Source organism: Nocardiopsis rhodophaea (genome assembly GCF_039530945.1).
Lineage (GTDB): Bacteria > Actinomycetota > Actinomycetes > Streptosporangiales > Streptosporangiaceae > Nocardiopsis_C > Nocardiopsis_C rhodophaea.
This window is the reverse complement of the sequence record NZ_BAAAPC010000006.1, coordinates 143484-201154: the sequence shown is the minus strand read 5'-3', so window position 1 is coordinate 201154 and position 57671 is coordinate 143484. Positions and strand designations below refer to the sequence as shown.

The 57671-nt window shown below is 70.4% G+C and carries 47 protein-coding genes (1 of these 47 only partly in view); 26 read left to right on the top strand and 21 right to left on the bottom strand.

All coding sequences use genetic code 11. The features are described 5' to 3' along the window. The 3 genes in view from hrcA to ABD259_RS08890 are tightly spaced (at most 23 nt apart) and all read left to right on the top strand, a layout consistent with a single transcriptional unit that may run on beyond the window. Positions 1 to 369, top strand: partial view of a heat-inducible transcriptional repressor HrcA gene (gene hrcA / locus ABD259_RS08900; protein ID WP_344104067.1) — the 3' end only. The gene continues 645 nt to the left of window position 1, outside the view; 369 of the gene's 1014 nt are visible here — the last part of the coding sequence; its start codon lies beyond the left edge, outside the window; it ends in the stop codon at positions 367 to 369. Continuing rightward, the gene (dnaJ, locus tag ABD259_RS08895; RefSeq protein WP_344104071.1) at positions 370 to 1518 is read left to right on the top strand and encodes a molecular chaperone DnaJ; all 1149 of its coding nucleotides are present in this window, start codon (positions 370 to 372) and stop codon (positions 1516 to 1518) included. 23 nt (positions 1519 to 1541) lie between these two features. Next, positions 1542 to 2294, top strand: a complete 753-nt coding sequence (locus ABD259_RS08890) for a 16S rRNA (uracil(1498)-N(3))-methyltransferase (RefSeq protein ID WP_344104073.1) — start codon at positions 1542 to 1544, stop codon at positions 2292 to 2294. A gap of 9 nt (positions 2295 to 2303) precedes the next feature. Here ABD259_RS08890 and ABD259_RS08885 read toward each other — a convergent pair whose 3' ends face one another. After that, a complete protein-coding gene (locus ABD259_RS08885; protein WP_344104075.1) occupies positions 2304 to 3077 on the bottom strand; it encodes a hypothetical protein in 774 nt (257 codons plus the stop codon). Beyond that, positions 3074 to 3607 (bottom strand): SigE family RNA polymerase sigma factor, encoded by a 534-nt coding sequence (locus tag ABD259_RS08880; protein WP_344104239.1) that lies wholly within the window; start codon positions 3605 to 3607, stop codon positions 3074 to 3076. The genes ABD259_RS08885 and ABD259_RS08880 overlap by 4 nt, the downstream gene beginning before the upstream one ends. A 404-nt stretch (positions 3608 to 4011) precedes the next feature. On the opposite strand from ABD259_RS08880, the gene ABD259_RS08875 reads away from it, so the two are divergent. From ABD259_RS08875 to era, 6 genes are all read left to right on the top strand, one after another. Further along, positions 4012 to 4368 (top strand): histidine triad nucleotide-binding protein, encoded by a 357-nt coding sequence (locus tag ABD259_RS08875; protein ID WP_344104077.1) that lies wholly within the window; start codon positions 4012 to 4014, stop codon positions 4366 to 4368. 185 nt (positions 4369 to 4553) lie between these two features. Next, positions 4554 to 5666 carry a PhoH family protein gene (locus tag ABD259_RS08870; RefSeq protein ID WP_344104079.1) on the top strand — a complete coding sequence of 371 codons (1113 nt, stop codon included), beginning with the start codon at positions 4554 to 4556 and terminating at the stop codon, positions 5664 to 5666. 52 nt (positions 5667 to 5718) lie between these two features. Beyond that, a complete protein-coding gene (gene ybeY, locus ABD259_RS08865; RefSeq protein WP_344104081.1) occupies positions 5719 to 6219 on the top strand; it encodes an rRNA maturation RNase YbeY in 501 nt (166 codons plus the stop codon). Continuing rightward, positions 6216 to 7646, top strand: a complete 1431-nt coding sequence (locus tag ABD259_RS08860) for a hemolysin family protein (RefSeq protein WP_344104083.1) — start codon at positions 6216 to 6218, stop codon at positions 7644 to 7646. Before ybeY ends, ABD259_RS08860 begins: the two co-directional genes overlap by 4 nt. A 72-nt stretch (positions 7647 to 7718) precedes the next feature. Continuing rightward, a complete protein-coding gene (locus ABD259_RS08855; protein WP_344104085.1) occupies positions 7719 to 8066 on the top strand; it encodes a cytidine/deoxycytidylate deaminase family protein in 348 nt (115 codons plus the stop codon). A gap of 100 nt (positions 8067 to 8166) precedes the next feature. Next, positions 8167 to 9135: a GTPase Era gene (gene era / locus ABD259_RS08850; RefSeq protein WP_344104087.1), complete on the top strand. Its 969-nt coding sequence runs from the start codon at positions 8167 to 8169 to the stop codon at positions 9133 to 9135. A gap of 407 nt (positions 9136 to 9542) precedes the next feature. Here era and ABD259_RS08845 read toward each other — a convergent pair whose 3' ends face one another. After that, positions 9543 to 10307, bottom strand: coding sequence for an IclR family transcriptional regulator (locus tag ABD259_RS08845; RefSeq protein ID WP_344104241.1), 765 nt, complete (start codon positions 10305 to 10307; stop codon positions 9543 to 9545). A 397-nt stretch (positions 10308 to 10704) separates the two neighbouring features. Between ABD259_RS08845 and ABD259_RS08840 the strand changes: the two genes are divergently transcribed. Both ABD259_RS08840 and allB read left to right on the top strand, forming a co-directional pair. Then, complete coding sequence (locus ABD259_RS08840) at positions 10705 to 11997, top strand: DUF6986 family protein (RefSeq protein WP_344104090.1); 1293 nt, start codon at positions 10705 to 10707, stop codon at positions 11995 to 11997. 132 nt (positions 11998 to 12129) lie between these two features. Further along, positions 12130 to 13479, top strand: coding sequence for an allantoinase AllB (allB, locus tag ABD259_RS08835; protein ID WP_344161433.1), 1350 nt, complete (start codon positions 12130 to 12132; stop codon positions 13477 to 13479). A gap of 139 nt (positions 13480 to 13618) precedes the next feature. Here allB and ABD259_RS08830 read toward each other — a convergent pair whose 3' ends face one another. From ABD259_RS08830 to uraD, 5 genes are all read right to left on the bottom strand, one after another. Then, entirely contained in the window at positions 13619 to 14905 is a 1287-nt protein-coding gene (locus tag ABD259_RS08830) for a M14 family metallopeptidase (protein WP_425573496.1), read from the bottom strand. Positions 14906 to 15351: 446 nt separating this feature from the next. Continuing rightward, on the bottom strand, positions 15352 to 16779 hold the full coding sequence (locus tag ABD259_RS08825) for a nucleobase:cation symporter-2 family protein (protein WP_344104095.1): 1428 nt from the start codon (positions 16777 to 16779) through the stop codon (positions 15352 to 15354). Between the two features lie 288 nt (positions 16780 to 17067). Then, entirely contained in the window at positions 17068 to 17964 is an 897-nt protein-coding gene (gene pucL, locus ABD259_RS08820; protein ID WP_344161430.1) for a factor-independent urate hydroxylase, read from the bottom strand. Positions 17965 to 18160: 196 nt separating this feature from the next. Continuing rightward, positions 18161 to 18505, bottom strand: a complete 345-nt coding sequence (gene uraH / locus ABD259_RS08815; protein WP_344104101.1) for a hydroxyisourate hydrolase — start codon at positions 18503 to 18505, stop codon at positions 18161 to 18163. Then, positions 18502 to 19038, bottom strand: coding sequence for a 2-oxo-4-hydroxy-4-carboxy-5-ureidoimidazoline decarboxylase (uraD, locus tag ABD259_RS08810; RefSeq protein WP_344104103.1), 537 nt, complete (start codon positions 19036 to 19038; stop codon positions 18502 to 18504). The genes uraH and uraD overlap by 4 nt, the downstream gene beginning before the upstream one ends. Before the next feature lie 371 nt (positions 19039 to 19409). On the opposite strand from uraD, the gene ABD259_RS08805 reads away from it, so the two are divergent. The 4 genes from ABD259_RS08805 to leuA all read left to right on the top strand — a co-directional run bounded on the left by ABD259_RS08805 (position 19410) and on the right by leuA (position 25290). After that, positions 19410 to 20234, top strand: a complete 825-nt coding sequence (locus ABD259_RS08805; RefSeq protein ID WP_344104106.1) for a hydroxypyruvate isomerase family protein — start codon at positions 19410 to 19412, stop codon at positions 20232 to 20234. An 89-nt stretch (positions 20235 to 20323) separates the two neighbouring features. Continuing rightward, positions 20324 to 21259: a 2-hydroxy-3-oxopropionate reductase gene (locus ABD259_RS08800; protein WP_344104109.1), complete on the top strand. Its 936-nt coding sequence runs from the start codon at positions 20324 to 20326 to the stop codon at positions 21257 to 21259. Between the two features lie 218 nt (positions 21260 to 21477). Next, complete coding sequence (gene gcl / locus ABD259_RS08795; RefSeq protein WP_344161427.1) at positions 21478 to 23190, top strand: glyoxylate carboligase; 1713 nt, start codon at positions 21478 to 21480, stop codon at positions 23188 to 23190. A gap of 351 nt (positions 23191 to 23541) precedes the next feature. Beyond that, entirely contained in the window at positions 23542 to 25290 is a 1749-nt protein-coding gene (gene leuA, locus ABD259_RS08790) for a 2-isopropylmalate synthase (RefSeq protein WP_344104113.1), read from the top strand. Between the two features lie 100 nt (positions 25291 to 25390). Here leuA and ABD259_RS08785 read toward each other — a convergent pair whose 3' ends face one another. Further along, entirely contained in the window at positions 25391 to 26284 is an 894-nt protein-coding gene (locus tag ABD259_RS08785; RefSeq protein ID WP_344104115.1) for a CAP domain-containing protein, read from the bottom strand. Positions 26285 to 26546: 262 nt separating this feature from the next. Here ABD259_RS08785 and recO point away from each other — a divergent pair, with 262 nt between their 5' ends. The 3 genes from recO to ABD259_RS08770 all read left to right on the top strand — a co-directional run bounded on the left by recO (position 26547) and on the right by ABD259_RS08770 (position 29101). Beyond that, positions 26547 to 27278: a DNA repair protein RecO gene (gene recO / locus ABD259_RS08780; RefSeq protein ID WP_344104117.1), complete on the top strand. Its 732-nt coding sequence runs from the start codon at positions 26547 to 26549 to the stop codon at positions 27276 to 27278. Beyond that, positions 27275 to 28135 (top strand): isoprenyl transferase, encoded by an 861-nt coding sequence (locus ABD259_RS08775; protein WP_412759401.1) that lies wholly within the window; start codon positions 27275 to 27277, stop codon positions 28133 to 28135. Before recO ends, ABD259_RS08775 begins: the two co-directional genes overlap by 4 nt. Before the next feature lie 165 nt (positions 28136 to 28300). Then, the gene (locus ABD259_RS08770) at positions 28301 to 29101 is read left to right on the top strand and encodes an SGNH/GDSL hydrolase family protein (RefSeq protein ID WP_344104119.1); all 801 of its coding nucleotides are present in this window, start codon (positions 28301 to 28303) and stop codon (positions 29099 to 29101) included. A 162-nt stretch (positions 29102 to 29263) separates the two neighbouring features. Here the strand turns inward: ABD259_RS08770 and ABD259_RS08765 are convergent, their stop codons facing one another. The 4 genes from ABD259_RS08765 to ABD259_RS08750 all read right to left on the bottom strand — a co-directional run bounded on the left by ABD259_RS08765 (position 29264) and on the right by ABD259_RS08750 (position 31845). After that, positions 29264 to 29656, bottom strand: a complete 393-nt coding sequence (locus ABD259_RS08765) for a Fur family transcriptional regulator (RefSeq protein WP_344104121.1) — start codon at positions 29654 to 29656, stop codon at positions 29264 to 29266. Further along, the gene (locus tag ABD259_RS08760) at positions 29653 to 30552 is read right to left on the bottom strand and encodes a metal ABC transporter permease (protein ID WP_344104247.1); all 900 of its coding nucleotides are present in this window, start codon (positions 30550 to 30552) and stop codon (positions 29653 to 29655) included. The genes ABD259_RS08765 and ABD259_RS08760 overlap by 4 nt, the downstream gene beginning before the upstream one ends. A 7-nt stretch (positions 30553 to 30559) precedes the next feature. Next, positions 30560 to 31381 (bottom strand): metal ABC transporter ATP-binding protein, encoded by an 822-nt coding sequence (locus ABD259_RS08755; RefSeq protein WP_344104123.1) that lies wholly within the window; start codon positions 31379 to 31381, stop codon positions 30560 to 30562. Positions 31382 to 31449: 68 nt separating this feature from the next. Next, positions 31450 to 31845 carry a DUF6703 family protein gene (locus ABD259_RS08750; RefSeq protein WP_412759402.1) on the bottom strand — a complete coding sequence of 132 codons (396 nt, stop codon included), beginning with the start codon at positions 31843 to 31845 and terminating at the stop codon, positions 31450 to 31452. Between the two features lie 309 nt (positions 31846 to 32154). Here ABD259_RS08750 and ABD259_RS08745 point away from each other — a divergent pair, with 309 nt between their 5' ends. The 3 genes from ABD259_RS08745 (at position 32155) to ABD259_RS08735 (ending at position 37846) form a co-directional block, all read left to right on the top strand. Further along, positions 32155 to 35856 carry a CDP-glycerol glycerophosphotransferase family protein gene (locus ABD259_RS08745; protein ID WP_344161424.1) on the top strand — a complete coding sequence of 1234 codons (3702 nt, stop codon included), beginning with the start codon at positions 32155 to 32157 and terminating at the stop codon, positions 35854 to 35856. Positions 35857 to 35973: 117 nt separating this feature from the next. Next, positions 35974 to 36273: an antibiotic biosynthesis monooxygenase family protein gene (locus ABD259_RS08740; protein ID WP_344104128.1), complete on the top strand. Its 300-nt coding sequence runs from the start codon at positions 35974 to 35976 to the stop codon at positions 36271 to 36273. A gap of 184 nt (positions 36274 to 36457) precedes the next feature. Next, positions 36458 to 37846 (top strand): glycine--tRNA ligase, encoded by a 1389-nt coding sequence (locus tag ABD259_RS08735; protein WP_344104130.1) that lies wholly within the window; start codon positions 36458 to 36460, stop codon positions 37844 to 37846. Positions 37847 to 37965: 119 nt separating this feature from the next. Here ABD259_RS08735 and ABD259_RS08730 read toward each other — a convergent pair whose 3' ends face one another. From ABD259_RS08730 to ppdK, 3 genes are all read right to left on the bottom strand, one after another. Then, positions 37966 to 39213, bottom strand: coding sequence for a deoxyguanosinetriphosphate triphosphohydrolase (locus ABD259_RS08730; RefSeq protein ID WP_344104132.1), 1248 nt, complete (start codon positions 39211 to 39213; stop codon positions 37966 to 37968). A 214-nt stretch (positions 39214 to 39427) separates the two neighbouring features. Beyond that, positions 39428 to 40510, bottom strand: a complete 1083-nt coding sequence (locus ABD259_RS08725) for a YdcF family protein (RefSeq protein ID WP_425573495.1) — start codon at positions 40508 to 40510, stop codon at positions 39428 to 39430. 278 nt (positions 40511 to 40788) lie between these two features. Next, positions 40789 to 43467 (bottom strand): pyruvate, phosphate dikinase, encoded by a 2679-nt coding sequence (gene ppdK / locus ABD259_RS08720; protein ID WP_344104136.1) that lies wholly within the window; start codon positions 43465 to 43467, stop codon positions 40789 to 40791. A gap of 424 nt (positions 43468 to 43891) precedes the next feature. Here ppdK and trhA point away from each other — a divergent pair, with 424 nt between their 5' ends. Continuing rightward, positions 43892 to 44632, top strand: coding sequence for a PAQR family membrane homeostasis protein TrhA (gene trhA, locus ABD259_RS08715; protein WP_344104139.1), 741 nt, complete (start codon positions 43892 to 43894; stop codon positions 44630 to 44632). Between the two features lie 292 nt (positions 44633 to 44924). Here the strand turns inward: trhA and ABD259_RS08710 are convergent, their stop codons facing one another. The 3 genes from ABD259_RS08710 to ABD259_RS08700 all read right to left on the bottom strand — a co-directional run bounded on the left by ABD259_RS08710 (position 44925) and on the right by ABD259_RS08700 (position 48107). Then, positions 44925 to 45767, bottom strand: coding sequence for a carbohydrate ABC transporter permease (locus tag ABD259_RS08710; RefSeq protein WP_344104141.1), 843 nt, complete (start codon positions 45765 to 45767; stop codon positions 44925 to 44927). Further along, on the bottom strand, positions 45764 to 46600 hold the full coding sequence (locus tag ABD259_RS08705) for a carbohydrate ABC transporter permease (RefSeq protein ID WP_344104143.1): 837 nt from the start codon (positions 46598 to 46600) through the stop codon (positions 45764 to 45766). Before ABD259_RS08705 ends, ABD259_RS08710 begins: the two co-directional genes overlap by 4 nt. Before the next feature lie 142 nt (positions 46601 to 46742). After that, on the bottom strand, positions 46743 to 48107 hold the full coding sequence (locus ABD259_RS08700) for an extracellular solute-binding protein (RefSeq protein WP_344104145.1): 1365 nt from the start codon (positions 48105 to 48107) through the stop codon (positions 46743 to 46745). Between the two features lie 146 nt (positions 48108 to 48253). Here ABD259_RS08700 and dnaG point away from each other — a divergent pair, with 146 nt between their 5' ends. From dnaG to ABD259_RS08685, 3 genes are all read left to right on the top strand, one after another. After that, the gene (gene dnaG, locus ABD259_RS08695) at positions 48254 to 50137 is read left to right on the top strand and encodes a DNA primase (protein ID WP_344104147.1); all 1884 of its coding nucleotides are present in this window, start codon (positions 48254 to 48256) and stop codon (positions 50135 to 50137) included. 86 nt (positions 50138 to 50223) lie between these two features. Next, the gene (gene rpoD / locus ABD259_RS08690) at positions 50224 to 51363 is read left to right on the top strand and encodes an RNA polymerase sigma factor RpoD (protein ID WP_344161504.1); all 1140 of its coding nucleotides are present in this window, start codon (positions 50224 to 50226) and stop codon (positions 51361 to 51363) included. A 195-nt stretch (positions 51364 to 51558) separates the two neighbouring features. After that, on the top strand, positions 51559 to 52905 hold the full coding sequence (locus tag ABD259_RS08685) for a glycoside hydrolase family 18 protein (protein ID WP_344104149.1): 1347 nt from the start codon (positions 51559 to 51561) through the stop codon (positions 52903 to 52905). Positions 52906 to 52943: 38 nt separating this feature from the next. Here ABD259_RS08685 and ABD259_RS08680 read toward each other — a convergent pair whose 3' ends face one another. Next, positions 52944 to 53411 (bottom strand): pyridoxamine 5'-phosphate oxidase family protein, encoded by a 468-nt coding sequence (locus ABD259_RS08680; RefSeq protein WP_344161417.1) that lies wholly within the window; start codon positions 53409 to 53411, stop codon positions 52944 to 52946. 346 nt (positions 53412 to 53757) lie between these two features. Between ABD259_RS08680 and ABD259_RS08675 the strand changes: the two genes are divergently transcribed. After that, positions 53758 to 56712: an FAD-binding and (Fe-S)-binding domain-containing protein gene (locus ABD259_RS08675; RefSeq protein ID WP_344161415.1), complete on the top strand. Its 2955-nt coding sequence runs from the start codon at positions 53758 to 53760 to the stop codon at positions 56710 to 56712. Between the two features lie 4 nt (positions 56713 to 56716). Here the strand turns inward: ABD259_RS08675 and ABD259_RS08670 are convergent, their stop codons facing one another. Beyond that, positions 56717 to 57205 (bottom strand): hypothetical protein, encoded by a 489-nt coding sequence (locus ABD259_RS08670; RefSeq protein ID WP_344104155.1) that lies wholly within the window; start codon positions 57203 to 57205, stop codon positions 56717 to 56719. Positions 57206 to 57671: the final 466 nt, after the last annotated feature.

The following is a 57671-nucleotide window of genomic DNA, read 5'->3' as shown; positions in this document are numbered from 1 at the left end:
TCGGTCCTGTTGGAAAGCCTTGTGGAGAGCCGCGAGGAGAAGATCGTCCTGGCGGGAACGGCGAATCTCGCCGCGATGGATTTCTCGGCTAGCCTTCGGGAGGTACTCGAAGCGCTGGAAGAGAACGTGGTCCTCATCCGTTTGCTTGGTGAGGCGGGGGACCCCTCCTCGCTCACGGTACGCATTGGCGAAGAGAACTCCCATGAGGGCCTCAGATCGACCTCGATCGTCTCCGCTGGTTACGGGATCGGTGATCACTCGCTGGCCAAGCTCGGTGTGGTCGGTCCGACACGCATGGATTACCCCGGAACGATGGGAGCGGTACGCGCTGTGGCTCGGTACGTAGGCACGATTTTGGCGGGGCAGTAAGTGGCGAACGACTATTACGAGATCCTCGGTGTGCGCCGGGACGCGTCCAAGGACGAGATCAAGAAGGCTTACCGCCGACTCGCCCGTGAGCTGCACCCGGACGTCAACCCCGACCCGGCCACCCAGGAGCGCTTCAAGGAAGTGACGCAGGCCTACGAGGTCCTCTCCGACGACGACAAGCGCCGCATGTTCGACATGGGCGCCGACCCGTTCGCGCCCGGTGGCGGCGCGGGTGCCGGAGCCGGCGGCTTCGGCGCGACGGGTTTCCCCTTCGACGACATCATGAACGCCTTCTTCGGCGGCGGTCACCCGGGCGGTGGACGGGGTCCGCGCGACCGGGTGCGCCGCGGACGCAGCATCAAGGTGCGCGTCGAGCTCGACCTCTCCGAGGCGGCCTTCGGTGTCACCAAGGACGTGACATTCCCCACCGCCGTCCTGTGCGACACCTGCCAGGGCGAGGGGACGGCCAAGGGCACCCACCGCCGCACCTGCGACATGTGCCAGGGACGCGGTGAGGTCTCCCAGGTCGCGCGCTCGTTCCTGGGCCAGGTCATGACCACCCGCCCCTGCCCGCAGTGCTCGGGCCAGGGCAGCGTGATCACCGACCCCTGCGCCGACTGCTCGGGCGAGGGCCGTGTCCGCGAGAAGGTCACCCGCAAGGTGCAGATCCCGGCCGGCGTCGAAGACGGCACCCAGATCCAGCTCGCCGGCGAGGGTGAGGTCGGCCCCAACGGCGGCCCGCGCGGCGACATCTTCCTGGAGATCGTGCAGCGTCCGCACCCCATCTTCGAGCGGCGCGGCGACGACCTGCACTGCACGATCACCGTCCCCATGACGGCGGCGGCCCTCGGCGCCTCGTTCACCTTCGAGACGCTCGACGGCACCGAGGAGATCGACCTGCGGCCGGGCACCAACTCCGGGCACGTCATCACCCTGGCGGGCCGGGGCAGCAAGCGGCTCGACGGCAACGGACGCGGCGACCTGATGATCCAGGTCGACGTGGAGACGCCGGCCAAGCTCGACGAGGAGCAGGAGGCGCTGCTGCGCAAGTTCGCCGAGCTGCGAGGAGAGGACCAGCCGCCGGGCAAGTTCAGCCCGGGCCACAGCGGCCTGTTCTCCAAGCTGCGCGACGCTTTCGGCGCCAGGTAACAGGCGAGAACAAGGGGATTGCGTTGACACCTCCGGTTTTCCTGACCGGGGCGGGTGAGCTCGACCAGGACCGCGTGCTGCTGTCCGGACCCGAGGGGCGGCACGCGGCCGTGGTCCGACGTATCACCGTCGGCGAGACCGTGGATCTCGTCGACGGCGCGGGGACGCGGGCACGCTGCGTGGTCACCGACGTCGCCAAGGACTCCGTCGTCTGCGCGGTCCGGGAGCGCCACGTCGAGCCGCGGCCCAGCCCGGCCATCACGGTCGTGCAGGCGCTGCCCAAGGGTGACCGCGGCGAACTGTCGGTCGAGGTCATGACCGAGGCCGGGGTCGACGCGATCGTGCCGTGGTCGGCCGAGCGCTGTGTGACCCGTTGGAGGGCCGAGCGTGCCGCCAAGTCGCTGGCCAAGTGGCGCGCCACGGCCCGCGAGGCGGCCAAGCAGGCCCGGCGCAGCCGGATACCCGACGTCGCCGATCTGGCGGCCACCCGCGACGTGACCGCCCTGCTCGCCGCCGCCGACCTGGGCATCGTCCTGCACGAGGACACCGAGGAGCGGCTGTCCGCGGTCAAGCTCCCCGAAGGCGGGGCCGGGGATGCTCCCGCAAGCGGCATCGTCATCGTGGTGGGCCCCGAGGGCGGATTCACCGATGCCGAACTGCGGGCCTTCGACGAGGCCGGAGCCGTGCGCGCCCTCCTCGGGCCGACCGTGCTGCGCACCTCCACCGCAGGCGTCGCCGCGCTCGCCGTGCTGCAGGCCCGCAGCGGCCGCTGGTAGCGCGTTCGGCTACATCTCCGGGGTGCCGGTCGCCGGTACCGGCGACTCAGCCGACGCCTCGGTGGTCTGGCCTGTCTCGCTGTCGGGCGACGGTGTGCTGCTGGTGTCGTCCTCGCCGCCCGAGCCCTGGTCCCCGCCGTCACCCGTGTCGGTGCCGCCGGGGTCGGTGTCCGCGGTGCCGTCGGGACTGTCGGGGTCCTGGGTCGGCACGCAGGCGGTGCGGTCGGTGCCTCCGCCGGAGTCCTGACCGTCGTCCTTGTCGTCGGAGTCGTCCCCCTGATCGGGGTCCCCGGACGGCCGTCCGCTGGGGGTACGGCCGGGCGGGCAGGCGGCGGCCGTCGTCGCGCCGTCGCTGGCCGCACCGTCATCGGGCGAGGCGTCCTCGGCCTCGGGGCCGGTCGGGGACGGGCTGTTCTCCGGCTCCTGCCCGCGCGTTCCGGAATCCGGCGCGACCGGACCCCGCAGCTCGCCGGCGGCCCGCCCGCTGCTGTCGCGCTCACTCGTGGTGTCGCTCGGTGCGGTCGGCGAGGTCAGCGACGACGGCAGCAGCTGCTCGCGGACCTGCGGGGTGCCGATCAGAACAGACCCGGCGATGAGCGCCGCCGCGCCCACGGCCAGGACGGGACGGATCCAGGGCAGGCCGAAGGTCCACCACACCCGGCGCTGCTCGGTTCGGGCGCGGATCTTCTCCAGCCCCTCGGGAGAGGGCGTGACGGAGTCGGCCTCGGCGCGCAGGATGGCGCGCAGGCGCTCGTCGATGGCCTCGTCGTATGGGTCGGTCATGTCGTCTGCTCCAGAACCGTGCGGAGCGCGGCGATGCCCCGCGCGGTATGGCTCTTCACCGCGCCCCGGCTGATGCCCATGGCGTCGGCGATCTGTGCCTCGGAAAGATCACCGTAGTACCGGAGCACGATAGCTTCGCGCTGTCGGGTGGGCAGTCGGCGCAGCGCCCTGATCACGGCGGTGCGTTCCAGCTCACCGAGGGCACCATGCTCGGCGCTGGGGGCGTCGGGGAGCGCCTTGGGGACGTGCTTCTCGACGACGGCCCGGTGCCGCAGCACCGACCGGGCGCGGTTGACCACGGACTGGCGCAGATAGGACAGTGCCTTGCTCGGGTCCCGCAACCGGCGCCAAGCGCCGTGCATGGCGACGAATGCGTCTTGGACGACTTCTTCGGCGGTCGCGTGATCGCGAACGAGGAGGACGGCCAATCGGACCAGGGGCCGGTAGTGCTCGCTGTACAGCTGAGTCACCGCTTGGTCGGCATCCCATCCGACCGATGTCATCGCCGCTGCGGAGGCTCCCGCGACCATCGTTTCTGTCACGTCCCTTGGACGCGCGCCCTTGTCGCCGGGTTTACGAAAGGGCATGCCGGTTCTTCTCACCTGATTGTGTTGTCCGACCCTGGTGTGTGCCGGGAGGGGTCATCGGTTCCCTTCGGGCGCGGTTCGCCGCGCCGTCACCGTCCGTGAGCGAGGCGACCATAGCAAAACCGGCGCGGCGTGGGCGAAGTCACGCGAAGCAACAGAATAGCCCTCTTCGGTACGCCCCGGGGGCCGGAATCAGCGCCGCGTTCGGTCCCGCCCGCATCCGGCCGGCAGGCCGGGCGCGGCATCTCGGCTGACGGCGGGCGGGAGCGCGCGCCCGACCTTCGTCCTCGCTAGAGTGCGGGGTGGACGATTGCTTCGCCGTAGGGGAGACAACCGAGGGAGGGCCGGTGGCCAGGACCGCAGCCGACTGCCTGTTCTGCAAGATCGTCGCGGGCGAGGTGCCCGCCGAGATGGTGCGGGAGGGCGAGCGCACGGTCGCCATACGCGATATCAATCCGCAGGCGCCCACCCATGTGCTGTTGATCCCGCGCGACCACTACCCCGATGCCGGCGCCGTCGGCAGGGCGGGCCTCGGCCTGATGGACGAGATCGCCCGCGAGGCGCACGAGGTGGCCGTCGGCGAGGGCATCGCCGAAAGTGGCTACCGGCTCGTCTTCAACACCGGTACCGGGGCCGGGCAGACCGTCTTCCATGTGCACGGCCACCTCCTGGGAGGCCGCGGTCTGGAGTGGCCGCCCGGGTAGGCCTGCGGTCCGCGGGTCCGGGGTGGCGCCGTTGATAGAATTCAACCGACAACAGCCTTCGCTGGGACCTCTGCGATCACGCCACTGAGCGTGAGTGGTCGCGTCGCCTCTCAGCCGGAGCCCCTGAGTCACCATGATGCCGACGGATTCGAGAGGTAGGGGCGAGACGGCCGCAAGGCCACACCATGGTCGAGTCAACACAACACAGCACCCAGGTGAAGATCGTGGTGCCCGAAGAGCACACCATGGTCAACCTGCTGGGATCTGGCGACGAACTCCTGCGGACGGTCGAGCGCTCCTTCGATAGCGACATCCACGTCCGGGGGAACGAGATCACCATCAGCGGCAGCCCCGAAGAGACCGCGCTGGCCGTGCGCTTGATCGAGGAACTCATCGAGCTCGCCAAGAACGGCGCCCACCTCACCCCCGACGCCGTCGACCGGACGCTGGCCATGCTCCGCTCAACGAGCGGCGAGCGCCCCGCGGACGTGCTGACGATGAACATCCTCTCGGCGCGGGGCCGCACCATCCGTCCCAAGACGCTCAACCAGAAGCGCTACGTCGACTCCATCGACAAGCACACCATCGTCTTCGGTATCGGCCCGGCCGGGACCGGCAAGACCTACCTGGCCATGGCCAAGGCGGTCAAGGCGCTGCAGAACAAGCAGGTCAACCGGATCATCCTCACGCGTCCCGCCGTCGAGGCCGGAGAGCGGCTGGGCTTCCTGCCCGGCACGCTCTACGAGAAGATCGACCCGTATCTGCGGCCGCTCTACGACGCCCTGCACGACATGCTGGACCCCGATTCGATCCCCAAGCTGATGGACTCGGGGACCATCGAGGTGGCACCGCTGGCCTACATGCGCGGGCGTACCCTGAACGACTCCTTCATCATCCTCGACGAGGCCCAGAACACCTCGCCCGAGCAGATGAAGATGTTTCTGACCCGGCTCGGCTTCGGCTCGAAGATCGTGGTCACCGGTGACGTCACCCAAGTCGACCTCCCCGGCGGAACGTCCAGCGGCCTGCGCACCATCGAGCGGATCCTGGACGGCATCAACGACATCGGCTTCTGCTGGCTCGACAGCAACGACGTCGTGCGACACAAGCTCGTGAGCGCGATCGTCGACGCCTATGGGCGGTATGACTATGAGCAGAGCAACCGGCAGGACGACCAGCAGGGCAACAGTCACCGCAAGGGCCGCTCCGGTACCCGCCCGGGCACCCCGTCGGCGGGCGCGCGCGGCCCGGACACCCCGGCCGGCTCCGACGGCACCACCGCCGGCGGCGCCGGATGACCCCCTGCGGGCGATCCCGCGGGGCCCACGAACAGATAAGGCGCGCAAAGCAATGAGTATCGACGTCGCGAACGAGTCCGGCGTCCCGGCGGACGAGGAGCGGCTGGCCCGGCTGGCCCGTTACGCCCTCGACGCGATGCGGGTGCACCCGCTCGCGGAGCTGTCCATCGTCCTCGTCGACGAAGACCCCATGACCGAGCTGCACGTCCGCTGGATGGACGAGCCCGGTCCGACCGACGTGCTGTCCTTCCCCATGGACGAGCTACGCCCGGGGAACGGGGACCGCACCTCCGAGCCGGGCATCCTGGGCGACGTGATCATCTGCCCCCAGGTGGCCGCGAAGCAGGCGGAGAAGGCCGGTCACAGCGCGCAGGACGAGATCGACCTGCTGTGCACGCACGGCATCCTGCACCTGCTCGGCTACGACCACGCCGAGCCCGAGGAACACCGGGAGATGTTCGGCCTGCAGGGCGAGATCCTGGCGGGGTGGCGCGCACTCCTCGCGGCCGAGGCCGCCGATTCCACCGGTGAGAGGGACGACACCACCAGATGAGCGTCACCGGCGCCGCTGAAAGCCCTGTTCTCTCGGCCCTCTCGGCGGTCGCCTCGCAGTACGGCGGACCGGTCGCGCCGGCCGTCGCGGTCCACAGTGCGATCCCGCCCATCGGCGCGTTCACCGCCGCGGCCGTCCTCACCGTGCTCGCCGCGTTCTTCGTCAGCGCTGAGGTCGCCGTCACCCGCACCGCGCGGACGGGTATCGGCCACCTCGTCGACTCCGGGCGGGTCGGCGCGGGGCGACTGGAGGCCATCGCCGCCGATCCCGCGCGCCACCTCAACGTGGTGCTGCTGCTCCGGGTGGTCTGCGAGGTCCTGGCGGGGCTGGCGCTGGCGGTCGGCTTCATCGGACGCTTCGGGCTGAACTGGACGGCCGTCGCGCTGACCGGCGTGCTGATGATCCTCGTGGACTACGTGCTCATCGGGGTCACCCCGCGCATCCTGGGCCGCCAGTTCGCCGGGTCCATCGCGCTGGCCAGCGCGACCCTCGTGGCGCCCGTCGCCGTGGTCGTCGGTCCGCTGGCGCGCGTTCTCGTCCGCGTCGGGCGCGGCCTGACCCCGCGCGGCAAGGGCGACCGGGAGGGTCCGTTCAGCAGTGAGGACGAGCTGCGGCGCATGGTCGACCTGGCCGAGCGGGGCCACGTGATCGACGCCGAGGAACGGCAGATGATCCACTCGGTGTTCAAGCTCGACGACACCTCGGTCCGCGAGGTCATGGTGCCGCGCACCGACATCGTGTTCGTCGACCACGACGCCGCGCTGGACGACTGCCTGAACCTGGCGCTGCGCAGCGGGTTTTCCCGGATCCCGGTGATCGGGGAGGACGAGGACGACGTCATTGGCATCCTCTACATCAAGGACGTGGCCGCGCGCATGCGCGATCTGTGGGCCGGGAGGGGCGGCTCCGCAGCGGCCGAGCGGACCACGGCGCGCGATGTCATGCGCCCCGGCTACTTCGTTCCGGACTCCAAGCCCATCGACGGGCTGCTGCGCGAGATGCAGCAGAAGCGCACCCACGTGGCGGTGGTGATCGACGAGTACGGCGGTACGGCCGGTCTGGTCACGATCGAGGACATCGTCGAGGAGATCGTTGGAGAGATCACCGACGAGTACGACGACGAGACCCCGCCGATCGAGCGGCTCGGGGAGGGCCGGGCGCGGGTCACCGCACGGCTGCCGCTGGGCGAGCTGGCCGAGCTGTTCGAGGTGGAGCTGGACGCCGCCGATGTCGAGACCGTCGGCGGGCTGCTGGCCTACGCCCTGGGGCGGGTTCCGATCAGCGGCTCCCGCGCGGACTACGCTGGGCTCAGGCTGACCGCCGAAGAGGCGGTCGGGCGCCGCAACCGGACAGCGACGGTCCTGGTGGAGCGGATCACGGACGAGCCGGGGGAGGCGGGCCACGCCGACTCCGCCGAGAGCGACTGACACCCGCCGCCCGGCGGCACCGCACGATCGGTGATGCGTTCACCGGTGACCCGACGAATGGAGAACAGACCCGTGACCGATACGGCCCCGCGCGACCTCGACCCTGAGGACGAGAAGCTCATCACGCTGGCCCGCGCGTCCCGCGCACGCAACGGGGCGCGCGAGGGCGCGGCGGTGCGCGATGAGACCGGCCGCACGTACGTGGCGACCACGGTCGACCTGCCCGCGCTGCGCCTGTCGGCCCTCCAGGCCGCCGTCGCGGCGGCGGTGTCCAGCGAGGCCGAGACGCTGGAGGCGGCCGTCGTGGTCACCGCCGCCGACGGGCTGTCCGAGGACGACACCGCGGTGGCGGCGGATCTGAAGACGTCCACGCTGCTACTGGTCGCGCCCGACGGTACCCCGCAGAGCATCACGCGCTGACGCCGAGATCCGGGCGCCGGGCCCGCGCCCGCACCCACGTGCGCGGACGCACGCCCGTTCCTGGTCCCGAGCGCCCTCTGATACAGGTGACACTGGAGTAATGAACGACCTCGACTTCGAGAAGCTGCGAGTTCCGCTCGCCATGCCCTCCTACCCGGAGGGGTTCCGCAGCGGGTTCGCCTGCTTCGTCGGCCGGCCCAACGTCGGCAAGTCGACGCTGATGAACGCGCTGGTAGGACAGAAAGTCGCGATCACCAGCAACCGCCCGCAGACCACCCGGCGCACGGTGCGGGGGATCGTGCACCGCGACGACGCCCAGCTGATCGTCGTGGACACCCCCGGCCTGCACAAGCCCCGCACGCTGCTGGGCGAGCGGCTCGACAGCCTCGTCCGCTCGACGCTGGTCGAGGTCGACGTCATCGTGTTCTGCGTCCCGGCCAACGAGCCGATCGGCCGCGGCGACACCTACATCGCGGGCGAGCTCGCCGCGCAGACCGACACCCCGGTCGTCGCCGTGGTCACCAAGACCGACCTGGCCGACAAGCGGCAGATCGGCGAGCAGCTGATGGCCGTGGACCGCCTGGGGGAGTGGGCCGACATCGTGCCGGTCTCGGCCGACAGCGGGTTCCAGGTCGATACCGTCACCGACGTCCTCTGCGGCCACCTGCCCGAGGGGCCGCCGCTGTACCCGGACGGCGATCTCACCGACGAGCCCGAGGAGATGCTGGTCGCCGAGCTCATCCGGGAGGCGTCCCTCGAAGGCGTCCGCGACGAGCTGCCGCACTCGATCGCGGTGGTGGTCGACGAGATGGCCCCGCGCGCGGACGCCCCGCCGGGCAGGGAGCTCATCGACATCTACGCCTCGCTGTATGTGGAGCGCCCGAGCCAGAAGGCCATCGTGATCGGCGCGAAGGGCGCCCGGCTGCGCCAGGTCGGCTCGGCCGCGCGCAAGCAGATCGAGGGGCTGCTGGGCAGCAGGGTCTATCTGGACCTGCGGGTGCGTGTCGCCAAGGACTGGCAGCGCGACCCCAAGCAACTGCGGCGGTTGGGCTTCGACCAGCAGACCTGACGCCGGAGGCCGACCCCGGCGCTGGGCTTCGCGCCCGGACCGCTGTCCCGGGTCTTCGTGGCCGTCGCCACCACGGCGGCCCCGCCCGGCGTGCCGTGGACGCGCCCGAGACCCCGCGGGCGGACCGCGGACCGCGCGGCCGTTCGAAGCGGGCGCGTGCCCGAGCCCGGCCGTCGTCGGCCCGCTCGTACCGCACGTGGGCACCGACGCCAGGGCGGGGCCGTGCTCCCCGCGGCCGGGAAGGTCCGTGGCGGCGGCGTCGCCGAGAAGGCCGACGGCCTGCCGCGGCCGCGGAGCGCGACGACGGTCCGCGGCCGCGGCGAGCGGTCGACGCCACGTCGTTCGGCGCCCCTCCGGAATCCCCCCGACCGCGTCGGTCGAGGCGTCCCCGCGCCCGCCGTCGGCGGTCAGTTCTGGTGGTTCAGGTCTCCGGCCAGGGCCGCCGCCGTGCGCTGCACGATGGGCGCGGCCCTCTCGACGAAGTCCCAGCTGACCCGGGCCTCCGGGCCGGAGATCGAGACGGCCATCATGGCCGGGCCGCCCTGGACGCCGACCGCTAGGCAGCGCACCCCGATCTCCTGTTCGCCGTCGTCGATGGCGTATCCGCGCTCACGGATCCGGGCCAGCTCGGAGGCGAACGCCTCGGGTGTCGTGATGGTGCGGTCGGTGGCGGCCGGCATGCCGGTGCGCCGCACGGTGGCCAGCGCCTCGTCCTCGGGCAGCTGGGCGAGCAGGGCCTTGCCGACACCGGCGGAGTGCGGCAGGACGCGTCGGCCGACCTCCGTGAACATGCGCATAGCGTGCGGGGAGGGGACCTGCGCGACGTAAACGACCTTGTCCCCGTCGAGCATCGCCAGGTTCGCGGTCTCGCCGAGGTCCTCCACGAGCTGCGACAGATGAGGCCGGGCCCAGGTACCGAGCATGCGGGAGGCGCTCTCGCCGAGGCCGATCAGCCGGGGGCCCAGGGCGTACCGCCGCGAGGGCAGCTGCCGCACGTACCCGTTGCCGACCAGGGTGCGGATGATCCGGTGGATGGTGGGCAGGGGCAGGCCGGAGGCGTCGGCCAGTTCGCTCAGGGAGATCTCCCCGCCCGCGTCGGCCATGATCTCCAGCAGCGCGAAGGCCCGGTCCAACGATTGGACCCCGCCGGCGCGCGGGCGGGTGCCGGGCAGGGGATCGGAGTCCGACCCGGCGGCGCCGGTGGCTCCTGGGGCAAGGGGATCGGCGGCGCCGTTGCCGCCGGCCGCTGTCGATGACGTTGCCAAGGGTCTCCAGCTCCCAACACGTGACCGCTTCGATCGGTGTTCTCGGTTCCTCGCGGTCGCACTCTTCGGAGTTCTCATTCTGCGATACGGAAGCAGTGGAGGATACCCGTTTGGGGTTCCCGAGGGCCCGCTCGTGGTGCTCGTGGTGGCCCCGGGGTGAGGTCTCTCCGCCGCTTGCTCTTGTTCTTCCGAATTGTAGAAGTTAATGTCCGCTATATAGAAGCACTCGGATCGGGATTCTGTAGGGGCAGCCCGGCCGTGGCCGACCGGAGTGACGAAACGGAAAGGGTCATCAGCAGTGGGTATGCAGGGTTCACCGCGGGGCGGCGCGGACCTGGCCGGTATCGGCCTGGACGATCTGAACGATGCCCTTGACAGGCGGCTGGCCGATGCCGACGCCAGGTTGCTGGAGCGGTATCCAGGGGAGCGGGGGCGGCGCCAACCGGTGCACACCGTCTACGTCCCCGCCGACCGCGTCCATTCGGGGATCGCGCGTGCGTGGGGCGACCAGGCCCTCCACCTTCTGGCCGAGACCGCGCCCGACGCCACCGCCCTGGCGGCGGCGACCGGCCTGGCCGAGGACATGGTGGCCGACTGCCTCCCCCGCGTCCTGGACAAGCTGCGCACCGAACCCGTGGAGGACCTCAGGATCGACCTGGAGGACGGCTACGGCAGCCGCTCCGACACTGAGGAGGACCGCCACGTGCGGGAGGCCGCCGCGGCTCTGTGCGCCGATCTGGCGGCGGGCGCGGCCCCGCCCTACGTCGGCATCCGAATGAAGGGCATGGAGGCCGCCGGGCGGCACCGGGGTCTGCGTACCCTGGCCCTGTTCCTCGGGGCCGTGCTCGACGGCGCCGGCGACCTGCCGGACGGCTTCGTCCTGACCCTGCCCAAGATCACCTCGGTGGAGCAGGTCGAAGCGATGGTGTGGGTGACCGAGCAGCTGGAGTCGCGGTTCGGGCTCGACACGGGGCGGCTCGGCTTCGAGCTGCAGATCGAGACCCCGCAGTCCATCCTTGCCCCCGACGGCACCGCCGCCGTGGCCCAAATGGTGCACGCGGGCGGCGGGCGCGTCACCGCCCTGCACTACGGCACCTACGACTACAGCGCCGCGTGCGGGGTCACCGCCGCCTACCAGAGCATGGCGCACCCGGCGGCCGACCACGCCAAGGCGGTCATGCAGCTGGCCGCCGCGGGAACCGGGGTGTGGCTGTCGGACGGGTCCACCAACGTGCTCCCGGTGGGGACGCCGGAGGACGTGCACGCCGCCTGGCGCCTGCACGCCGGACTGGTCCGCCGCTCCCTGGAGCGGGCCTTCTACCAGGGGTGGGACCTGCACCCGCACCAGCTCCCCACCCGCTACCTGGCCACCTACGCCTTCTACCGGGAGGCCTTCGCCCCGGCGGCCGACCGCCTCAGGGCCTACCTCGGCGCGCTGGACAGCGGCGTCCAGGACGAACCGGCGACCGCCCAGGCCCTGTCCGCGGCCCTGGTGCGCGGCCTGCGCTGCGGCGCGCTGGGCGAGCGCGAGGTGGAGAAGGCCACGGGGGCGAGCGTCGACAGCCTCACCTCGCTGGCCGCCCGCCGTGTGGGCTGAGCCGGATCCGGGCTCCGCGCATGACGAACGCGGGGTTCCCGGGGGAACCCCTTGCATCCAGCTAACTCGGACGGTGGGCCGCGCCGCCACCGCGATGAATTGACCTGTGGACCACGAGTGGGATGGGACGTTATGGCACAACACGACTACGACCTGACCATCCGCGCACGCCGGGCGGTGGCGGGGGATGAGGAGCGCGCCGTCGAGATCGGCGTGAGAGAGGGGCGGATCGCCGCAGTGGCGGCCCTGGGCGCCGGGCTTGACGCCGACCGAACCGTCGACCTCGCCGACGACGAGGTGCTGCTCCCCGGCCTCGTCGACAGCCACGTGCACGTGAACGAGCCCGGCCGGACCGAGTGGGAGGGCTTCGCCACCGCCACGCGCGCCGCCGCGGCCGGCGGTGTCACCACGATCGTCGACATGCCGCTGAACAGTGTCCCGCCCACGACGACGGTCGAAGGGCTGCACGTCAAGCGCGACGTCGCGCGTGACCAGGTCGCCGTCGACGTCGGGTTTTGGGGCGGGGCCGTTCCGGAGAACACCGGGCCGCGGACGTCCGACGAGCTGCGGGCCCTGCATGAGGAGGGCGTCTACGGCTTCAAGTCGTTCCTCTCGCCCTCGGGCGTCGACGAGTTCGGCCACCTGAGCCCCGAGGAGTACCGTGCCGCCGTCGCCGCAATCGGCGCGTTCGGCGGGATGATCATCGTGCACGCCGAGGATCCGCGCGTCCTTGAGGCCGCCCCGCCGGCCCAGGGCCGCACATACGCCTCCTTCCTCGCCTCCCGGCCCGACGAGGCCGAGCACGCGGCGATCCGGCTCGTCATCGACACCGCGCGGGCCACCGGCACCCGGTCGCACATCCTGCACCTGTCCACCGCGACCGCCCTGCCGCTGATCAAGGAGGCCAAGGACGACGGTGTTCCGCTCACCGTCGAGACCTGCCCGCACTACCTCACCATCGCCGCTGAGGAGGTGCCCGCCGGGGCGACGCAGTTCAAATGCTGCCCGCCCATCCGCGGGGCGGCCAACCGGGACGCCCTGTGGCGGGCCCTGGGCGAGGGCCTTATCGACTGCGTGGTCAGTGACCACTCGCCGAGCACCCCCGACCTCAAGGAACTGGGTACCGGCGACTTCGGCACGGCGTGGGGCGGGGTGTCGGGCCTGCAGGTGGGGTTCCCGGCCGTCTGGACGGAGGCCCGCACGCGCGGGTACGCGCTCAGCGACGTGGTGCGCTGGATGGCGCGGCGCCCCGCCGAGATCGCGGGCGTGCGCGGCAAGGGGCGTCTGGAGGTCGGCTACGACGCCGACTTCGCCGTGGTGGCCCCCGACGCCTCCACCCGCATCGACGCCGCGACCCTGCAGCACAAGCACCCGCTGAGTGCCTATGACGGCCGGGAACTGACGGGCGTGGTCCGGCAGGCCTGGCTGCGCGGCGCGCCCGTCGACCCGCAGCGGCCCCGAGGGCGGCTGCTCCGGCGGTAGCCGACGGAAACCGGCGCTGGGTGCGGCCGTGGCCCCGGACGCGAGCGCGTCCGGGGCCACGGCTCTGTCGGGTACGACCGACCCGCGGGACGTGTCAGAGCACGCGCTCACCACGGCCCCGGTTGGCCGGTCCGGGAGGTCAGCCGCAGTACTCGGCCTCCTTGCCGATGACGCGCTGGGGGCAGTCCGCGTAGTCGAGGAGGTGCATGACGGCTTCGCGGTTGCGCGTGGTCTCCCTGGGGATCACCTCGTCCGGCGGGTAAAAGCCGCCGCCGGACTGGCTGGAGGGGTACATCTCGAAGGTGTAGTTGAAGATCCGCTGCTCGCCCCACAGCCAGTCGTTGATCGTCCCGTCCGTGATGTACAGGTCGCTGGACTGCTCCGGGGTGTAGCCGTTGGTCCGCGCCATGAGGCGGCCGAGTTCGGCGTGGGTGTTGTAGTCGTCCGGTGTCATGCCGGGCCCGGTCTCGTCGTAGGTGTAGCCGTAGGGCCACAGGATCAGCTCACTGTAGGTGTGCCAGTCGATGGCGACCGTGATCTGCTGCTCGCCGTTGACGATGCGGCCGCGTACGAAGTCGGCGACGGCCCTGACCTCGGGGGCGGACTCGGGGGAAGCGCCGCGGTAGGTCTGGGAGCCGGGCCACCCCGACGATCCGCCGCAGCAGCCCCAGTTGTAGTCCCAGTTGCGGTTCATGTCGGTTCCCACCGCGGAGGTGCGCGGGTTGGGCTGGCGGTTCTTGCGCCAGTGGCGGTAGCTTCCCGTGACGATGTCGTACTCGCTGCCGTCGGGGTTGAGGTTGGGCAGGATCCAGATCTCCCGGCTGTTCAGGTAGTCGGTGATCTCCCGGTCCCGGCCGTACTCGTCGGTGAACAGCCCCAGGAGGTAGACCGCCATCTCGACGGTGAGGTGTTCACGCGCGTGCTGGGAGTGGGTGAACAGGACCTCCGGCTCGTCCTCGTCGGTCTCGACGTTGCCGCTGATCTTGACGGCCATGATGTCCCGGCCCCGGTAGGAGGAGCCGATCACGTATTTCTTCGCGATGTCGGGGTGGTCGGCGACCGTCGTGTCCACGACCTCGGTCAGCTCGTCGAAGTTGTGGAAGTCGGAGTCGCTCGGTGGGAAGTCCTGGAGTCCCGGAGCGCCGGACGCGCCCGCATCGGGCAGCTCGACGAGGTCGTAACCGAGCGCGTCGACACGGTCGGCCTCGGCCGGTGTGGCGGTGATGACCAGCGATTGCTCGCCCACCTCGTCGATGGCGACGCCGGTCCGGGCGATCTCGGTGCGTTCTTGGGGGGTCGAGGCGCCGGCGACCGCGTAGCGCTGGGGCGGTGTCTCGTCCGAAGCGGACGCGGGGGCGGCGGTCATGGCGGTGCTCAGGAAGAGGGGGATGAGGGCAGCGGGGATGAACAGTCTTCGCCGTTGCACAGTGCCTCCTGTGGGGGATGTGGGGGGAGGTGAGGCGCTGAACTGCACTGCCCATTTGAGATATATGGGAGGGAGTCGTCAATACTTGAACAAGTCTGATCATGTACCGGATTCACCGATAAATCCGGCAATCGGCAGGTAGGACCTGTTGCACAGCGCAGCGGATTGGCCACAATCGGCCACATCGTTGGTGGAGGATTGTCCGAAACGATGAGATCCGCTACGCGTGCGGCCACTGCGCACGAATCATCCGTCTGGTCGTGAGCGCCACCGGCATCGACGGCAATGAGATACCCCTACGACTCCGCCACCGTCGACAACCGAACCGCCGTGCGTGGAGCCGGGTGCCCGAACTCGTCCAGCGGTCAGCGGGCGCGTGTACCGGGCGCTGGGCGGTGGGCCGGCGTCCACCCGCCCACCGCCCGGGACGGCGCGTGCGGGCGGCGTCAGCCGCCGTCTCCGGCTCCCTTTGCTGTGCCGATGATGTGGAAGCACAGGTTCAGCAGGATCGCGCTGACCGCCGCGGCGACGATGCCCGAATGCAGGACGAGCGCGATCGTGTGGGGGAAGCCCTCGTAGAAGCCCGGTGCGGCCAGGGGGATGAGGCCGAAGCCGAGCGACGTGGCCACCAGGATCAGGTTGAGGTTGTTGGAGAAGTCGACCCGGCCCAGGGTGCGGATGCCGCTGGCCGCGACACTGCCGAACAGCACCAGCCCGGCGCCGCCCAGCACCGGCATCGGGATGGCGGCCACGACCCGCCCCAGCACCGGGAACAGCCCGAGGGCGATCAGCAGCCCCGCGCCCGCGCCCACCACGTAGCGGCTGCGCACGCCGGTGAGCGCCAGCAGTCCGATGTTCTGCGCGAAGGAGCTGGCCGGTGTGGCGTTGAAGATGGGGCCGATCAGTGAGGCGCTGACGTCGGCGCGCAGCCCCGCCGAGATGCGCGCGGCGTCGACGCGCGCCCCGGTGATCTCGCCGACCGCGATGATGTGCGACGCGCCCTCGGTCAGAACGACCAGCATGATGACGCACATGGTGAGCACGGCCGCTACCTGGAACTCTGGGGCGCCGAAGTAGAAGGGGGAGCCGAGAGCGAACATCGGCCCGTCGGCCACCGCGCCGAAGTCGGCCTTGCCGAAGGGCAGTGCGATGAGCGTTCCGGCGGCGAGGCCGAGCAGAACCGCGATGCGGCCGAGCAGGCCGGGCAGGACCCGGGAGAACAGCAGGACGCAGCCGAGTGTGGCCGCCGCCAGCCCGAGATCGCCCAGGGTCGGCACCGACGTCGCGGTCCCGTCCACCACGATGGTGTGGCCGTTGGTGATCCAGCTGACGGCCACCGGCATCAACGACAGGCCGATGACGGTGATGATGGTGCCCGTCACGACCGGTGGGAAGAAGCGGACCAGCTGTCCGAAGAACGGCGTCAGGCACAGCGCGAAGAAACCGCCGGCGAGAGACGCGCCGAACACGGCGGGCAGACCGTGGTCGCCGGCGATGCCGGTCATCGCGCCCACCGGGACGAACGACGCGGCGACGACGATCGGCATCTGCGCTCCGATGCGCCGGTGCCCCAGGCTCTGCAGCAGGGTAGCGATCCCGGAGGTGAGAAGGGCGCCGCTGATGAGGATGCCCATACCAGCGGCGTCGACCCCGGCGGCGGCCCCGAGGACCAGGACGGGGGCGACGGCCCCGGCGTACATGGTGAGGATGTGCTGGAGTCCGTAGAGGAAGAGCAGCTTCGGGGGGAGCCACTGGTCCTCGGGCCGCGTCGGCGGGCTCCCGTCAGCCGGGCGGCCCGTAGAAGGGTGCTCCGGGTCGTTCGCGGTGGCGATGCTTGCGGCCGATTCGTCCTTGGGGGACCTGGAGAATCTCATGCCGGTTTTCAGCCCCTTGCGATCTCAGCTACCCGGTCCCGATCACCGGCCCGGGGACATCGACCGGTGGGAGAGCGGGTCGTTGCGGGTGATGGGTGCGTCGGGGGCACGGCTCAGACGCCGGTGGGAGGGCAGAGGCGCCTTCGACGCGCGCGAGGTGCGGTCCCACGGGAGTGGGGCGGGGGAAGGGTCGAGAACAGGACCGAGGAGGGAGCCGGGGAGCGGGGCGGCGTACGACCGGCCGGGGCCGGGGGCAGGGGGCCTCCCGGCCGTCGCGGCGCCGCGGGATCACACGAATCCGGGGACCGTCTCCCACGCCCGACCTGCATCAGGGGCGTCATCGCGTTCGACGGTGGCCTCGATCTTGCCGTAGGGACGGTCGGCCGCGAAGAACACCTCGTTGGGGTTGTCGAGTCCGAACGGGGACAGGTCGACCAGGAAGTGGTGGTTGTTGGGCATGGAGAACTTCACCTCGGCGATCTCCGGGTGCGCCTCCAGCACGGCCGTGCCCATCGCGTACAGCGTCTGCTGCAGCGCAAGGCTGTGGGTGGTGGCGAACGTCTCCAGCAGGATCGCCCGGACCGACGCGTAGGCCTTGTCCCAGTCGACGTCGGTGCCGATGTAGCGCCAGCGGGCGGTGACATCGGTGGCCAGGATCCGGTCGGTGGTCTCCTTGAGCGTCGTGTACTTCGTCTTCGGGTAGCCGTGGAACTCCGAGCCCGTGGACTTCAGCACGGTCAGGCCGTCCAGGCCGGAGACGACCCACTCCTGGTCGCCGTCCTTGGTGACGACCGTCGTGCGGGTTTCGCCGCCGCGTCGGACGAAGGAGTGGTCGTGCGGGCCGTCGGCGGTGGCGATACGGTCCCAGCCGTACTCCTCGATCTCCTGGCGGGCGCCCCGGACACAGTCGTGTTCGTCGACGAAGTGCCGGGCGAGCAGAAGGGCGAAGTCCTCGACGGCGCCGACGCCGTTGTTCTCCTTGGCGAAGGCGTAGACGGTGTTCTTCTGGGTGTCGGTGGGGATGCAGTTGGCGTTGTCGCCCTCGACGTGCACGGCCTCGAAGTCGCCGCGCAGCTGGGAGGTGACGCTGATGTCCTTGATGCGGTGGACGTCGGTGCCGCGGTCGATGTGGACCAGGCGTACCTCGGCCTTGCCGTACTGGTTGTCTCCGAGTCGGATTCCCACGTTGGGTCAACTCCATCCGGTATCTGGGAAGTCGGGAGAATCTGCCGACGCGGTGTCCGCGCGCGGGGCCCGCCGGGCGGGGACTCCGGGGCGCGTGTGGAGTGCCGCGTCTGGTGCGCCCGAGGGAGGACCGCTGGTCATGCGGAAGGACCTATCACGCACTCGAAGAGGGAAAACGTCGGTTTCCGTGGGTCGTCTAGCTCCCCCTGTAGGTCGAGAAGGCGTACGGGCTCAGCAGCAGGGGCACGTGGTAGTGCGCGTCCTCGTCGCTGAGATCGAAGACCACGCTGACCTCGGGATAGAACCCGCGCTGGCCAGTGCGGTCGAAGTAGCTGGCGGTGTCGAAGGTGACCCGGTAGACCCCGGCGGGCAGCTGGTCGGGGCCGAAGTCGGGGATGCGCCCGTCGTCGTTGGTCGCGCCGCTGGCGACGGGTTTCCAGGAGGAGCGCCGCGCGTCCGCGGCGGCCTCCAGACGCACCGGCACCCCCGTGGCGGGTCTGCCGAGGGCGGCATCCAGAACGTGCGTGGTCACGTGGCTCATGATCCGTCCAATACCTTTCCGACACGCAGCAGCGCGATCTTGCGGAACTCCCCGGCGACGACGCGGGTCTCGGTGGCCGGATCGTTGTTCATGCGGTTCCTCAGGTCGGCCAGCAGCTCCTCGCTACAACGCCCGCTGGCGCAGACGAGGTAGATGTGGCCGAAGCGGGCCTCGTAGTCGGCGTTGGCGGCCTTGAAGGCGGCCTCGGAGTCGGCGCCGTCCGCGGTGACGGCGGACTGCTCGCCCCGGGACCACGTCGACTCGGTGTCGTCGCCGCTCGCGCGCTCGCCGATGCGGGGGTGCCGGGCGATCGCGGTTCGGACCTCGTCGTCGGTCATGTGCCGGGCGTGGCTGTCGGCCGCGGCCAGGAGCGCCTCGCGCGAGGCGAAGGGGCGCTCGCTTTCGAGGGCGCGGACCCAGCGGTCGACGTCGAGGCAGCGCGCGAACTCGGTGCGGAACTCCGTGGGTGACAGCGCGTTGACGCGCCGCAGGCCCGGGTCGCCCACCACCTCTGACGTGGTGCTGTCAGGCATGTGTCTCTCCAGTGAGCAGGTCATGCTCCGGCCGGAGGCCGCACGTCGGCGTCGCCGCCCAGCGCGCACGCCAACCGGTGACCTGCGGACGGGGCCACGGGCCGCCAACCGGGGGCGTTAGCGGCCGCCCCCCGCGTTTCGAGCAGATTTCGTAGTGCAGAAACAATCTTCTACATGTCGGACTGTAGCGCCGATCACAGGGCTGTTTCAAGGTTCCATGCCCCGTCGATTCCGGACAAATCGCCGCGCCCTCGGTCGGCGTCCGTCGGGTGGTTGACAAGGCAGGGGTGGAGGCGCACACTCAAATCATTCCTTCAAGCGAAAAGTGTTTTCCGTATTATGAAATCAACCCCTGTTTGAGGAGGCGAGACATGAGCCAGACACCGGGCGGCACATCGGGGCACACGCTGCGCTACACCGTGAACTGCTCATTGCTGTTCACCGAGCTGCCCCTGCACGAGCGCCCGGCCGCCGCACGCGCGGCGGGGTTCGACGCGGTCGAGTTCTGGTGGCCGTTCGAGAGCGCGGTCCCCACAGACACGGAGGTCGACGCCTTCATCACGGCGCTCGACAGCGCGGGTGTCCGCCTCACCGGCCTCAACTTCTTCGCCGGAGCCCTGCCCGGCCCCGACCGCGGCGTGCTGTCCCAGCCCGACCGCGTCGGCGAGTTCCGCGACAACATCGACGTCGTCCTCGGCATCGCCGAGCGCACCGGGACGAAGGCGTTCAACGCCCTGTACGGCCTGCGCCAGGACGGCGTCGACCCGGCCGAGCAGGACCGCCTCGCGTTGGAGAGCGTGCTGGCCGCGGCCGAGGCGGTCGCGGCGATCGGCGGCACCGTCCTGATCGAACCGATCAGCGGCTCGGAGGGCTACCCGCTCAAGACCGCGGCCGACGGGCTCGCGTTCGTCGCCGAGGCCACCAAGGCCGGGGCGGCCAACGTGGCCCTCCTCGCCGACTTCTTCCACCTCGCGGTCAACGGCGACGACGTCGCCGCGGTCGTCCGCAACCACGCCGCGGAGTTCGGTCACATCCAGATCGCCGACGCCCCCGGCCGCGGCGAACCGGGCACCGGACAGCTCCCGCTCGACGACCTGCTGGCCGCCGCGCAGGCCGGCGGCTACGACGGCTACGTCGGCCTGGAATACAAGCCGACCGTCCCCAGCGCCGAGAGCTTCGGCTGGCTGCGGGGCTGACGCCCGCGCCCTTTCCGGCGGCGGGCACCCGTCGCCCTCCCGTGCCCGCTCCCTTTTCCATCCTCCGCACCGAAAGGACACCGCACGACATGTCCACGAACCTCGAAACCGCTCACGGCGGCGACGTCCTGGCCCCGGAGAAAGGCCGCATCGCGTTCATCGGCCTCGGCATCATGGGCCTGCCCATGGCCGTCAACCTCGTCAAGGCGGGCTACCACGTCACCGGCGTCAATCTCGACCCCGCCAAGACGCAGAAGCTCGCCGCCCAGGGCGGCCACGCCGCGCTCTCCATCGCCGAGGCGGTCGCCGACGCCGACATCGTCATCACGATGGTCCCCGACTCCCCGGACGTCGAGTCCGTCCTCCGCGGAGAGGACGGCGTGTTCGCCAACGCGGCGCCCGGGGCCCTCATCATCGACATGAGTACCATCCGCCCCGATGTCTCCCGCGAGCTCGCGGAAGAAGGCACCGAACGCGGCTTCCGCGTCCTCGACGCCCCGGTGAGCGGCGGTGAGGCCGGCGCCATCGAGGCCAAGCTCTCGATCATGGTCGGCGGCGCGCAGGCCGACTTCGACGCCGCCCGCCCAGTGTTCGACGTGCTGGGCACGACCCCGGTGCTGGTCGGCCCCCCGGGCGCCGGTCAGACCGTCAAGGCCGCTAACCAGCTCATCGTCGCGGGCAACATCCAGCTCGTCGCCGAAGCCCTGGTCTTCCTGGAGGCGCACGGCGTCGACACCGACGCGGGCCTGCGGGTGCTCAACGGCGGGCTGGCTGGAAGCACGGTGATGACACGCAAGGGCGAGCAGATGCGCGAGCGCAACTTCGACCCGGGGTTCCGCATCGCGCTGCACGACAAGGACATGAAGATCGTGACGACCGCCGCCCGCGAGGCCGGTGTCGCGATACCGCTCGGCGCCCTGGTGGCGCAGTTCGTGGGCGCCCTCAAGGCGCAGGGACACGGCGGGCTGGACCACTCCGCGCTGCTCAAGCTCGTGGAGGAGCTGTCCGCGAGCGCCGAAAAGTAACCGATCTTGACAGGGCCGGGTCAGTCGAACGGAGCCGAGTGCGAGGTCCCGGTCGAGATGACCCGAGAGGACGGGTTTCCGCCGGCGGTTCTGGCCGTCCGGACTCGCGACTTATATGTGTGCTCCGCGCGAGAACCGGCGACCGGGGTGTTGGCCGCACCCCAAGGTCCGCCGGCGGACCCCCTACAACCCCCTAGCACGTGAAGGGTTCACTGAAGATGGTACAGATGCCCGCGATGAACGCCGTCGTCGAGGTCCTGAAATCCGAAGGCGTCGACACCGCCTTCGGCTGCCCGGGCGCCGCGATCCTCCCGCTGTACAAGGCGTTGGAGGAGGTCGGCGGAATCGAGCACCTGGTCGTTCGCCACGAAGAGGGCGCGACCCACATGGCCGACGGCTGGGCCCGCACCAACGGCAGGGTCGGTGTCGCCATCGGCACCTCCGGTCCGGCCGGCACCAACATGATCACCGGCCTCTACACCGCGCTGGCGGACTCGATCCCGATGGTGTGCATCACCGGTCAGGCGGTCTCCACGCGGCTGCACCAGGAAGCCTTCCAGGCGGTGGAGATCGTCGACATCGCCAAGCCCGTGACCAAGTGGGCGGTGCAGATCAAGGAGGCCGGCCAGGCGCCGTGGATCTTCCGGGAGGCGTTCCGGATCGCCCGCGAGGGCCGCCCCGGCCCCGTCCTGGTCGACATCCCGCTCGACATCGCCCAGCAGGTCATCGAATACGACCCCGCGATCGACGCGCCACTGGCCGTCAGCACCGTTGAGCCGCACCTGCCGCGCGTGGAGCGCGCCCTGGACATGCTGCTGGAGGCCGAGCGCCCGCTCATCCTGGCGGGCGGCGGCGTCATCATCGCCGAGGCCGCCGAGGAGCTCCGCGACCTCGCCTCCTACCTGAACATCCCGGTCCAGGTCACCCTCATGGGCAAGGGCTCCTTCGACGAGGACAGCCCGCTGTACTCCGGTATGACCGGCGTGCAGACCTCCCAGCGCTACGGCAACGCCTCCTTCCTGGAGTCGGACCTGGTGCTGGCGGTCGGCGCCCGGTTCGGCGACCGGCACACCGGACAGCTGGACGTGTACCGGGGCGCGAGGAAGTTCATCCACGTCGACATCGAACCCACCCAGATCGGCAAGGTCTTCGAACCGGACCTCGGCGTCGTCTCCGACGCCAAGTTGTTCCTCGGCACGCTGCTGGAGGCGGCCAGGCGGCGCGGGGCCGGACGCCGGCCGGGCGCCTGGGTGGAGCGGATCGCCGAGCTCAAGCGGACGATGGGCCGCCGCGAGGACTTCGACTCCACGCCGATCAAGGCACCACGCGTCTACAAGGAGATCAACGAGGTCTTCGGCGCCGACACCTACTTCGTCACCGCCATCGGCCTGTACCAGATCTGGGGCGGTCAACACCAGAAGGCCCACAAGCCGCGGCACTACCAGATCTGCGGCCAGGCGGGCCCGCTCGGCTGGGAGATCCCGGCGGCGATCGGCGTCCGCAAGGCGGTGGAGGCCACCGAGCCCGACGCCGAGGTCGTCGGCATCGTCGGCGACTACGGCTTCCAGTACATGGTGGAGGAGCTGGCCGTGGGCGCCCAGTACGACGTCCCGTTCGTCCTCATCATGATCAACAACGAATACCTGGGGCTGATCCGCCAGGCGGAGATCCCCTACGACATGAACTACCAGGTCGACATCCACTACGACGAGTACGGCACGGACAACGTCAAGATCATGGAGGCCTACGGCTGCTCCGGCCGCCGGGTCCTGGATCCGGCGGACATCCGCGAATCCCTGGAATGGGCCCGCAAGGAGGCGCGCCGTACCTCGCGGCCGGTCCTGGTCGAGATCATGATCGAGCGCGAGGCCAACACGCCGCACGGCCCGTCCATCGACGCGGTTAAGGAGTTCGAGCCGGCCCCCGCGTAGTCCACGCCGCCCACGGCATCCCCGCCTACCGCCGCGCGGGCGGAGGAGGGGGACGGGTCCGCGACCAGGGCGCCGCGGTGGCCACTTGGCCGGGCCACCGCGGCGCCCTTTTCCCCTGATGCGCACCCCGCTGCCGTGCGGCGTCCCCGGGACAGCGACGTTCGAACCCGGGGGTGCCGTTTCCCGCCGCCACCTGTCTGGTACCGTGATCAACGTTATGCTGCGCGAGCTGCTTCTCCTTAGCGGCCGCGGCGCGGGTCGGTAGAAAACAGGTCGACTCCCACGCCGCGGGGCTTTGCCATGGTCTGGTCGGCCACGACATCGCGAGCACACTTCCAAGGAGCATCTTCCATGGTTCCGCAGCAGCAGCCCAGCGGTATGCCCTTCGAGCGCTACCGTCCCTTTCCCGCGGTCGATCTGCCCGACCGCACCTGGCCGTCGACGACCATCACCACCGCGCCCCGGTGGCTCTCCACCGACCTGCGTGACGGCAACCAGGCGCTGATCGAGCCGATGGACCCCGCGCGCAAGCACGAGATCTTCGACCTGCTGGTCCGCATGGGCTACAAGGAGATCGAGGTCGGCTTCCCCGCGGCCAGCCAGACCGACTTCGACTTCGTCCGCAGCCTGATCGAGGGCGGCAGGATCCCCGACGACGTCCAGATCTCCGTGCTCACCCAGGCACGTGCGGACCTGATCGAGCGCACCGTGCAGAGCCTGGTGGGCGCCAAGCGCTCCACCGTCCACCTGTACAACGCCACCGCGCCGGAGTTCCGCCGCGTGGTGTTCAACGTCGACCGCGCGGCCTGCAAGGCCATCGCCGTCGAGGGCACCCGCCATGTCATGAGATGCGCCGAGACCTACCTGGCCGACTCCGCCCTCGCCGAGGGCGGCTACTTCGGCTACGAGTACTCTCCGGAGATCTTCATCGACACCGAGCTGGACTTCGCCCTGGAGGTCTGCGAGGCCGTCATGGACGTCTGGCGGCCCGGCCCCGGCCGCGAGATCATCCTCAACCTGCCGGCCACCGTCGAGCGCGCCACCCCCAACGTGTACGCCGACCAGATCGAGTGGATGAGCCGCAACCTGACCCGGCGCGAGCACGTCTGCCTGTCGGTCCACCCGCACAACGACCGCGGCACCGGCATCGCCGCCGCGGAGCTGGGCGTCATGGCCGGGGCCGACCGCGTCGAGGGCTGCCTGTTCGGCCACGGCGAGCGCACCGGCAACGTCGACCTCATCACCCTGGGCCTCAACCTGTTCAGCCAGGGCGTGGACCCGATGATCGACTTCTCCAACATCGACGAGATCCGCCGCACCGTGGAGTACTGCACCCAGCTGCCGGTGGCCCCCCGCCACCCCTACGGCGGCGACCTGGTCTACACCGCCTTCTCCGGCTCCCACCAGGACGCCATCAAGAAGGGCCTGGCCGCGCTGGAGCGCGACGCCGCCGAGGCGGGCGTGCCCGAGTCCGAGTACCCGTGGCAGGTGCCCTACCTGCCCATCGACCCCAAGGAGGTCGGCCGCGACTACGAGGCCGTCATCCGGGTCAACAGCCAGTCCGGCAAGGGCGGCGTCTCCTACGTCCTCCAGCGCGACCACGCCCTGGACCTGCCGCGCCGCCTGCAGATCGAGTTCTCCCACAAGGTGCAGGAGCACACCGACACCGAGGGAGGCGAGTTCAGCGGCGAGCGCATCTGGGAGATCTTCTCCCAGACCTACCTGGCCGAGGACGGCCCCGTGGCGGTGCTGGCACACCGGTCCGTCCCGGGCGGAACCAGCGGCACCGACGACCCCGAGTACCGCATCAGCGCCGATGTGCGGATCAACGGTGAGATCCGCGAGATTACCGGGAGCGGGCAGGGCCCTCTCTCGGCGTTCTGCGACGCGCTGGCCGCGATCGACGTCAAGGTGCGGGTGGTCGACTACGTCGAGCACGCGCTCAGCGAGGGCACCGACGCCCGCGCGGCCGCCTACGTCGAGGCCGAGGTCGACGGTCGCGCGGTGTGGGGTGTGGGCATCCACCACAACATCACCCGGGCCTCCCTGAAGGCCGTGTGCAGCGCGGTCGGCCAGGCCGCGCGCCGCGCGATCGACTAGCCGAGGCCACGCCCCGCCCGGCCGTTGGGCCCAGCGCAGAGAAAGCGGCGGCCGGTGCCCCCAGCTGGGGGCACCGGCCGCCGGCGGCTGTGGGGGCCGGTCACTTCTGGCCGAAGTTCTGCGTCCAGCGGCCGTCGGCCTCGCCGACGCCGATGGCCTTGAAGTCGCAGTTGAGGATGTTCTCGCGGTGGTTTTTGCTGTTCATCCACCCCTCCATCACGGCCTGGGCGGAAGAGTAGCCCCCGGCGACGTTCTCCCCGCCCCAGGCGGTGTACCCGGCTTCCGCGGCGCGATCCTTAGGAGTCTTGCCCTCGGGCGTCTCGTGCGCCACGTAGTCGCGGGTCGCCATGTCCTCGCTGTGCTTCTGGGAGGCCGTGGTGAGCCGGTCGTCGACCCGCAGCGGCCCGCATCCGGCGGAGGCGCGTTCCGCGTTGACGAGGCTGACGACCTCGGAGGCCTTGGCGGAGGACCCGCCCGAGGGGGCGGCCGAGGACGGGCCAGCCGACGCGGAGGAGCCTCCACCGCCACCGGAGCCGCCCGAGGAGCCCGGCCCGCGCGACGTTTCCTGGGACGCGGTGGAGCCGCCGCTCTTGGACGAGCCGGAGCCGTCGCTGCCGTCCTTCGGGGGCGCGGAGGCCTCCACCTCGCCTTCGGTGGTCGCGGTGGCCTCGCGCTGTCCGGAGCCGCCGGACGCGGAGGGACTGGAGTCCGTGCCCTTCGTACCGTCCTCGCCGTCGAAGAAGTCATCGTCGGAGACGGCGGGCGGGAGGCGCTCGTCCGGGAACGCGCTCCCCACATCCGACCCCGCTTGGGCGGGGCCCTGCCCCTGGGGGATCGAGGCGAGGACCAGCCCGGTGGCCACGCCGAGCCCGACGGGGACGGCGACCAGCGCGCCGATGAGCGGCCGTTTCCACCGGTGGCGCGCTGTCGACGACCCGGTGGACGGCCTGGGTCTCTGCCGTGCCCCGGGCGATTCGTCGCGCTTCCTGGGCAATCGACGGCGTCCGCGTGCCATGCCAGCCAGCCCCCGTTCGGTAGGGAATGTCGGTGCTCGCGCGATCGTAGACCACATCGTGTCCTAAGGGGAGCATGAGGACGAAATGCCGGGAAACGCACACTCGTGAGGTGTGTGGTTACTCAGGCATCGGCGGGGGACGCGGTGGTGCTGGGCGCGCGACCGGGACGGGACCGCCGTAAGGGACGGTCGAATCCCATGCGTGCGCACGTCCGCCTCGCGGATCCGCGACAATGGAGGTGTGAGCCTTTACCGCGACGAAGGGGTCGTCCTCCGCACCCAGAAGCTGGGGGAGGCCGATCGCATCGTGACGCTGCTGACCCGGCGGACCGGCCTGGTGCGGGCCGTCGGCAAGGGGGTGCGGCGCACCAAGTCGCGCTTCGGCGCCCGGCTGGAGCCCTTCAGCCACGTCGATGTGCAGCTGTACACCGGCCGCACGCTGGACGTCATCACCCAGGCGGAGACACTGCGGGCCTACGGCGAGACCATCGTCACCGACTACCCCCGCTACACGGCGGCCACCGCGATGCTGGAGACGGCGGAAAAGATCGTCGTCGTCGAGAAGGACCCGGCCCTGCGCCAGTTCCTGCTGCTCATCGGCGCGTTGCGGACGCTCGGCGAGAACAGCCACGACCCCCGGCTGGTGCTCGACGCCTACCTGCTGCGCTCACTCGCGGTCGCCGGATACGCGCCCGTCCTGCAGGAGTGCGCGCGCTGCGGCACGCGCGGCGAGCACCGCGCGTTCGCGGTCCACGCGGGCGGCATGGTGTGCACGCCCTGCCGGCCGCACGGGACCACCCATCCCGCACCTGAGTCGACCCGCCTGATGACGGCGCTCATCAGCGGCGACTGGGCGGCGGCCGACGCCAGTGAGGAGCGGCACCGCAACGAGTGCAGTGGACTCGTCGCCGCCTACCTGCAGTGGCACCTGGAAAACGGAATCCGATCTCTGCGCCTTGTGGAGCGTTCTTGAGCCTGTTCAACTCCTCACCATCCAAGGCCCCCGCGCGGGGGTACACGCCGCCGAGCCGGCACCCCAGCGGTGCGCGCCCCCCGCAACTGCCCGCGGAACTGATCCCGCGGCACGTGGCCATCGTCATGGACGGCAACGGCCGCTGGGCCAAGGAGCGGGGGCTGCCCCGCACCGAGGGGCACAAGGCCGGTGAGGGCTCTCTGTTCGACGTCGTCGAGGGCGCCCTGGAGCTGGGTATCCCCACGCTGTCCGCCTACGCCTTCTCCACCGAGAACTGGAAGCGCTCGCCCGACGAGGTCCGCTTCCTCATGGGCTTCAACCGCGACGTGATCCGGCGGCGCCGCGACGAGCTGCACGCCATGGGGGTCCGGGTCCGCTGGGCCGGGCGCCGCGGGCGGCTGTGGAAGAGCGTCATCTCCGAACTGGAGGACGCCGAGGAGATGACCAAGAACAACACCGCGCTCACCCTCCAGTTCTGCGTGAACTACGGCGGCCGCGCGGAGATCACCGACGCCGCCGCGGCCCTCGCCCGCGCGGCGGCCGAGGGCCGGATCAACCCGGACAAGATCACCGAGGCCACGGTCGCCCGCTACCTGGACGAGCCCGACATCCCCGACGTCGACCTGTTCCTCCGCTCCTCGGGCGAGCAGCGCACCTCCAACTTCCTGCTCTGGCAGTCCGCCTACGCCGAGTTCGTCTTCCTCGACACGCTCTGGCCCGACTTCGACCGGCGCCACCTCTGGCACGCCTGCGAGGTCTTCGCCAGCCGCGACCGCCGCTACGGCGGCGCGGCACCCAACCCGGTTCCCGACACATCGGCCGGCGCGGGCACGGACACCGGCGCCACCACCTCCTGAGCCGGAGCGCGGTCGGGAGGGACGACGGGAGAGTTCCCCCTCGTTTCCGTGGCCCCTCCCACCGTCGTGCCCTGCGGTGACGTACCGTGAGTCCGGTAACAAAAAGCCGCGATTCCGTAACCTACTATCGCGTAACCGTGGTGTCGCGAGGCATCATCAAATACCATGCGCGGCTTTGATTTGGACCAGAACGGCATTATCTCCTATGTCGCTCTCGGCGACAGCTTCACCGAGGGCATGGATGACCCCTACCCCGACAGCGGCGAGACGCCGAACGGCCGGTACCGGGGCTGGGCCGACCGCTTGGCCGAACACCTCGCCGACAACGCCGCCGAGGTCCGCTACGCCAACCTCGCCGTCCGCGGCAAGCTCATCCGGCAGATCGTGGCCGACCAGGTGCCGCGGGCCATGGAGCTGCGGCCGGACCTGATCACCATCTGCGCGGGCGGCAACGACATCATCCGCCCCGGCACGGACCCCGACGAGATCGCCGAGATCTTCCGCCGCACCATCGCCAAGCTCAGCGAGACCGGCGCGACCATCGTGATCTTCACCGGCATGGACACCGGGTTCCAGCCGGTCATGCGCCACCTGCGGGGCAAGATCGCCACCTACAACATGCACCTGCGCGCCATCGCCGACGAGTACGGCTGCCTGGTCGTGGACCTGTGGAGCATGAAGCCCCTGCAGGACCACCGCGCCTGGAGCTGGGACCGGCTGCACATGTCCCCCGAGGGCCACCGCCGTCTGGCGCTGCGCGCCTGCGAGGTCCTGGGACTGCCGGTCGACGCCGACTGGCGCGAGCCCTGGCCGCCGGAGGCACCCAAGGACTGGCGACTGGCCCGCCAGGACGATCTGCACTGGGCGCGCGAATTCCTGGTGCCCTGGATCGGCCGCCGCCTGACCGGGCGTTCCTCGGGAGACGGCCTGCGTCCCAAGCGGCCGAACCTGGAGCGCCTGCGCTGACGGCCGGATCGCCGCCGCGCCGACCGGCCGACGGACACAGAGAGGCGCGCCACCGATCAGGGGATCGGTGGCGCGCCTTCGCTGTCTCCGCCGGTGCCGCCCGCGGAGAGGACCGGGCGGGGGCCCGGTACCGCGGACGAGCCCCGACGGCCCCGGTGACCGCTACCGCTCCGACTGCGCCGACGCGGCGCAGGACGCGCAGGTCCCGAACACCTCAACGGTGTGGGTGACATCGCTGAACCCGTGCTGGACTCCGATGCTCTCGGCCCACTTCTCCACGGCCGGGCCTTCGATCTCCACGGCCTTCCCGCACTCACGGCACACCAGGTGATGGTGGTGGGTGTCGGTCAGACAGGCGCGGTAGACGGCCTCTCCGTCACTGGTGCGCAGTACGTCGACCTCGCCGGCATCACTCAGTGCCTGCAGCGCGCGGTAGACGGTCGTGAGCCCGATCTTCGAGCCCTCGGAGCGAAGGTCCGCATACAGATCCTGAGCGCTGCGAAAGCCGGTGCTCTCACTCAGCGCCTGTCGGACGGCCTCGCGACGTGTACTCATGTGGATACGCTCCCCCGATCGGTCTGGGGCATCGTACCGGCCCCAGCGACCTCGACCTCCTCTCGGGGGGCACGGGGCGCGCCACGCCGCCCGCGTATCAGGCGACTGACAGCCACCGCCACCGTGAACACCGCGAGCGCGAGCAGCACAATGGCCCCACCCGGCGCTACATCCACATAGTAGGTCGTGGACAGCCCGCCGACAGCGCACAGCACGCCAATGCCCACGGCCAGCGCCATGGTGACCCTGAAGCTCCGGGTCAGCTGCTGGGCGGCGGCCACTGGCACCACCATCAGCGCGCTGACCAGCAGAACGCCCACGACCCGCATGGCGAGGACGACCGTCAGGGCGGCGGTGACCGCGATGACCATGCTGAGCAGGCGAACCGGCAGCCCGTGGGCGCGGGCCACCTCCTCGTCCTGGCAGAGCACGAACAGCTCGCGGCCGAAGTAGCCGATCACGGCGATCACGACCACCGCCAAGCCGATGATCACCCAGACGTCCTCCTGACTGACACTGCTCACCGAGCCGAACAGGAAGGCCGTCAGCGTCGCGCTGTTGGCCCCCGGCGTCAGGCCGATGAGCAGCAGGCCCCCGGCGATGCCGCCGTAGAAGAGCAGTGCGAGCGCCACGTCGCCGCTGGCGCGGGCGCGCACGCGGATCAGCTCGATCAGGACGGCGGCGGCGCCGGCGACGAGCAGGGCAACGACGACCGGGGAGTTGCCGGTCAGGTACCCGAGGGCGACGCCGGTCAGCGCCACGTGGCCGATGCCGTCGCCGAGCAGGGCGAGGCGGCGCTGCACCAGGAAGGTGCCGATGACGGGGGCGATGAGTCCCACCAGAACGGCGACGATGAGGGCCCGCTGCATGAAGTCGTACTTCAGCAGGTCGAGCAGGGGCAGATCAAGCAAGTCGGGGTACCTCGATGTCGGGCACCGCGGCCGTCGGCGCGGGGGCCTCGCCGGCGTGCGGGTGGATATGGTCGTGGCTGCGGCGCGGCGCGGGGCCGTCGTGGGCGATACGGCCCTCGGACAGCACCAGGCTGCGCTGGATGAGTGGCTCCAAGGGGCCGAGCTCGTGCAGCACCAGGACGACGGTGGCGCCGCGCTCGCTGAGAGCGCGGATGGTGTCGGCCAGGGCCTCCTGGCTGCCCGAGTCGACCCCGGCCATCGGCTCGTCCATCACGAAGGTGTCGGGCCGCCCGGCCAGTGCGCGGGCGATGAGGACGCGCTGCTGCTGGCCGCCGGACAGTTCGTGCACGGAGTCATTGGCGCGGTCGGTGAGCCCCACGGAGGCCAGTGCGCTGGCGACGGCGGAGTGATCGTCGCGCGTGGCCCGGCGGAGCCGGCGGCGGCGCGCCACCTGGCCCGAGGCGACGACTTCGCGGACCGTCGCGGGGACTCCGCCCCCGGCGGACAGGCGCTGGGGGACATAGCCGATGCGGGCCCAGTCGCGGAACCGGCTCAGCCGGGTGCCGTACACCTCGACACGACCGCTGACGAGCGGCGTGATCCCGAGCATGGCACGCATGAGGGTGGACTTGCCCGAACCGTTGGGGCCGAGGATGGCCAGCGTCTGGCCCGCGGGGACGTCGAAGGTCACGCCCCGGAGGACGGGAGCGCGCTCGTAGGCCACGACGGCGTCGGTCACACAGAACGCGGGAGGAGCGGGGCGCTGGTCCGGGGCGGTTCGCGGATCCCGGCCGCCGGTGGATTCGACGTTCACGTGTCAAGTGTGCCGAAAACGAAAATGGTTGTCAAAACGTCCCGTATGCGTTGTCCCTGCCGAAGCCGTTAGAATAGCCCGCTTTGCAGGAGGCCGAGGGCCAACAGGGTAGCGACCACGACCGCCCGCATGGCCCGCTCCCCGCCCCGCAGGCCAGGCCAGGCCAGAAACGCCAGCCAGGCGAAGAACCCGGCGAGCAGCGCCAGCAGTAGCGCGCCCAGCAGCCCGGCCAGGAGCAGCCCCGCCACGAACACCCCGGCCATGGCCACCGGGAGGATCCACCGCGGGGCGGTGTGCAGCCACACCAGCGGGACGGCGCTGCGGCGCTCGATCTCCTGGCGCAAGGGGCTGGCGTCCGGGGTGAAGAACGACTCCCCGGGCGGCAGCGGCCGGGGAGCCGACCCGGTACCGCCGGGGCGCGGTCGGGATGTGCTCTCGCGCTTCTTCTTGCGCTTGGGGGACACGCGACTCCTTCGTGCTGCTCGGACGAGACCTAGTACCGGCTGGCAGCCTACTGAGGAATCGATATCCCAAACAGGTGGATCACAGTCCTACTCTCTGCATAAACCGACTCCTTCTAGCAGTTATGTTTGTTGCGGTGGTGGACCGTCGCACGACGTCCGTCGCGAGGCAGGGAACGCGCCGTGCGCTAACAGGTGGCTTACCAGCAATGACCTAAGGTGAGCGCCGCGACGGCGGCAGAACCTGACGTGGTCCCGCATCAGTGTGCCCGCCCCCCGTTCCACACGTGACAACCGGGAGAGTAGTTTTCCGTGTCGAAGCTCAGCGTCATTGTGTCGTTCGACGTCACAGAGCCGCACCTGCAGCACTGCCTGGACTCGCTGGGCAGGCAGGTGCCCCATGACGGCGACCTCGAAGTCGTGCTCTCCCCTGTCGCCAGACCGGCCACCGGCCGCCGCGTGACCGCGGGCGACGGCGCGTCCCCCGACGACGGCTCCGGCAACGGCCCCGACGACTCCGAAGCCGACGGCGACGCCACCGACGGCGACGCCACCGCCGGCGATGAGGAGTCCGGCACCGAGACGGCCAAGGGCAGCGACGAGGGCGGCGAGGACAGCGAGTCCACCGACACCGCCGAGGCCGACGCCCTGGCCACCGCCCGCGCCTTCGTCGCGGACCCGCCGAGCAGGGTCGCCGCCGCCCTGCTCCCCGAATCCGCCCCCGCCCACACCGAGGCACGTCACCGCGGCGCCCGCGCCTCCAGCGGCGACTACCTCGTGTTCGTCCACGGCGGCGACGCCCTCACCAGCTACGCCCTGAACTACCTCGCCGACGCCCTCGACGCCTCCGGCTCCGACGTCGCCACGGGCAACGTCTACCGCTTCAACGACCTCGGCGTCCGCCGCTCCTCCGCGCACCGCAGGGTCTTCACCAAGCGGCGCACCGGCGTCGACATCCGCGTCACCACCTCGCTCATGGCCGACCGGCTCTACGGCAACAAGATGTGGCGGCGCTCCTTCTGGGAGAAGCTTCCACCCGCTGTCTTTTCGTTCACCGACGCCGACGCCGATCTGGCCGTCGTGCGCTCCCTGTTCGCCGCCCACACCGTGGACATGCTGACGGCACCGGTCCTTCTGGTACGCGACCGGGACACCGGCGAGAACCTCAGCCAGATCGACGCCATGACCCGCCGCATCGGCGCCATCGCCGCCCTGGCCGACTCGCTGAGCCCGGCCGACCGTGCCCTGTGGGACGACCGCGCGCTGCGCACCCACCTGCGCTCGATCCTGCTGAACCTGGACGACGCCGACGACAGTGCCCGTCGGCGCTTCTACGACCTCGTGGGCGACTACCTCGCCAAGGCGGGCGGCAAGGTCGTGGAGGGACTCCCCGCGCTGCACCGCCTCAACTACCACCTGGTGCGCACACGTCAGGACGAGCGGGTCCTGGAGGCCATCACCTTCCAGAAGAGTGTCGAGCTGAAGAAAGCCCCCGTGGTCCGGCGCGGCCTGAACTACTTCATCCGCTACCCGTTCTTCGAGGACGAGGCCGCCGGAGTTCCCCGCGGCGTCTACCGCATGGACTCCGAACTGCGCGTACGTCAGAAGACCGAGACCGTGGAGTGGCGCGACGGCAAGCTGGTCGTCGGCGGGCGCATCGGGATCCTGCACCTGCGTGCCGGCCGCCGGTGGCAGCAGCAGCTGGTGGCCTTTGCCGTCAACTCCGACACCGGCCGGCGCGTCCCCGTCCCGGTCAAGGTGCGGCGCGCCGCGGAGTACCGGCTACCCGACGTGCCCAACGCCGCCCGCCACGACTTCGGTGGATTCGAGGTCACGGTCGACCCCGCCCGCCTGCGGCTCTCCGGCCAGTGGCGGGCCACCGAGTGGAAACTGGAGCTCGTCGTCCTCAACCGCGGCCTGATCCGCCGCCGCGTCGTCGGCAACCCCGTCGCGGGTCCGCCGCAAACCCCCGGCTACCTGCGGGTCCACGGCGACGTGTGGATCCGCCCGGCGTGGAACGACGACTCCCAGCTCAGCATCGCGGTCGACCCGGTGCGCGCCAGGGTCGCCGAGTACCGTGTCGACTACTCCGGCGAGCGCCCGGAACTGGAGATCACCGGGGAGTTCGTCTCGGCCCCCGCAGCCAGCGCCCGCGAGCTACGGCTGACCCGGCTGCCCGGCACCGCGCGGCTGAGCTACCCCCTGCGCTCCGACGGCCCCCGCTTCACCGTCCGCGTCCCGGCCGCCGACCTGATCGCCAACGCTGTTGACGAGCGCGGCGGCGTCATCCGCCAGGAGCAGTGGTCGGCCGAGCTGGTTACCGCCGACGGTGCCCTCCCGGTGGTCCTGCCCGACGAGATCGAGGTCGCCGCCCACCCGGCGGGCGACGGCCACCACGAGGTCGCCGTGCAGCGCACCCCCACGGGCCACCTGTGGCTGCGGGGCGGGTGGGCGCGCCCCGTGATCCGCGACGCCGCCTGGTCCGGCCGCGACCTCGTGCTCAGCGGCCACTACGCCGCCGACGCCCGGATGGAGCTCGTGTTCAAGGCACGCGGGCGCGACGAGGAGCACACCCTGGAGGTGCGCCGCGACGGCACGGCGTTCCACGCGGTCTTCACCCCCGCTGCCATCCCCACACTGTCGGGGGAGCTTCCGCTGCCCGCCGGAAGCTACGCGCTGTGGGGGCGCATCCACCTGGGCGACGGTGCCACCTGCGATGTCAGCGCCGAGTGTGGCGAAGACGTCACCCGCCGGATGCCGCTGGAGATGACCACCCCCCAGCGCACCTGCGCCTTCGAACACACCGGTAGCGGCACGCCGACGCTCAAGGTCGGCAGCGACCTGCGGCCCGAGGAGCGCGGCACGTTCGCCCAGCGGCGGCTGCGCGAGGAGGTCTACCCCGCCCTGCGCGAGGAGGGCACGCAGGAGCGGATCCTCTTCGACAGCTACACGGGCCGCCAGTTCTCCGACAGCCCGCACAGCATCTACGCCGAGCTGCGTTCACGGGGCGGGAGGTGGGCCGACTACCCGATGTCCTGGCTGGTCAAGGACGGCCAGGTGAACCTGCCCGACGACGTGTCGGCGGTGCGGCACAACGGCCGCGACTTCTACGAGGCGCTGGCCCGCTCCAAGTACATCGTGACCAACTCCCGCCAGCCCGCCTGGTTCACCCGCCGTTCCGACCAGGTGGTGGTGCAGACCTGGCATGGCTCGATGCTCAAGCGCATCGGGTTCGACATCGAGAACATCCGCGGCAAATCCCGCGACTACCACGAGAAACTGGCGTGGGAGACCAAGCAGTGGGACTACCTCGTCTCCCCGAGTCCCTGGGCCACGCCCATCCTGCGCCGAGCCTTCCGGTTCGAGGGGGAGATCCTGGAGACGGGCTACCCCCGCAACGACATCTTCTTCTCCGCCGAGCGCGACGCTATCGCCGAGCGCACCCGGCACCGCCTCGGCCTGCCCGCCGACAAGAAAGTCGTGCTCTACGCCCCGACCTGGCGTGACGACAAGTACTACACCCGCGGCAAGCACAAGCTCGACCTGCACCTGGACCTGCGGCGGATGTACGACAAGCTCGGCGACGACCACGTGCTGCTGGTGCGGCGGCACCCCCGCGTCGTCGACAGCGTGCCGATCGTCGGCACGGACTTCGTCTACGACGTGTCGCTGTACCCGGAAATCATGGAGCTGTTCCTGATCACCGACGTGCTGATCACCGACTACTCGTCGATGATGTTCGACTTCGCCAACACCGGCCGCCCGATGCTGTTCTTCACCTACGACATCGAGAGCTACCGCGACAACCTGCGCGGCTTCTACTTCGACTTCGAGGCAACGGCACCCGGCCCGCTGCTGGTGGAGTCCGACGACGTGATCGCCTCGCTGCTGGACATCGACGAGGTCGCGGCCGACTACAGCGGCAAGTACCGGGCCTTCACCGACCAGTTTTGCCCCCTGGACGACGGCCATGCCGCCGCCCGCGTGGTCGACCGGGTCTTCGGTCAGAGCTGACCCCCGTCAGCGGCGGCCGCCCTCCGGGGCGGCCGAGGATCTCACCAGCGTCAGCGGTCGGCCCACCGCCCGGCCTCCCCGGTGCACCGGGGACAGGCGAGGTGAGAGGATGGCGGGGTGATCGTCATCACTCGTTACACTGTGCCACTGGGGGAAGCCGACGACTTCGTGGCGCGCGCCTCGGCCGCGCTCACGGCGCTCGGTAGCCGTCCCGGGTTCAAGGACTCCTGGATCGGCCGCGCGGCCGACGAACCCACGCTGTGGACCATCGTCACCGAGTGGGAGGGGCCCGGCTACTACCGGCGGGCGCTGTCGGACTACGACGTGCGGATGGCGGCCGTGCCGCTGCTCTCGCTGGCGCACGACGAGCCCACCGCGTTCGAGGTGGTGTCCGGTCACACGTCGGGCCCGCGGTAACCGGTTCGATGCCGCGCGCGTTCGCGCGTATTGTCGTTGGTGCGATCCTCATCGCCCCACAGGGGCGGCTGTTTGGTGCGCGCCAGTGCCCAAAGGTCCTTTAAGCTGGGCGCTTATCGTTAATCTTCGAGCGTCGCGTTGAGCGATCCGCCGACCGCCAGCCGGATGGAGAGTCTGAGAACTTATGGCCGCCAAGTCAGAGGCAATGGACACCCTCGTCAACCTCGCCAAACGGCGGGGTCTGGTGTACCCCTCCAGCGAGATCTACGGGGGTCTGCGCGCCTCTTGGGACTACGGCCCACTGGGCGTTGAGCTGAAGAGCAACATCAAGCGCCAGTGGTGGCGCTCGATCGTGCAGGAGCGCGACGACGTCGTCGGCCTGGACTCCAGCGTCGTCCTCGCCCGCGAGGTCTGGGAGGCGTCGGGCCACGTCGAGGCGTTCGTCGACCCGCTCACCGAGTGCCAGTCCTGCCACAAGCGCTACCGCGCCGACCACCTCCTCGAAGCCTACGAGGACAAGCACGGCAGGCAGCCCGAGAACGGCCTGGCCGGTCTGGCCTGCGCGAACTGCGGCGCCAAGAGCTCCTTCACCGAGCCGCGAACGTTCAGCGGCCTGCTGCGCACCTACCTCGGCCCGGTGCAGGACGAGTCCGGCCTGGCCTACCTGCGTCCGGAGACCGCCCAGGGCATCTTCATCAACTACCTCAACGTGCAGCAGAGCGCGCGCCGGAAGATCCCCTTCGGCATCGGCCAGGTGGGCAAGTCGTTCCGGAACGAGATCACGCCGGGCAACTTCATCTTCCGGACCCGCGAGTTCGAGCAGATGGAGATGGAGTTCTTCGTCAAGCCGGGCACTGACGAGGACTGGCACCAGTACTGGATCGACTCCCGCCTGCAGTGGTACGTCGACCTGGGTGTCTCCAAGGACAATCTGCGGCTCTTCGAACACCCCAAGGACAAGCTCGCGCACTACGCCAAGCGCACGGTCGATGTCGAGTACCGCTTCGGCTTCGTCGGCGGCGAGTGGGGCGAACTGGAAGGGGTGGCCAACCGCACCGACTACGACCTGCGGACGCATGCCGAAGCGTCGGGCACCGACCTCTCCTTCTTCGACCAGGAGAACAACGAGCGCTACATCCCCTACGTCATCGAGCCGGCGGCCGGTGTCGACCGCGCGATGCTGGCGTTCATGCTCGACGCCTACCGCGAGGACGAGGCCCCCAACGCCAAGGGCAAGATGGAGAAGCGCGCCGTCATGGGCCTCGACCCGCGACTGTCCCCGGTCAAGGCCGCGGTGCTGCCGCTGTCCCGCAACGCCGCCCTGTCGCCGAAGGCGCGCGACCTCGCGGCGGCCCTGCGCAAGCGGTGGAACGTGGAGTTCGACGACGCCGGCGCCATCGGCCGCCGCTACCGCCGCCAGGACGAGATCGGCACGCCGTTCTGCGTCACCGTCGACTTCGACACCCTCGACGACAACGCGGTGACCGTCCGCGAGCGCGACACCATGTCCCAGGAGCGGGTCTCCCTCGACCAGGTCGAGATGTACCTGCTGGAGCGCCTCCCCGGCTGCTGACAGACGCGATGGAAGGGGCCTGCCGGGAACGCGCGGCGGGCCCCTTCCATCGTCTTCTCCGTTGATCTCGGCGAGTATTCGGTCGATATCGCCGAGATCAACGGAGAGTCGACGGGAGCCTAGCTGGTCAGGCGCCGGTGCCAGGCACGGGCGGAGGTGTCGGTCAGCGATGCCACCTGGTCGATGACCACGCGCAGGGCCGCGGCGTCGTCTCTAGCGCGCTCGTACTCGGCGCGGAAAGAGGGGTCGAGCGTGGCCGGGGCGCCGAGGCGGACGGCGGCGACGAGCTCGGCGATCACCTCGCGTTCGCGGGCCTGGTAGGCCTGGGCCTCCGAGCGCGCCATGACGTAGTGCGCGGCCACCCCCTTGAGCAGCGCGCATTCGAGCAGGGTGCGGCGGGGCACGATGAGGTTGGCCGTGTAGCGGGTGAGCGCCTCGGGTCCGTAGACGTCGCGGGTGGCGCGCTCGGCCGCTCGGCAGAAACGGCCGATAAGCTCGCTGGTCAGGTTCTTCAGCGCGGCCAGCGAGCCCACGTCGCCGGTGAAGTCACGCGGCCAGAACGGCTCGGCCAGCAGCCCGGCGAAGACCTCCTCCAGCTCGCCGACCTCCGCGTCGCAGTAGTGCCGGGCGGCGATCGCGCTGACCTGGGCCCGCTCGGTCGGGGAGTGCAGCGCGTCCAGCTGGACCATCCCGGCGTACAGGCCGTCCTCCAGGTCGTGGACGGAGTAGGCGACGTCGTCGGCCCAGTCCATGACCTCGGCCTCGAAGCAGGTGCGGGTGTTCGGCGCCCCGTCGCGGATCCACTCGAAGGCGGCGGTGTCGTCGGGGTAGCAGTTGAACTTGTGCGTGGTACCGCCGCATCCCCTCTGCCACGGGTACTTCAGCATGGCGTCGAGGGTCGCCCGGGTCAGGTTGAGTCCGGCGCTGCGCCCATCGTCGTCCACCACCTTGCCCTCCAGTCGGGTGAGCAGGCGCAGGCTCTGAGCGTTTCCCTCGAACCCGCCGCACGCCGCGGCGGCGACGTCCAATGCCTTCTCCCCGTTGTGGCCGAAGGGCGGGTGGCCCAGATCGTGGGCGAGGCAGGCGGCCTCCACGAGGTCGGGGTCGCAGCCTAGGGCGCGGCCGAGTTCACGGCCGATCTGCGCGCACTCCAGCGAGTGGGTGAGGCGGGTGCGCGGAAAGTCGCTGGCCCCGGGCTGGACGACCTGGGTCTTGGCGGCCAGCCTGCGCAGGGCGAAGCTGTGCAGGACACGGGCGCGGTCGCGCTCGAACGGTCCGCGGGCCCGACTCTTGGCGGGTTCGCCCGCCCAGCGCTCACGGTCGCGGGCGCTGTAGCCGGCGACGGGTGCTTCGGGAATCGGCGACATGCTCCGACTGTACGCAGCGGTGGTGACAGGTCCGGGGCGGACCCCGGTGGAATAGGCAACCCCGCAGACCCCTCCCCGCGGGGCGGATCCCAGCCGGCCTCCCCGGCGGCTGAGTGGTGTGGTTTTTCGCTTTCGGGTTCCTCGCGTGCTGCGCCGGTGGTGTGTGGGGGCCTGTGGCCGGTAGCCACCGCCGCCTCCGCACGCTCGATCACCCTCAAGCGGCGTTGACGCGGATGTCGCTGCTGTCGTCAAAAATCCAGTAGTACCAGAGCGAGGCCGTCTCACGGGTGATGTACCACAGCTGGGTCTTGCGTTCGATAACGGCCGGTCCGGAGCGGGCGGGGCTGGTGCTGGCCTCGATGCCGAGGTCCTCGGCCATCGTCCGGGAGCGGAGGCTGTGCCAGGGGTCGGTGACGATCACTGCGGTCGACCACTGCCGCTCGGTGAACTCCTTGTCCACCTCCTCCATGCTCTGCAAGGTGTCGTTGCCCTTGCCGATCGCGACGATCCGGTCGCGGGGCACCCCCACCTGCACCAGCCAGTCGCGGCCACTGCCCGCTTCAGTGAAGTTGTCGCCGGGGAGATTGCCGCCGACGGTGACGATCCTCGGGGCGACGCCCTCCCGGTAGAGATCCGCCGCGTGGCGCAGCCGGGCCTCGAAGACGGGGGAGGGGCGCCCGTTGTACTGGCTGGCCCCCAGCACGATGATGGCGTCGGACTGCGGACGGTCGTCCTGGCGGGCGGTGTACCAGACCCACATCCAGGTTCCCGGGGGCAGGGCCAAGACGGCCGCCAGCAGCAGCGCGACGATCCAGCGGATCCGAACGCGTCTGCGGCGCGGGCCCGCGTGCGTGGTCGGCTCCGCTCCCCCCGTGGGGCCGCCGGTGGGGTCGCCTCCCGGCGCCGCCGGGGGAGCGTCTTGGGGGTCCCGGGTGAACACGCGTGTCCGTTCGGCGTCGGCGGTATCGGCCTGAGGAGGGCGCTCGTCCTCACCGCCGGGCTCATCCGCCGTGCCGACGGCCCAGCCGTGTGCGCCGGGATCCTCCGCAGCCGCGGCGATGATCCCGGTGGGGCTCCGGGCGGACCGCCCCGTCGCTGCCTCGTGGGGCTGCCCGTCACCGGCGGGAGAGCGCCGCCGGTCGCCGGAAACGTCGGTGCCACCGGACCCACCAGCGGCCGTCGGGCCGAGGTCGCTCGCGCCGGAGCCGTCGCGCGTGAACACGCGCGTGGCTTCCGCGTCCGGGGCGACGACGGGCATTCGCTCGTCGCGCGGTTCCTCGCCGCGCCCGTCCCCCATTGACCGCACCTCTCACCCCCAACTGCGATGGACCTGATTTCGCCTGACGATAGCCGACGTCGGGGCGATGACGAACGGTACGCCGCGCGCTGTTCTGCCCGCGGGCACCGTGGCGTGCACACCGTACCGGTGCAAGCCCGAGATGCCCGAGCCGAGCGGGTATTCCAGGAACATCCTTACATTTCACGACGTTCGGGGCGGGGAGCGCTGCGCGCTCCCCGCCCCCGCTGTCCGGTACCGGCGCTGCGTCCGCGGCTGTGCCGGTGTCCGTCCCGTGCCTACCCGCGGGCCGCGGCCCGGCCGGCCTCCAGCCGGGCGACCGGTACTCGGAACGGAGAGCAGGACACGTAGTCCAGCCCCACCTCGTGGAAGAAGTGCACAGACGTCGGGTCCCCGCCGTGCTCGCCGCACACCCCCAGTTTGATGCCAGGGCGGGCGGCGCGCCCCTCTTCGGCGGCGATCCGGATCAGTCGGCCCACGCCGTCGAGGTCAAGCGACTCGAACGGTGAGATACCGAACACGCCCTTCTCCAGGTAGGCGGAGAAGAACGATGCCTCCACGTCGTCGCGGGAGAAGCCCCAGACCGTCTGGGTGAGGTCGTTGGTGCCGAACGAGAAGAACTCCGCGGACGGGGCGATCTGCCCGGCGGTCAGTGCGGCGCGCGGCAGCTCGATCATCGTGCCGATCGGGAAGCCCAGTTCGACACCCTGCTCGGCGGCGACCTCGCTCACCACCCGCAGCGACTCGTCGCGGATGATCTCCAGCTCCTGGACGGTGCCGACGAGCGGGATCATCACCTCCGGTCGCGGGTCGCCGCCCGCCTTGACGCGTTCGGCCGCGGCCTGCGCGATCGCGCGGACCTGCATGGTGAACAGGCCGGGCACGACCAGGCCCAGGCGGACGCCGCGCAGGCCCAGCATGGGGTTCTGCTCGTGCAGCTTGTGGACCGCCTGGAGCAGGCGCAGGTCGTTCTCGTGCTTCTCGCCGCGCGACTCGGCCACGGCGACGCGCACCGACAGCTCGGTGATGTCGGGCAGGAACTCGTGCAGCGGCGGGTCGAGCAGCCGGACGGTCACCGGCAGCCCGTCCATCGCCTCGAAGATGCCGATGAAGTCGTCGCGCTGCAGCGGGAGGAGAGCGGCCAGCGCTTTCTCCTGCTCGTCCTCGGTGTCGGCGAGGATCAGCCGCTCGACGAGCTGGCGCCGGTCGCCGAGGAACATGTGCTCGGTCCGGCACAGGCCGATGCCCTGCGCGCCCATCCGGCGGGCGCGGGCGGCGTCATCGGGAGTGTCGGCGTTGGCGCGCACGTCGAGGCGGCGCTCGGCGTCCACCTGCTCCATGACGCGGTGCACGGCCCGCACGAGGTCGTCGGCGTCGAAGGAGGTGGGGTCGATCTCGCCGTCGAAGTAGCGGACGACCGGGGAGTCGACCACCGGGACCTCGCCGAGGAAGACCTCGCCGGAGGTGCCGTCGATGGAGATGACGTCGCCCTCCTCGATCACCTCGCCGCCCGGCGCTGTCATCCGGCGGTTCTTGGTGTCGATGTCGAGCTCCTCGGCGCCGCACACGCAGGTCTTGCCCATCCCGCGGGCGACCACGGCGGCGTGCGAGGTCTTGCCGCCGCGGCTGGTCAGGATGCCGCGGGCGGAGATCATCCCTTCGAGGTCGTCGGGGTTGGTCTCGCGGCGGCACAGGATGACCTTCTCGCCGCTGCGCGACCACTTGATGGCGGTGTAGGAGTCGAAGACGGCCTTGCCGACGGCGGCGCCGGGGGAGGCGTTCATGCCGCGGCCGAGGCGGCGGCGCTCGGCCGACTCGTCGAAGCGGGGGAACATGAGCTGGGCGAGCTGGTCGCCGTTGACGCGGGAGATGGCCTCCTCGCGGGTGATCATGCCCTGGTCGACGAGCTGGTCAGCAATGCGGAAGGCCGCGGCGGCGGTGCGCTTGCCGACACGCGTCTGCAGCATCCACAGCTTGCCGCGCTCGATGGTGAACTCGATGTCGCACAGGTCGCGGTAGTGGTTTTCGAGCGTCTCCATGATCGCCATGAGCTCGTCGTAGCTCGTCTTGTCGATCTTTTCGAGATCGCCCAGCGGGACGGTGTTGCGGATACCGGCCACGACGTCCTCGCCTTGGGCGTTGGCGAGGTAATCGCCGTACACGCCCTGCTGCCCGGAGGCGGGGTCGCGGGTGAAGGCGACGCCGGTCCCGGAGTCCATGCCCAGGTTGCCGAAGACCATGGAGCAGATGTTGACCGCGGTGCCGAGGTCGACGGGGATGCGCTCCTGGCGGCGGTAGAGGACGGCGCGCGGCGCGTTCCAGGAGTCGAACACCGCGGCGATCGCGAGGTCCATCTGTTCACGCGGGTCGGTGGGGAAGGGGCGTCCGGCCTGCTCGGCGACGATGCCCTTGAAGGTGGAGACGAGCCCCTTGAAGTCCTCGGTGTCCAGGTGGAGGTCGTCGCTGACACCCTTGGCGCGCTTGGCGGCCTCGATGGCGCCCTCGAAGAGTTCGCCGTCGATGCCCAGGACGGTCTTGCCGAACATTTGGATGAGGCGGCGGTAGGAGTCCCATGCGAAGCGGTCGTTTCCGGACTGGGCGGCGAGTCCCTGGACGGACTCGTCGTTGAGACCGATGTTGAGGACGGTCTCCATCATGCCGGGCATGGAGAATTTGGCGCCGGACCGGACGCTTACCAGGAGGGGGTTGTCGGGCTGGCCAAGTCTCTTGCCCATGACCTCTTCGAGGCCGCTGAGCTTCTCGTCGATTTCGGCGTCGAGTCCGTCGGGGTTGCGGCCGTGTTCGAGGTAGTGCCGGCAGGCCTCGGTGGTGATGGTGAACCCGGGCGGGACCGGCAGGCCGAGATTGGTCATCTCGGCGAGGTTCGCACCTTTCCCTCCGAGAAGGTCCTTGAGGTCCTTGTTGCCCTCTGTGAACTCGTAGACGTACTTGGGCACGGGATGCTCCTTCTCTTCGGTCGCTCGACCTCGAATTGCGGCGACTGTACCCAGACCGCTGCTGACTTTCCTGCCACCACGTCCATCTATTGATGTTTACCCAGCTCAGAGGTGCATTACCGGTGTAGACCAATGGTCCAGGAAAGGCGCACGAATGGCCTGGGTCACAGTGGTGTCAAGGGGGTCGGCCGATGTGGCGATAGGCCAGGTCAGATGCGCTTGGTTGCACGGTAGCAGGCCCAACGTGTGAAACTTTGATCCAATCCGTCAAAAAGCACCGCTGTGGACTGTGCCGAGGACCACAGATTGACCGAACGGTAACTTACGGTCGCGTAGGTAAAGTGGGGGCGGAGACCCAGCGCCGTCCCCCTCGGCGCATACCCCTGACCGGCCTCCCCGAGCGCGATATGACGGAGAAGAGCAGATGGCCGCAGAGCAGTCCGGTGACGCGGCGGCGCGCCGCGGTGACGTAGCCGCCCAGCGGGTCGATGACCGGTGGGACCTCCCCGGCGACCGCGACCTGCTGACCGCGCTCAAACCCCGCCTGCGCGGCTGGCTGCACCTGGGCACCGCCCCGGTGGCTGCGCTGGCGGGGCTGGTGCTCGTCGCGCTGGCCCCCAGCCTGCCGGGCCGCATCGCCGCCGCGGTCTACACGGCCAGCTCGATGCTGCTGTTCAGCACGTCGGCCGTCTACCACGTGGGCCGGTGGTCGCAGCGCGCCGTCGCGGTACTGCGCCGGATGGACCACGCCAACATCTACCTGATCATCGCCGGGACCTACACGCCGTTCGTGGTGCTCGTCCTGGACGGCACACTGCGCGTCGCGATGATCGCTCTCATCTGGACCGGCGCCATCGCCGGGGTGCTGTTCAAGATCTTCACACCCAACGCGCCGCGCTGGCTGTCCACCGGCCTCTACCTGGCCATCGGGTGGGTGGCGGTGCTCTTCTTCCCACAGCTCATCGGCGGTACCCACCCCGCCGCCTGGGTCCTGATCATCGTCGGCGGCCTGCTCTACAGCATCGGCGCCGTCGTCTACGCGACCAAGCGGCCCGACCCGGCACCGCGCTGGTTCGGTTTCCACGAGGTCTTCCACTCGCTGACGATCGCCGCCTACGTCTGCCACTACCTCGCGGTCTCCTTCGTGGTCTACAGCGCGGCCTGACCCGGGGAGTGCCGGAGGGGAGCGGGCGACGGCTCCGCGGCCCCTGCCGACCATCCGCGCTCCCCGGAGCCCGAGGTGACCACTTCCGGCCCTGGCATCACGATCCGCTTACACGGTCGGACAGCAGGGCGGAAACGCGGCAATCCGGCGGGGGTGCTGTCGGTAGGTTAAGAAACCGGTTCTCCCGCCCGCCCCTCGGTGCGGGGGACTCGATGAGGCGGCCGGAGACCACAATCCCCCCGGGTCCGGCCGCCTCTTCCGCGCCCCCGGGCCACGACCCCGCTCGCCCGCGTCACCCCTTCATCGCACCGCCGAGGGTGAACCGCCCGCTGAGCGCCCGCGACACCGCCAGGTACAGCGCGACCACCGGGAGCGTGTACAGCAGCGAGTACGCCGCGAGCTCGCCGTAGCGCGCCCCGCCGTACTGGTCGAAGAACGCGTAGATCCGCACCGCCGCCGGAAGCCGGTCGGGGCTCTTGAGCAGGATGAACGGCACAAAGAAGTTCCCCCACGTGAGCACCAGGGTGAAAACGCCCACCACCGCCATCCCCGGCACGGCCAACGGCAGTACCAGCAGGCGCAGCGACTGCCCGACCGACGCCCCGTCGACCCAGGCTGCCTCCTCCAGCTCGATGGGGATGCCGTCGAGGAAGTTCTTGGACAGCCAGATCCCGAAGGGCAGGCTCGCCGCCGCCAGGAACAGCGCCGTGGACAGGCGCGAGTCCAGCAGTCCGGCCTGCACGAACAGGCCGTAGACCGGCACCATGATCGCGGTGATCGGCAGCCCCGTCGCGAACAGCACGATGTAGAGGAACGGACGCTTGAACCGCAGGTTGTAGCGCGAGAGGGGATAGGCGGCCAGCACCGAGGCGACCACCGTGACCACTGACGCTCCCCCGCAGATCAGCACGCTGTTCGCCACCGGGATGAACACCGTCCGCGGAGTGAGTACCGCCGCGAAATGGTCCAGTGTGAGCGACGTCGGCGGCTTCGCGCGCAGCGACGGCGCGGAGTCGAATGCCGCGACGACCATCCACAGCAGCGGCAGCAGGAACACCGCCACCAGGGCCGCCAGCACCGCGTGGACCAGCACCGACGCTACGGCACGTGAGGGTGAGGCGATCGACCGGCTCACCGGACCTCCTCCGGTCGCAGCGCGCGCACATACAACACCGAGAAAAGGCCGGCCACCACCAGCAGAGCCAGCGCCACCGTGGTGCCGTACCCCAGCTCTCCGAACCGCAGCGCATCCCGGTACATCAGCAGGGGCAGGGTGGTGCTTCGCTCGGCCGGACCGCCGGCCGTCATCACGTAGATCAGCGTGAACACCTGCACTGTCTGGAGGGTCACCAGAAGCAGCGTGGTGGCCAGGGTCCGCCGCAGCAGCGGCAGCACCACATGCCACACCACCTGGAACGGGCCGGCACCGTCCACCCGCGCGGCCTCCTTCAGGCCGTCCGGGATCTCGGCTAGCCCGGCGGCGTACGTCATCATCGAGAACGCGGTCCCCTTCCAGGTGTTGGCCAGGACCACGGCTAGCATCGGCGCCGTGTAGAGCCAGTTCTGCGGCGCGGCCCCGATACCCGCCAGCAGACCGTTGAGTGTGCCTTCCCGCTCCAGGAACGCCACCCAGACGAACCCGGCCACCACCTCGGGCACCACCCACGCGCCGACCACCACACCGCCGACCGCCATCCGGACGACGGCGCCCCGGTTCTGCATGAGCAGCGCCAGCGTCAGCCCGAGCGCCGTCTGGCCAATGATCCCCGAGCCCACCAGGAAGAGCGCCGTGAGCGCGGTGGCATTGAGGAATGAGGGGTCACTGAGCAGCCGCTGGAAGTTGGCGGTACCGATGAACTCGGTGTGGGCCGCGGCCGCGCCGGTCAGCGCGGCGTTGGTGAAGGACGCCCACACGGTCCACAGGATCGGACCGGCGAAGAAGGACAGCAGCAGGAGCACCGCGGGCACAAGCGGTAGAAGGCGGTGTCCGGATGTGCCCCGCCGTCGGCGCCGACCCGCCTCGCGGCGTGCGCCGCCGCCCGGCTGCTGCCCCGTTGTTCGCGGCGGCTCCGTCAGCGTCGCCGCTGGCACCATTCCCCCCGACGGCGCCTCACGCACCGGAGACGACGTTGTCGGAGCCTACGATCTTCTCGACCCTCTCGTCGTAGGCACGGGCCGCCTCCTCGGGCGTGGCGTCACCCACCATCACCGCCTCCGTGGCCTTCTGGATCGCCAGTGAGATACGCGGGTACGCGCTGTAGGCGGGACGAAAATGGGTCACATCGACCAAATCCGCCGCCTGTTCGGCGATGGGGTTGTTCGCCAGGTACTTCTCGGAGCGGGCCACGTCCTCGCGGACCGGGATCTGCGCGGCCTCGATCGCGAACTGGGTGGCGTTCTCCTTGCCCAGCGTGTGCTTCATGACTTCCCAGGCGAGGTCGGGGTTGGCGCTCTTCGCGCCGAGGGCGAGCGTCCACCCTCCGGACATGCTGGTGGCGCCGGGCTCCTGGCCGTGCTGCGTGGGCATGGCGGTGAACGCCATGGTCTGCGGCCACTCCGGCCAGGGCTTGCCCGCGGTCGCGATCCAGCTCTGGGTGATCCACGACCCGTCGAGGTTGATCGCGAGATCACCCGCGGGGATGCGCTCCTCGGCGTTGACGGTGGCGACGTTGGCGTTGAGCGCGTCCTGGGGGTCCAACGCGAGGCCCTCGGAATAGATGGTGTCGATGAACGCCAGCGAGTCCACGAAGCCGTCGGAGCCGACCACCCACTTCTGCGACTCCTCGTCGAAGAGGGTGTCGCCGGTCCCGCTCAGCAGCATCTGGAAGCCCTGCATGGACGCCACCTCACCGGCGGGCGTGCCCGCGTAGACGTTGATCGGCGTGACGTGGTCGCCGAACTCCCCGGACAGGACGCGGGCGGTACCGAGCACCTCGTCCCAGGATTCGGGCTCCCACGGCATCTCGATTCCGGCCTGGCCGAACAGCTTGGTGTTGTACCACAGGCCGCGGGTGTCGGTGCCGACCATGACCCCGTAGCGCTTGCCGTCCAGCGCGGTCACCGCCGCATCGGCCTCCTCCCGGTAGTACTTGGCGTCCTCCCACTGCGCCCAGTACTTGTCGAGAGGGGCCAGGTACCCGGCGTCCACGTCCTGGTTGATGGTGAAGCTGTCCTCGTAGATGATGTCCGGCGCCTGCTCCTCCGACTGGTTCATCAGGTTGACCTGCGCCTGGTAGTCCTCGGGAGGGGCCTCGATCGGGTGCAGCTCGATGGTGACGTGCTTGTTCTCCGCCTCGAACTCCTCCTTGACCTCGCGCATCAGGTTGTCGGCCGCGCGGAAGGTGCCGTACTTGGAGTACACGACGGTGATCGTGTCGGGGTCGCGCCCCGGCGCGAGGCTGCACCCCGTGGCCGCCAGGCACACGACGGCGGCGACGGCGGAGGTCGCGGATACAGGGATCGACGTTCGGGTCATCGGCCGCCCTCCATCGGCTCTCCAAACGCACGGGAGTGAAGCTCGTCACCCTGACTCTCGCATGAGGTCCGTCCGTAATCCACATCCCATGCACAAGAGTGAGAAGGGCGATGAACCAGCGGTCGAAGGGACATACGCTCATAGGCGTGGCCGGCCGAATCAGAGACGAAGACATCGCGCTCGTCCGCGAGCGCTCCCCCATCGCCGACGTCATCGGTGAGTACCTTCAGCTCCGCAATGCCGGAGGCGGCTCGCTCAAGGGCCTGTGCCCCTTCCACGACGAGAAGTCCCCCTCCTTCAACGTCACCCCCGCCCGCGGCCTCTACCACTGCTTCGGCTGCGGCGAGGGCGGCGACGTCATCCGCTTCGTCCAGGAGATCGAGCAGCTCAGCTTCGTCGACGCCGTGGAGCACCTCGCCCAGCAGGCGGGCATCCAACTGCGCTACGAGCACGGCGGACGGTCCTCGCGCGGCGACCAGGGCCAGCGGCAGCGCCTCATCGAGGCGCACCGGGCGGCCGCGGCGTTCTACGCCGAGCAGCTGCTGAGCCCGGCGGCGCAGGAAGGGCAGCGGTTCCTCAGCGAGCGCGGGTTCACCCGGGCCGACGCGGAGAAGTTCGGCATCGGGTTCGCCCCGCCCGGCTGGGAGACCCTCACCACCCACCTGCGCAAAAAGGGCTTCACCGACAAGGAGATCATCACCGCCGGCCTCGCCAGCCAGGGGAGGCGCGGCGCCTACGACAAGTTCCGCAACCGGCTGCTGTGGCCGGTGCGGGAGGTCACCGGCGACGTCGTCGGCTTCGGCGCGCGCAAGCTCGACCCCGAGGACGACGGCCCCAAGTACCTCAACACCCCCGAGACCCCGATCTTCAAGAAGGGCCACCTCCTCTACGGTCTCGACCTCGCCAAGCGCGAGATCGCGCGCCACCGCCAGGCCGTCATCGTCGAGGGCTATACCGACGTCATGGCCTGCCACCTGGCCGGGGTCCCCACGGCCGTGGCCACGTGCGGCACCTCCTTCGGTGAGGAGCACGCCAAGGTGCTGCGCCGCATGCTGCTCGGCCGCTCCAACCAGGGCGGCGAGGTGATCTTCACCTTCGACGGCGACGCCGCCGGGCAGAAGGCGGCGCTGCGCGCCTTCGACGAGTCCCACGGGTTCAGCTCCGACAGCTTCGTTGCCATCCAACCCGACGGACTCGACCCCTGCGACCTGCGGATCCAGCGGGGCGACGGCGCGCTGCGCGACCTGGTGGCCAGCCGCAAGCCGCTCGTCGAGTTCGTCATCCGCAGCCGCATCGTCGAGCACAACCTCGATACCAACGAGGGCCGACTGGCCGCCATCGACGCCGCCGCGCCCATCATCGCCACCATCCGCGACGCCGGGCTGCGCCAGGAGTACGCCAAGGACCTCGACAAGTGGACGGGGTTCATGGACGAGCGCCAGGTGCTGCGGCGGGTGGCCCAGCACATGAGGCGTCCCGAGAGCGAGCGGCGCCCGGCGCGCGGCCGCCCCGCCCCGGCGGCGCCGCCGGGGGCGGCCGATGCCGCGCCCTACGACTTGCGCGACCCCTCAGTGCAGCGCGAACGCCAGGCGCTGAAGATCGCGGTGCAGTACCCGGGGCTGGCCGCGGAGTTCGACGCGCTGGACGCGGAGTCCTTCACGGTGCCCCAGCACCGCGCGATGGTCGAGCTCATCCGGAACAATGGGGGCGTGGCCTCGGCCGGGGACGCCCAGCAGTGGGCCACGCGGCTGCGCGACGCGGCGCCCAACGACGCCCAGCGCGCCTTTGTCACGCAACTGGCGGTGGAACCCATCGAGATCTATGGAGAACTCGACGAACATTACGCCAAGGAAATTCTCGGCACGATCAAGATTCATTCCATCAATCGCCAAGTGGCAAACCTGAAGTCGCGACTGGGACGTCTGGATCCGGCGTCCGACGCCGCGGAATATGAGCGGGTCTTCACTGAACTCATGCGGGTTGAGCAGCAGAGACGCCTGATACGCGAGCAGGGTTCCGGTACCACGTAGCAGCGTGGTGACAAAAATAGTTCTCTCTATGCGGGGCCGGTAGCGGGCACACTGTAAGGGTGGCTCTATCGGTGCTGCCCAGCGAAATGCCGCCGATCCGACAGGTGGCGCAACTCGTCGCGGATTCACGATCCGGGGAGGTGGTGACCGTTGCCGATGTCGCCTCCGCCCTGGACCGCCTGGATGCCCCTCCCGAGTCTCTGGATCCGGTGGTCCGCGGTCTCGCCCAGCGGGGGGTCGATGTCGTCGACCCGCCCGCGGACGAGCCGCCGTCCTCGGTGTCCGAATTCGGGCGGCGCACCTCCACCAACGACCTGGTGCGCATCTACCTGCGGGAGATCGGCCGCGTCCCGCTCCTCACGGCAGAAGAAGAAGTGGAACTCGCCAAGTCGATCGAGGTCGGCCTGTACGCCGGACAGAAGCTGCACGACGGGCAGCGCGCCGCCGTGCCGGGCCAGATCTCCCGAGAACACGCCGCCGAACTCGAATGTCTCGTCAACGAGGGGGAAGGCGCCAAACGACGGCTGATCGAGTCGAACCTCCGGCTGGTCGTGTCCATTGCCAAACGCTACATCGGACGCGGCCTGCTCTTTTTGGACCTGATCCAAGAAGGCAATCTGGGTCTCATCCGCGCGGTGGAGAAGTTCGACTACACCAAGGGGTTCAAGTTCTCCACCTACGCCACCTGGTGGATCCGGCAGGCCATCACCCGGGCCATCGCCGACCAGGCGCGGACCATCCGCATCCCGGTGCACATGGTGGAGACCATCAACAAGCTGATGCGCGTGCAGCGCCAACTGCACCAGGAGCTCGGTCGCGAGCCGACGCCCGGGGAGATCTCCCGCGAATTGGGCTTCGGCGACGACCGCGTCCAGGAGATCCAGCGCATCGCCCAGGAACCGGTTTCACTGCACGCCCCTATCGGCGAGGAGGACTCCGACTTCGGAGACTTCATTGAGGACTCCGACGCCGTCGTCCCGGCCGAGGCGGCGGCGTTCATCATGCTCCAGGACCAGCTGGTGGTCATGCTCAACGGGCTGTCCGAGCGCGAGCAGCGGATCATCCAGCTCCGCTTCGGCCTGGTGGACGGCCATCCGCGCACCCTGGAAGAGGTGGGACGGGAGTTCGGGGTGACACGCGAGCGCATTCGCCAGATCGAGTCCAAGACCCTGGCGAAGCTGCGCCATCCCTCGCGCGCGCAGACGCTGCGGGACTTCCTCGAATAGCCTCGGGACAGCTGTCTCCCGCCGGGGTACCGGGGGAGCGGGGACCGGCGGCCCCAGCGGACCCGTCGCGACCTGGGGACGTCCAACGAGCGGTGGGGCGTGGGAGTTCCCGCGGGGCCGGATGGCGGCCTGATGCGGCCGATCTTGCGCCCGATGTATGCGAAGGTGCGGGGGCAAGGGCTACCTTCGAGGGTGATGCCGGCTCAGAAGCTGAACCCAGTCGGGCGGCGCAGGCCCGCCCTCATCGGGGTCGTCGCGGCCGTGGCCCTCGGCGCCCTGTTCTTCAGCGCGTTCAGCGCGATCACCGACTCCGGGAGCGGGCGCGGCGACGACCGGCTGGAGCGGGTGGCCTATTTCGCCGACTGGAACACCGCGAACCGCGACTACCTCATCAAGGATGTCGCCCAGAGCGGGGCGGCCGACCACCTCACGCGGATCATCTGGGCGTTCGGCTACGTCGACAAAAAAGGCCGGTGCTCGATCCCTGAGGACTCCGACCAGCCGTGGGAGCTGTACCAGCGGCGGTACGAGGCCGAGGAGAGCCTCAACGGAGAGGCCGACAGCTATGAGCAGCCGCTGGCCGGCAGCCTCAACCAGCTGGTCATGCTCAAGGAGAAATACCCCGACCTGCGCGTCAGCCTGAGCCTGGGCGGGTGGAACTGGTCCACCTACTTCTCCGAGGCGGTGAAGGACGAGGAATCGCGGCGCGAGTTCGTCTCCTCCTGCCTGGACCTGTGGCTGCGCGGCGACCTTCCCGTCCTGGAAGAGGAGCCCCAGGGCGGTGAGGGCGTCGCCGCCGGCGCCTTCGACGGCATCGACCTCGACTGGGAGTGGCCGGTGTCCGGCGGCAAGGAGGGCAACACCGAGAGCCCCGACGACCGCCGCAACCTCACCCTGGCCGTCAAGGAGTTCCGGCGCCAGATGGACGAGCTGGAGGCCGAGACCGGGCGTCGCTACGACCTGTCGGTCTCGCTCGCTAACGGCACCGACCAGCTCACGACCAGCTACGAACCGGAGATGTTCGACGCGATCGACTTCGCGACGGTCCAGGGCTATGACTTCACCGGTGCCTGGAGCGACGTCACCGACCACCACTCCCAGCTGTACGCGCCTGAGGGAGCGCCCAACGACGCCAGCACCGACCGCACCGTGCGCCGCTACCTCGACTACGGGCTGCCCCCGGACAAGCTGCTGCTCGGCTTCCCCGCTTTCGGGCGCGGCTGGACCGGGGTGAGCCCCGAGAACTTCGGCCGCTACGCCCCGGCCGACTCGGGCGCGGAGGGCACCTACGGCGAGGCCGTCGACCCATACGGCGAACTCAAGTACCGCAGCGGCCGACGCTTCCACGACCCGATCAACGGCGCCTACTGGCTGTACGACGGCAACGAGTGGTGGACGTTCGACACCCCCGAGATCGTCCGGATGAAGGGCGCCTACGTCCGGGAGATGAACCTGGGCGGGCTGATGATGTGGAACCTCGACATGGACCCCGAGGCCGACCTCGTCACCGCCATGGACGAGTCACTCGAACAGGGCGAGTGAGCGCCACGGGGCGGCCGGGAGCGCCGCCCCGTCACGCCTCACGTCCGACTGAAGCGCGTGACCCCGGCACCGGGGCGCCACCGCCGGATCACCAGTCGGTCGTTCTCCACCGAGGTCAGCACGGCGTCGGACAGCTCCAGTCGGAACAAATGGAAGGGACCCGGCGGCTGCCCCGGCTGACCAAAGGACTCCAGCTCCTCGGGGTCGGTCACCTCCACGGCCGTCCCCGAAACCTTGGCGTCGCCGCCCTCCATCGACCCGTCGCCCGGGTTGGCATGGAGGGCGAACCGCCCATCGCGTTGCAGGTCGCGGGCCTTGAGCGCGTCCGGCATGGAGCCGAAAACGATGTCCTGACCGTGAAACGCCACCTCCGTCCCGCTGACGCGGGGCGCGCCGTCCGCGCGCAGCGTGGCCAGGACATGGTGCTTGGCGGCCGTGAACCGGGCGCGTACCGCCGCCGCGAGATCGGGTGCCTCATCATTGAACGTTTGCCATGGCGTCGTCATGGAAGAGGAGTATCGGCCCAGAGACTGACACCGAGTGTCAGGAAGGATCGGGAATGACAGCGCGACCACCGTGGCCCCAACCGCGCCGCGCGTACCTCGAAGCCATGGCGGCGCCGTCGAGGTCGTCCGCTGGTCGCGGCGGAGCCCGTGCGCACGATCGACGCTCGCTCCTCCCCAAGACCGGCGGACGCGCCCTCGAAAAGCCGGGACACGCGCACGAGCCACAGCCGCCCCACGGGGCCCTCCCGCCCGGGGCAGTTGTCGGACGACCGGAACCGCGACCGGTACCCACAGGGCGGCGCGGCGGTGTTGTCAGCCGCCCAGCGGCGGCGCCAGGGTGGGGAATATGGCCGACCCTCACACCATCGCAGCACCGGACGACATCGACGTGGACGAATTCCGGCGTGCCCTGCACGCCGAGTTCTCCGGCACCGTGTCCTTCGGGCCGGGTGCCCGCGCCCTCTACACCGCGGACGCCTCCAACTACCGGCACGTGCCCCTCGCCGTCGCCCTCCCTCGGACCACCGACGACATCATCGCCGCCGTGGCCGCCGCCCGCGCCCACGGCGTCCCGCTGACCCCCCGCGGCGGCGGCACCAGCATCGCGGGCAACGCCATCGGGTCCGGGCTCGTCATCGACACCTCACGCCATCTCACCGCGATCGACAACCTCGACCCCGCGGCCCGCACCGCGCGGGTCCAGCCCGGACTCATCCTCGACGACCTGCGCGCCGCCGCGGCGCCCCACGGCCTCACCTTCGGCCCGGACCCCTCCACCCACAGCCGGTGCACACTCGGCGGAATGATCGGCAACAACGCCTGCGGTGCCCACTCGGTGGCGTGGGGAACCACCGCCGACAACGTCGAATCCCTCGACGTCCTCCTCTACGACGGCACCCGGATGACCGTCGGCGCCACCTCCGCCGAGGAGCTCGACCGCCGCGCCGCCCTGCCCACCCCCGAGGGCCGGATCTACGCGGCGCTGCGCGAGCTCACCGCCACCTACATGGCCGACCTGCGCACGAACATGCCCCAGCTGTCGCGCAGGGTCTCGGGATACGCGCTCGACCGCCTGCTTCCGGAACACGGCGGACACATCGCCCGTGCCCTCACCGGGACCGAGGGCAGCTGCGTCACCGTCCTCGGCGCCACCGTGCGCCTCGCCGAGGCCCCGCCCGCCCGCGCGCTGGTGGTGCTCGGCTACCCCGACGCCCCGTCGGCCGCCGACGCCGTCCCCGAACTCCTGGACCACGGCCCGCTCACCGTCGAAGGCCTTAACCACCGCCTCGTCGCCGGGCTTGACCGTCCGGGGGCGCGCTCGGGCGTGGCCCTGCCCGAGGGGCGCGCCTGGCTCATGGTGGAGATGGGCGGCGCCGACCGCGACGACGCCGCCGCGGCCGGCCACGCCCTGGTCCGCGGGCTCACGGGCGCCGCGCGCCCGCTGGAGGCCGCCGTCGTCACCGATCCGGCCCACACCCGGGCCCTGTGGCGCATCCGCGAGGAGGGCGCCGGGCTGACCTCACGCACCCCCGACGGCGCGGAGGCGTGGTCCGGGTTCGAGGACGCCGCCGTCCCGCCCGAGCGCCTCGGCTCCTACCTGCGCGAGTTCGACGCGCTGATGCGGCGGCACGGCCGTGACGGTGTGGCCTACGGGCACTTCGGCGAGGGATGCATGCACATCCGCATCGACTTCGAACTGGGCGACCCGGCCGGGCAGCGCGGCTTCCGCACCTTCATGGAGGAGGCCGCCGACCTCGTCGCGGCGCACGGCGGCTCCATCTCCGGCGAGCACGGCGACGGCCAGGCGCGCTCGGAGCTGCTGCCGCGCATGTACGGCAAGCGGCTCTGCCAGGCGTTCGGCGAGTTCAAGGCCATCTGGGACCCGGAGAACCGGATGAACCCGGGCATCATCGTCGACCCCAAGCCGCTCGATGCCGACCTCCGCGTCCCGGCCGTGCCCCGCGCACCGCTGACCATGCTCGCCTACCCGGAGGACCAGGGCGACTTCGCCCGCGCCCTGCGCCGCTGCTCGGGCGTGGGCAAGTGCCGCCGCCACGAGGGACCCGGCGTGATGTGCCCGAGCTACATGGTGACCCGCGAGGAGAAGGACTCCACCCGCGGCCGGGCGCGGATGCTGTTCGAGATGGTCAACGGCGAGGTCATCACCGACGGCTGGCGCTCGGAGGAGGTCCGCGACAGCCTCGACCTGTGCCTGTCGTGCAAGGGCTGCCGCAGCGACTGCCCGGTCAACGTCGACATGGCCGCCTACAAGGCCGAGTTCCTGTACCACCACTACCGGGGGCGTGTGCGCCCCGCCTCGCACTACTCGATGGGCTGGCTCCCGTTGTGGGCACGGCTGGCGGCCGTGGCCCCGGCCGAGGTGAACCGGCTCGGCGGCGCCCGGTACCTCGGCGACGCGCTCAAGCGGCTGGGCGGGGTCGCGCCGCAGCGCGCCATTCCGGAGTTCTCCCGCACCACCTTCGCCCGCTGGTTCCGGCGCAACCGCGGGGCCGCGGCCCGCCGTCCTATCGGCGCATCGGGCCGGACCCACACGGGCACGGACCACCGGGGCACCGTCCTCCTGTGGCCGGACACCTTCGGCAACCACCTCACCCCGCAGGTGCCCGTTGCGGCCGTGCGGGTCCTGGAGGCGGCGGGCTTTGACGTCGTCCTCCCGCGGGGGCAGGTGTGCTGCGGGCTCACCTGGGTGTCGACCGGCCAGCTCGGGGTGGCCCGTGCCGTCATGCGCCGGTCGCTGCGCGCTCTGGCCCCCCACGTCGCCGCGGGTGTCCCCATCGTGGGACTGGAGCCGAGCTGCACGGCGGCGCTCCGCAGCGACCTGGTGGAGCTAGTGCCGGGGAAGCAGAGCGACCGGGTCGCGGAGTCGGTGCATACCCTCGCCGGATTCCTCCGGGCCTTCGCCCCCGACTGGAGCCCGCCGCACATCGGCGCCGCGGCGATCAGCCAGGTGCACTGCCACCAGCACGCCGTCATCGGCTTCGACGCCGACCGCGAGCTGATGGACAGGGCGGGCATCGACGGGGAGGTGCTCGACTCCGGCTGCTGCGGCCTGGCCGGGAACTTCGGCTTCGAGGCCGAGCACTACGACGTCTCCACGGCGGTGGGCGAACGCGTCCTGCTCCCCGCCGTCCGCGCCGCCGCCCACGACACCCTGGTTCTGGCTGACGGCTTCAGCTGCCGCACCCAGATCGAGCAGCACACCGGTCGCCCCGCACTGCATTTGGCCGAGGCGCTAGCGCGGGGACTCCATCGACGGGTCAGCCAGAAGACGCAGCAGTGACAGCCTAAACACCGGTCTGCGCCCGCAGTGCGGCCAGGGCCCGCGGCACGACCTCGTTCAGCCGCGGGTCATCGGGGTGGACGCCTTCGTCGAGGTGGACGCGCCAGGTGATGTCGGACTCGCCCGGCGGCCTGCGGGCGACGAGGGTGAAGCCGGGGCCGCCGGGGTCGCCGGTGAGGGAGTAGCGGTTGCTCACCACGATGGTCGCGGTCACCCGCTCCTGTACGGTCTCGGCCAGCCGCCCTGGGTGCGCAATCGTGTACACGCGCTGGCCCACGCCCTCCTCGGTGAAGCGGAACCCCGACTCGCCCCAGCGGGCGCGGTCGATGGTCTCCCAAGGGGCGGCGTGTCCGTCGGGCAGATGCAGGGCGCGCGTAGTCGCCACGAGGGTCCCCTCGGCCGCCTCCGCGTGCGCGAGGACCCGTTCTCCCCGTTCCAGCCCCAACCGGGCGCGGGCCTGGCGGGACAGACCGTTGCGGCGCAGTGGATTCATATTCTCAACCTATGTGGGCGGAGCGTCGGCGTCCGGCGATCAGCACAAGACACCGCAGCTGGGGGTCGGAAACACGCTGTCACTCCGGGGAACGAGAACGCGAGCGCTCCACCGCCGTCCGCACCCCCGTGCGACACCACCGGCCTCGCGGTCGCGTGGCGGGAGGGGACCGTGCTGACCCCGCGCGGCCGGCTTCACCCGCCTTCCCGCTCTCAGCCGGCCACTGCCGCAGCACTCTCGGAAATCACGTGTGTGACCCATAGACACCTGTCCGATAAGCGAGGCCGCGCTGAGTTCTGACCGCAGGACTTGACGGTCCCGAAAATTGCGGATTGAATGTCACCCGTGTCTGCGTGGCGCCGCTGCATGTAAGGCGGCGAGTGGGCGGCACTGTACCCGGAGAAGATGTCGTGACCACACGCCTCTTTGGACTCATCTAGCGCATCGCGCCTGCGCCCGCTCCGCG

What these genes read in the sequence shown, in the direction of transcription:
- ABD259_RS08885 (WP_344104075.1), bottom strand. Translation starts at nt 3,077, where the DNA reads ATGACCGACCCATACGACGAGGCCATCGACGAGCGCCTGCGCGCCATC.
- ABD259_RS08880 (WP_344104239.1), bottom strand. Translation starts at nt 3,607, where the DNA reads ATGGTCGCGGGAGCCTCCGCAGCGGCGATGACATCGGTCGGATGGGAT.
- ABD259_RS08870 (WP_344104079.1), top strand. Translation starts at nt 4,554, where the DNA reads ATGGTCGAGTCAACACAACACAGCACCCAGGTGAAGATCGTGGTGCCC.
- ybeY (WP_344104081.1), top strand. Translation starts at nt 5,719, where the DNA reads ATGAGTATCGACGTCGCGAACGAGTCCGGCGTCCCGGCGGACGAGGAG.
- ABD259_RS08860 (WP_344104083.1), top strand. Translation starts at nt 6,216, where the DNA reads ATGAGCGTCACCGGCGCCGCTGAAAGCCCTGTTCTCTCGGCCCTCTCG.
- era (WP_344104087.1), top strand. Translation starts at nt 8,167, where the DNA reads ATGAACGACCTCGACTTCGAGAAGCTGCGAGTTCCGCTCGCCATGCCC.
- ABD259_RS08840 (WP_344104090.1), top strand. Translation starts at nt 10,705, where the DNA reads ATGCAGGGTTCACCGCGGGGCGGCGCGGACCTGGCCGGTATCGGCCTG.
- allB (WP_344161433.1), top strand. Translation starts at nt 12,130, where the DNA reads ATGGCACAACACGACTACGACCTGACCATCCGCGCACGCCGGGCGGTG.
- ABD259_RS08825 (WP_344104095.1), bottom strand. Translation starts at nt 16,779, where the DNA reads ATGAGATTCTCCAGGTCCCCCAAGGACGAATCGGCCGCAAGCATCGCC.
- uraH (WP_344104101.1), bottom strand. Translation starts at nt 18,505, where the DNA reads ATGAGCCACGTGACCACGCACGTTCTGGATGCCGCCCTCGGCAGACCC.
- uraD (WP_344104103.1), bottom strand. Translation starts at nt 19,038, where the DNA reads ATGCCTGACAGCACCACGTCAGAGGTGGTGGGCGACCCGGGCCTGCGG.
- ABD259_RS08805 (WP_344104106.1), top strand. Translation starts at nt 19,410, where the DNA reads ATGAGCCAGACACCGGGCGGCACATCGGGGCACACGCTGCGCTACACC.
- ABD259_RS08800 (WP_344104109.1), top strand. Translation starts at nt 20,324, where the DNA reads ATGTCCACGAACCTCGAAACCGCTCACGGCGGCGACGTCCTGGCCCCG.
- gcl (WP_344161427.1), top strand. Translation starts at nt 21,478, where the DNA reads ATGGTACAGATGCCCGCGATGAACGCCGTCGTCGAGGTCCTGAAATCC.
- leuA (WP_344104113.1), top strand. Translation starts at nt 23,542, where the DNA reads ATGGTTCCGCAGCAGCAGCCCAGCGGTATGCCCTTCGAGCGCTACCGT.
- ABD259_RS08770 (WP_344104119.1), top strand. Translation starts at nt 28,301, where the DNA reads ATGCGCGGCTTTGATTTGGACCAGAACGGCATTATCTCCTATGTCGCT.
- ABD259_RS08765 (WP_344104121.1), bottom strand. Translation starts at nt 29,656, where the DNA reads ATGAGTACACGTCGCGAGGCCGTCCGACAGGCGCTGAGTGAGAGCACC.
- ABD259_RS08735 (WP_344104130.1), top strand. Translation starts at nt 36,458, where the DNA reads ATGGCCGCCAAGTCAGAGGCAATGGACACCCTCGTCAACCTCGCCAAA.
- ABD259_RS08730 (WP_344104132.1), bottom strand. Translation starts at nt 39,213, where the DNA reads ATGTCGCCGATTCCCGAAGCACCCGTCGCCGGCTACAGCGCCCGCGAC.
- ABD259_RS08725 (WP_425573495.1), bottom strand. Translation starts at nt 40,510, where the DNA reads ATGGGGGACGGGCGCGGCGAGGAACCGCGCGACGAGCGAATGCCCGTC.
- trhA (WP_344104139.1), top strand. Translation starts at nt 43,892, where the DNA reads ATGGCCGCAGAGCAGTCCGGTGACGCGGCGGCGCGCCGCGGTGACGTA.
- ABD259_RS08700 (WP_344104145.1), bottom strand. Translation starts at nt 48,107, where the DNA reads ATGACCCGAACGTCGATCCCTGTATCCGCGACCTCCGCCGTCGCCGCC.
- rpoD (WP_344161504.1), top strand. Translation starts at nt 50,224, where the DNA reads ATGCCGCCGATCCGACAGGTGGCGCAACTCGTCGCGGATTCACGATCC.
- ABD259_RS08685 (WP_344104149.1), top strand. Translation starts at nt 51,559, where the DNA reads ATGCCGGCTCAGAAGCTGAACCCAGTCGGGCGGCGCAGGCCCGCCCTC.
- ABD259_RS08680 (WP_344161417.1), bottom strand. Translation starts at nt 53,411, where the DNA reads ATGACGACGCCATGGCAAACGTTCAATGATGAGGCACCCGATCTCGCG.
- ABD259_RS08675 (WP_344161415.1), top strand. Translation starts at nt 53,758, where the DNA reads ATGGCCGACCCTCACACCATCGCAGCACCGGACGACATCGACGTGGAC.
- ABD259_RS08670 (WP_344104155.1), bottom strand. Translation starts at nt 57,205, where the DNA reads ATGAATCCACTGCGCCGCAACGGTCTGTCCCGCCAGGCCCGCGCCCGG.